Origin of the sequence: Alicyclobacillus contaminans DSM 17975 (assembly GCF_000429525.1) — a bacterium.
Taxonomy (GTDB): domain Bacteria; phylum Bacillota; class Bacilli; order Alicyclobacillales; family Alicyclobacillaceae; genus Alicyclobacillus_A; species Alicyclobacillus_A contaminans.
In genome coordinates this window covers 1-57,671 of the sequence record NZ_AUCA01000012.1, presented here as the reverse complement: position 1 = coordinate 57,671, position 57,671 = coordinate 1, and the positions used below count along the sequence as shown (strand labels likewise).

Annotated in this window: 53 protein-coding genes, 1 rRNA gene, 2 pseudogenes and 2 riboswitches (1 of these 58 running past the window's edge); of the genes and pseudogenes, 41 read left to right on the top strand and 15 right to left on the bottom strand. The window is 59.4% G+C overall.

Annotated elements, in window-relative coordinates; genetic code table 11:
* Together opp4C and G463_RS19235 are read left to right on the top strand one after the other, a co-directional pair.
* Window positions 1–872 carry the 3' portion of an oligopeptide ABC transporter permease gene (gene opp4C / locus G463_RS0106780; protein ID WP_051322036.1) on the top strand. The gene continues 40 nt to the left of window position 1, outside the view, so only the last 872 of its 912 coding nucleotides appear in the window; its start codon lies off the left edge, out of view; the stop codon is at window positions 870–872.
* 152 nt (window positions 873–1,024) lie between these two features.
* Window positions 1,025–1,315 (top strand): hypothetical protein, encoded by a 291-nt coding sequence (locus G463_RS19235; RefSeq protein WP_051322035.1) that lies wholly within the window; start codon window positions 1,025–1,027, stop codon window positions 1,313–1,315.
* A gap of 113 nt (window positions 1,316–1,428) precedes the next feature.
* Here G463_RS19235 and G463_RS0106770 read toward each other — a convergent pair whose 3' ends face one another.
* Window positions 1,429–3,393: an ABC-F family ATP-binding cassette domain-containing protein gene (locus G463_RS0106770; RefSeq protein ID WP_026974552.1), complete on the bottom strand. Its 1,965-nt coding sequence runs from the start codon at window positions 3,391–3,393 to the stop codon at window positions 1,429–1,431.
* 135 nt (window positions 3,394–3,528) lie between these two features.
* Between G463_RS0106770 and G463_RS22220 the strand changes: the two genes are divergently transcribed.
* From G463_RS22220 to groL, 11 genes are all read left to right on the top strand, one after another.
* The gene (locus G463_RS22220; RefSeq protein ID WP_156900116.1) at window positions 3,529–3,705 is read left to right on the top strand and encodes a small, acid-soluble spore protein, H family; all 177 of its coding nucleotides are present in this window, start codon (window positions 3,529–3,531) and stop codon (window positions 3,703–3,705) included.
* Window positions 3,706–3,889: 184 nt separating this feature from the next.
* Window positions 3,890–5,422 (top strand): PAS domain-containing protein, encoded by a 1,533-nt coding sequence (locus tag G463_RS19230; protein WP_026974551.1) that lies wholly within the window; start codon window positions 3,890–3,892, stop codon window positions 5,420–5,422.
* A 155-nt stretch (window positions 5,423–5,577) separates the two neighbouring features.
* Entirely contained in the window at window positions 5,578–6,480 is a 903-nt protein-coding gene (locus G463_RS0106755; RefSeq protein ID WP_026974550.1) for a phosphatase PAP2 family protein, read from the top strand.
* Window positions 6,473–7,135, top strand: coding sequence for a 5-formyltetrahydrofolate cyclo-ligase (locus tag G463_RS0106750; protein WP_156900114.1), 663 nt, complete (start codon window positions 6,473–6,475; stop codon window positions 7,133–7,135). The genes G463_RS0106755 and G463_RS0106750 overlap by 8 nt, the downstream gene beginning before the upstream one ends.
* Window positions 7,117–7,785 (top strand): molybdenum cofactor guanylyltransferase, encoded by a 669-nt coding sequence (mobA, locus tag G463_RS21655; RefSeq protein WP_051322032.1) that lies wholly within the window; start codon window positions 7,117–7,119, stop codon window positions 7,783–7,785. The genes G463_RS0106750 and mobA overlap by 19 nt, the downstream gene beginning before the upstream one ends.
* Complete coding sequence (locus G463_RS0106740; protein WP_026974548.1) at window positions 7,733–8,713, top strand: molybdopterin-binding protein; 981 nt, start codon at window positions 7,733–7,735, stop codon at window positions 8,711–8,713. Before mobA ends, G463_RS0106740 begins: the two co-directional genes overlap by 53 nt.
* Complete coding sequence (gene mobB, locus G463_RS21650) at window positions 8,706–9,350, top strand: molybdopterin-guanine dinucleotide biosynthesis protein B (RefSeq protein WP_051322031.1); 645 nt, start codon at window positions 8,706–8,708, stop codon at window positions 9,348–9,350. The genes G463_RS0106740 and mobB overlap by 8 nt, the downstream gene beginning before the upstream one ends.
* A complete protein-coding gene (gene tatA, locus G463_RS19215; protein ID WP_035486092.1) occupies window positions 9,340–9,618 on the top strand; it encodes a twin-arginine translocase TatA/TatE family subunit in 279 nt (92 codons plus the stop codon). The genes mobB and tatA overlap by 11 nt, the downstream gene beginning before the upstream one ends.
* A 47-nt stretch (window positions 9,619–9,665) precedes the next feature.
* The gene (tatC, locus tag G463_RS0106725; RefSeq protein WP_026974547.1) at window positions 9,666–10,409 is read left to right on the top strand and encodes a twin-arginine translocase subunit TatC; all 744 of its coding nucleotides are present in this window, start codon (window positions 9,666–9,668) and stop codon (window positions 10,407–10,409) included.
* A gap of 142 nt (window positions 10,410–10,551) precedes the next feature.
* Window positions 10,552–10,836, top strand: coding sequence for a co-chaperone GroES (groES, locus tag G463_RS0106720; RefSeq protein ID WP_026964815.1), 285 nt, complete (start codon window positions 10,552–10,554; stop codon window positions 10,834–10,836).
* A gap of 32 nt (window positions 10,837–10,868) precedes the next feature.
* Window positions 10,869–12,488, top strand: coding sequence for a chaperonin GroEL (gene groL, locus G463_RS0106715; protein ID WP_026974546.1), 1,620 nt, complete (start codon window positions 10,869–10,871; stop codon window positions 12,486–12,488).
* Window positions 12,489–12,624: 136 nt separating this feature from the next.
* Here the strand turns inward: groL and G463_RS24015 are convergent, their stop codons facing one another.
* Complete coding sequence (locus G463_RS24015) at window positions 12,625–13,020, bottom strand: tyrosine-type recombinase/integrase (RefSeq protein ID WP_425387060.1); 396 nt, start codon at window positions 13,018–13,020, stop codon at window positions 12,625–12,627.
* Between the two features lie 395 nt (window positions 13,021–13,415).
* On the opposite strand from G463_RS24015, the pseudogene G463_RS23490 reads away from it, so the two are divergent.
* From G463_RS23490 to G463_RS0106690, 3 genes and pseudogenes are all read left to right on the top strand, one after another.
* A pseudogene (locus G463_RS23490) lies at window positions 13,416–14,276 on the top strand (spore germination protein); the annotation flags it as partial.
* Window positions 14,277–14,343: 67 nt separating this feature from the next.
* Window positions 14,344–15,012, top strand: a complete 669-nt coding sequence (locus G463_RS23485) for a spore germination protein (protein WP_245575719.1) — start codon at window positions 14,344–14,346, stop codon at window positions 15,010–15,012.
* Window positions 15,013–15,078: 66 nt separating this feature from the next.
* Window positions 15,079–16,167, top strand: coding sequence for a GerAB/ArcD/ProY family transporter (locus tag G463_RS0106690; protein ID WP_026974544.1), 1,089 nt, complete (start codon window positions 15,079–15,081; stop codon window positions 16,165–16,167).
* A 332-nt stretch (window positions 16,168–16,499) separates the two neighbouring features.
* On the opposite strand, the gene G463_RS22795 is transcribed toward G463_RS0106690, so the two are convergent.
* The 3 genes and pseudogenes from G463_RS22795 to G463_RS0106675 form a co-directional block, all read right to left on the bottom strand.
* Window positions 16,500–16,667: a hypothetical protein gene (locus tag G463_RS22795; protein WP_156900113.1), complete on the bottom strand. Its 168-nt coding sequence runs from the start codon at window positions 16,665–16,667 to the stop codon at window positions 16,500–16,502.
* 308 nt (window positions 16,668–16,975) lie between these two features.
* A pseudogene (locus tag G463_RS22210) lies at window positions 16,976–17,407 on the bottom strand (transposase); the annotation flags it as partial.
* Between the two features lie 150 nt (window positions 17,408–17,557).
* Entirely contained in the window at window positions 17,558–17,749 is a 192-nt protein-coding gene (locus G463_RS0106675; protein WP_026974542.1) for a hypothetical protein, read from the bottom strand.
* A gap of 365 nt (window positions 17,750–18,114) precedes the next feature.
* Between G463_RS0106675 and G463_RS0106670 the strand changes: the two genes are divergently transcribed.
* The gene (locus tag G463_RS0106670) at window positions 18,115–18,777 is read left to right on the top strand and encodes a LytTR family DNA-binding domain-containing protein (RefSeq protein WP_035486090.1); all 663 of its coding nucleotides are present in this window, start codon (window positions 18,115–18,117) and stop codon (window positions 18,775–18,777) included.
* Window positions 18,778–19,032: 255 nt separating this feature from the next.
* Window positions 19,033–20,550 (top strand): succinyl-CoA:acetate CoA-transferase ScpC, encoded by a 1,518-nt coding sequence (gene scpC, locus G463_RS0106665; protein WP_026974540.1) that lies wholly within the window; start codon window positions 19,033–19,035, stop codon window positions 20,548–20,550.
* An 18-nt stretch (window positions 20,551–20,568) separates the two neighbouring features.
* Here scpC and G463_RS0106660 read toward each other — a convergent pair whose 3' ends face one another.
* The 5 genes from G463_RS0106660 to G463_RS23135 form a co-directional block, all read right to left on the bottom strand.
* Window positions 20,569–21,171, bottom strand: coding sequence for a manganese efflux pump (locus G463_RS0106660; protein WP_026974539.1), 603 nt, complete (start codon window positions 21,169–21,171; stop codon window positions 20,569–20,571).
* A gap of 129 nt (window positions 21,172–21,300) precedes the next feature.
* A complete protein-coding gene (crcB, locus tag G463_RS0106655; RefSeq protein WP_035486086.1) occupies window positions 21,301–21,663 on the bottom strand; it encodes a fluoride efflux transporter CrcB in 363 nt (120 codons plus the stop codon).
* A complete protein-coding gene (locus tag G463_RS0106650) occupies window positions 21,660–22,061 on the bottom strand; it encodes a fluoride efflux transporter FluC (RefSeq protein WP_026974537.1) in 402 nt (133 codons plus the stop codon). The genes crcB and G463_RS0106650 overlap by 4 nt, the downstream gene beginning before the upstream one ends.
* 50 nt (window positions 22,062–22,111) lie before the next feature.
* Window positions 22,112–22,173, bottom strand: a riboswitch (Fluoride riboswitch).
* Window positions 22,174–22,460: 287 nt separating this feature from the next.
* Complete coding sequence (locus G463_RS0106645) at window positions 22,461–23,117, bottom strand: MBL fold metallo-hydrolase (RefSeq protein ID WP_245575718.1); 657 nt, start codon at window positions 23,115–23,117, stop codon at window positions 22,461–22,463.
* 328 nt (window positions 23,118–23,445) lie between these two features.
* On the bottom strand, window positions 23,446–23,634 hold the full coding sequence (locus G463_RS23135; RefSeq protein ID WP_026974535.1) for a hypothetical protein: 189 nt from the start codon (window positions 23,632–23,634) through the stop codon (window positions 23,446–23,448).
* Between the two features lie 357 nt (window positions 23,635–23,991).
* Between G463_RS23135 and G463_RS21645 the strand changes: the two genes are divergently transcribed.
* The 6 genes from G463_RS21645 to G463_RS0106610 all read left to right on the top strand — a co-directional run bounded on the left by G463_RS21645 (window position 23,992) and on the right by G463_RS0106610 (window position 32,960).
* Window positions 23,992–25,149 (top strand): murein hydrolase activator EnvC family protein, encoded by a 1,158-nt coding sequence (locus G463_RS21645; RefSeq protein WP_169725438.1) that lies wholly within the window; start codon window positions 23,992–23,994, stop codon window positions 25,147–25,149.
* Window positions 25,150–25,274: 125 nt separating this feature from the next.
* The gene (locus G463_RS0106630) at window positions 25,275–26,258 is read left to right on the top strand and encodes an AAA family ATPase (RefSeq protein WP_051322029.1); all 984 of its coding nucleotides are present in this window, start codon (window positions 25,275–25,277) and stop codon (window positions 26,256–26,258) included.
* Complete coding sequence (locus G463_RS0106625; RefSeq protein ID WP_026974532.1) at window positions 26,255–27,490, top strand: DUF58 domain-containing protein; 1,236 nt, start codon at window positions 26,255–26,257, stop codon at window positions 27,488–27,490. The genes G463_RS0106630 and G463_RS0106625 overlap by 4 nt, the downstream gene beginning before the upstream one ends.
* Window positions 27,474–29,744 carry a transglutaminase TgpA family protein gene (locus G463_RS0106620; protein WP_026974531.1) on the top strand — a complete coding sequence of 757 codons (2,271 nt, stop codon included), beginning with the start codon at window positions 27,474–27,476 and terminating at the stop codon, window positions 29,742–29,744. Before G463_RS0106625 ends, G463_RS0106620 begins: the two co-directional genes overlap by 17 nt.
* 6 nt (window positions 29,745–29,750) lie before the next feature.
* A riboswitch (purine riboswitch) is annotated at window positions 29,751–29,852 on the top strand.
* 182 nt (window positions 29,853–30,034) lie between these two features.
* Window positions 30,035–31,573, top strand: coding sequence for a glutamine-hydrolyzing GMP synthase (gene guaA / locus G463_RS0106615; RefSeq protein ID WP_026974530.1), 1,539 nt, complete (start codon window positions 30,035–30,037; stop codon window positions 31,571–31,573).
* A gap of 19 nt (window positions 31,574–31,592) precedes the next feature.
* Complete coding sequence (locus G463_RS0106610) at window positions 31,593–32,960, top strand: NCS2 family permease (protein WP_026974529.1); 1,368 nt, start codon at window positions 31,593–31,595, stop codon at window positions 32,958–32,960.
* A gap of 106 nt (window positions 32,961–33,066) precedes the next feature.
* On the opposite strand, the gene G463_RS0106605 is transcribed toward G463_RS0106610, so the two are convergent.
* Complete coding sequence (locus G463_RS0106605; RefSeq protein ID WP_035486084.1) at window positions 33,067–34,266, bottom strand: thiolase family protein; 1,200 nt, start codon at window positions 34,264–34,266, stop codon at window positions 33,067–33,069.
* Window positions 34,267–34,596: 330 nt separating this feature from the next.
* Here G463_RS0106605 and G463_RS19200 point away from each other — a divergent pair, with 330 nt between their 5' ends.
* From G463_RS19200 to G463_RS24010, 6 genes are all read left to right on the top strand, one after another.
* Window positions 34,597–35,163 carry an MFS transporter gene (locus G463_RS19200; protein WP_169725437.1) on the top strand — a complete coding sequence of 189 codons (567 nt, stop codon included), beginning with the start codon at window positions 34,597–34,599 and terminating at the stop codon, window positions 35,161–35,163.
* Between the two features lie 533 nt (window positions 35,164–35,696).
* Complete coding sequence (gene purE / locus G463_RS0106595) at window positions 35,697–36,188, top strand: 5-(carboxyamino)imidazole ribonucleotide mutase (protein WP_026974527.1); 492 nt, start codon at window positions 35,697–35,699, stop codon at window positions 36,186–36,188.
* A complete protein-coding gene (purK, locus tag G463_RS0106590; RefSeq protein ID WP_026974526.1) occupies window positions 36,166–37,368 on the top strand; it encodes a 5-(carboxyamino)imidazole ribonucleotide synthase in 1,203 nt (400 codons plus the stop codon). The genes purE and purK overlap by 23 nt, the downstream gene beginning before the upstream one ends.
* A gap of 3 nt (window positions 37,369–37,371) precedes the next feature.
* On the top strand, window positions 37,372–38,679 hold the full coding sequence (gene purB / locus G463_RS0106585; protein WP_026974525.1) for an adenylosuccinate lyase: 1,308 nt from the start codon (window positions 37,372–37,374) through the stop codon (window positions 38,677–38,679).
* 260 nt (window positions 38,680–38,939) lie between these two features.
* Window positions 38,940–39,971, top strand: a complete 1,032-nt coding sequence (gene bioB / locus G463_RS19195) for a biotin synthase BioB (protein ID WP_084171338.1) — start codon at window positions 38,940–38,942, stop codon at window positions 39,969–39,971.
* A 192-nt stretch (window positions 39,972–40,163) separates the two neighbouring features.
* A complete protein-coding gene (locus G463_RS24010) occupies window positions 40,164–40,436 on the top strand; it encodes an RNA polymerase sigma factor (RefSeq protein WP_084171317.1) in 273 nt (90 codons plus the stop codon).
* A 71-nt stretch (window positions 40,437–40,507) separates the two neighbouring features.
* Here G463_RS24010 and G463_RS0106575 read toward each other — a convergent pair whose 3' ends face one another.
* The 4 genes from G463_RS0106575 to G463_RS0106560 all read right to left on the bottom strand — a co-directional run bounded on the left by G463_RS0106575 (window position 40,508) and on the right by G463_RS0106560 (window position 45,713).
* Window positions 40,508–41,761, bottom strand: coding sequence for a Ger(x)C family spore germination protein (locus G463_RS0106575; RefSeq protein ID WP_169725436.1), 1,254 nt, complete (start codon window positions 41,759–41,761; stop codon window positions 40,508–40,510).
* Entirely contained in the window at window positions 41,758–42,819 is a 1,062-nt protein-coding gene (locus G463_RS0106570; protein ID WP_169725435.1) for a GerAB/ArcD/ProY family transporter, read from the bottom strand. Before G463_RS0106570 ends, G463_RS0106575 begins: the two co-directional genes overlap by 4 nt.
* A 37-nt stretch (window positions 42,820–42,856) precedes the next feature.
* Window positions 42,857–44,293, bottom strand: a complete 1,437-nt coding sequence (locus G463_RS19190; protein ID WP_051322027.1) for a spore germination protein — start codon at window positions 44,291–44,293, stop codon at window positions 42,857–42,859.
* 262 nt (window positions 44,294–44,555) lie between these two features.
* Window positions 44,556–45,713, bottom strand: coding sequence for a hypothetical protein (locus G463_RS0106560; RefSeq protein ID WP_026974522.1), 1,158 nt, complete (start codon window positions 45,711–45,713; stop codon window positions 44,556–44,558).
* 443 nt (window positions 45,714–46,156) lie between these two features.
* On the opposite strand from G463_RS0106560, the gene purC reads away from it, so the two are divergent.
* From purC to G463_RS0106505, 11 genes are all read left to right on the top strand, one after another.
* Window positions 46,157–46,876, top strand: a complete 720-nt coding sequence (purC, locus tag G463_RS0106555) for a phosphoribosylaminoimidazolesuccinocarboxamide synthase (RefSeq protein ID WP_026974521.1) — start codon at window positions 46,157–46,159, stop codon at window positions 46,874–46,876.
* The gene (purS, locus tag G463_RS0106550; protein WP_026974520.1) at window positions 46,873–47,151 is read left to right on the top strand and encodes a phosphoribosylformylglycinamidine synthase subunit PurS; all 279 of its coding nucleotides are present in this window, start codon (window positions 46,873–46,875) and stop codon (window positions 47,149–47,151) included. Before purC ends, purS begins: the two co-directional genes overlap by 4 nt.
* Window positions 47,148–47,825, top strand: a complete 678-nt coding sequence (gene purQ, locus G463_RS0106545; RefSeq protein WP_026974519.1) for a phosphoribosylformylglycinamidine synthase subunit PurQ — start codon at window positions 47,148–47,150, stop codon at window positions 47,823–47,825. The genes purS and purQ overlap by 4 nt, the downstream gene beginning before the upstream one ends.
* The gene (purL, locus tag G463_RS0106540; protein WP_026974518.1) at window positions 47,818–50,079 is read left to right on the top strand and encodes a phosphoribosylformylglycinamidine synthase subunit PurL; all 2,262 of its coding nucleotides are present in this window, start codon (window positions 47,818–47,820) and stop codon (window positions 50,077–50,079) included. The genes purQ and purL overlap by 8 nt, the downstream gene beginning before the upstream one ends.
* Before the next feature lie 27 nt (window positions 50,080–50,106).
* On the top strand, window positions 50,107–51,561 hold the full coding sequence (gene purF / locus G463_RS0106535; protein WP_245575717.1) for an amidophosphoribosyltransferase: 1,455 nt from the start codon (window positions 50,107–50,109) through the stop codon (window positions 51,559–51,561).
* On the top strand, window positions 51,558–52,595 hold the full coding sequence (gene purM, locus G463_RS0106530) for a phosphoribosylformylglycinamidine cyclo-ligase (protein ID WP_026974516.1): 1,038 nt from the start codon (window positions 51,558–51,560) through the stop codon (window positions 52,593–52,595). The genes purF and purM overlap by 4 nt, the downstream gene beginning before the upstream one ends.
* A 2-nt stretch (window positions 52,596–52,597) precedes the next feature.
* On the top strand, window positions 52,598–53,242 hold the full coding sequence (purN, locus tag G463_RS19185; protein WP_051322025.1) for a phosphoribosylglycinamide formyltransferase: 645 nt from the start codon (window positions 52,598–52,600) through the stop codon (window positions 53,240–53,242).
* 34 nt (window positions 53,243–53,276) lie between these two features.
* Window positions 53,277–54,866, top strand: a complete 1,590-nt coding sequence (gene purH / locus G463_RS0106520) for a bifunctional phosphoribosylaminoimidazolecarboxamide formyltransferase/IMP cyclohydrolase (RefSeq protein WP_035486075.1) — start codon at window positions 53,277–53,279, stop codon at window positions 54,864–54,866.
* A 17-nt stretch (window positions 54,867–54,883) separates the two neighbouring features.
* Window positions 54,884–56,191 (top strand): phosphoribosylamine--glycine ligase, encoded by a 1,308-nt coding sequence (gene purD, locus G463_RS0106515; protein WP_026974514.1) that lies wholly within the window; start codon window positions 54,884–54,886, stop codon window positions 56,189–56,191.
* A gap of 101 nt (window positions 56,192–56,292) precedes the next feature.
* Window positions 56,293–57,204, top strand: a complete 912-nt coding sequence (locus G463_RS19180) for an EamA family transporter (protein ID WP_051322024.1) — start codon at window positions 56,293–56,295, stop codon at window positions 57,202–57,204.
* 355 nt (window positions 57,205–57,559) lie between these two features.
* A 16S ribosomal RNA gene (locus G463_RS0106505) occupies window positions 57,560–57,671 on the top strand; the annotation flags it as partial.

The following is a 57,671-nucleotide window of genomic DNA, read 5'->3' as shown; positions in this document are numbered from 1 at the left end:
CGGCAGCGCGCGGACGCGTCAGCAAGAGCCCCTTCCAACTGGCGCTTGGGCGATTCATGCGTCACCGCATGGCGGTTGCAAGCGTCCTTGTGCTCGCGCTGATTGTGCTCGTCAGCCTGTGCGCGCCTTGGCTGACGCACTGGGATCCGTCCCGCCAGGACTTGAACAGCGTGTCCCTGCCGCCGTCCGCAGCGCACTGGTTGGGCACGGACGCCAACGGCATCGATTATTTCGCGCGCGATGTTTACGGCGGACGCATTGATCTCTTGATTGGCTTCACCGACACGCTTCTGGTCATGGCCATCTCGATTGTACTCGGAGGCCTCGCCGGTTATTACGGGGGCTGGGTGGACGCAGTCATCATGCGCGTGTGCGACTTCATGTTCAACTTTCCGTTTATCCTGCTCATCATTGTCCTGGAGTCCATCATCAATACGTCTTCCGTGTGGCTGCTCATTGCCGTCATCGGTTTCACGGCTTGGCCGAGCACCACGCGCATGATTCGGTCGCTGTTTCTCTCTCTGCGCGAGTCGGAGTTTGTGCTCGCCGCGCGCACCAGCGGGGCGGGGGCGTGGCGCATCATCTTTCGGCACCTATTGCCAGCTTCCCTCGGTCCCATTGTGGTCAACGCCACGCTGCAGATGGCCAATTTGATTGGTGCCGAGGCGGCCCTGGCCGTGATTGGTTTCGGCGTGAAGTCGACCACGCCCAGTTGGGGCAACGTGCTCAATTCGTCGCTGGATTACTTCACGCTCTCCACGGAGCCCTGGGCCTGGGTGCCGCCGGCGCTGTTGATTACGGTCACCATTCTCTGCATCAATTTCATCGGCGACGGTTTGCGCGACGCATTCGATCCCGCCTTTGACAAGTAACACCGCGCAAAACAGTCCAATTGAACCATCCCGACTAGGTCGGATGAGTCTCCCCACGACCTTCACCACTGGCGTATGGTGAAGGCGAAGGGGAGCACCTCGGACGGCGACAGCCTGGGCTCGCGCCGAACCGGGCATGGGGGGATGCCAGCATGCAGCGCGCACGGATACCAGAGTGGTTGGAAGCGGTTCCCGAGCCAATGTCACTGCCCTTTGACCAGGCAGACTTGCTGGCGATTTTGGCGTTACGTTTCGGCATGGTTCCGCAGGGCGTGGTGCGGCGCATCCGCGCGGTGACCGACGTGGCGACGCTGGAACGGTTGGTGCAGGCGGCTGTGCGCGTGGAGGATTGGCAGGCATTCATGCGTGAATTGGATGCGGTCTTGGGTCACGCTTGGCTGGGCGACGCGCAGGATGAGCGGCCGAGAGGTGGTTTGGCCTGAGTCGGCCGCTGTGGTTGCCGCTTTGGACCATTGAAGGATACTGCTGTCATCCCCACCAGCGCCATCACGATACTGGTTACCAAAAAGAAAGACAGCCTTCCGGCTGCCTGGTATTACGTGACATCCTCTTGACCCGACTCGAGTGCCTCCAACTTTGCGGCGGCGTCTTCCCATGCCTGCATCCACTCGGCAATGTTCGTCTCAAGGGTCGCCAACTCCGCCTGCAACTCCGCCATGCGTACCGTATCCTGGCCGATGGTGGCTGCGGTCAATTCTTCCGCGGCCGCCACCTGTCGCGCTTCGGCGGCGGCGATGTCGGCTTCCAGACGGACAACGCGATCCCGAAGTTTGCGGATATCTGCGGATCGAACGACGCGTTTGGACGGCGAGGTGCGTTCGGCGTCAGGGCGATGAGACGGGGAGGCTGCTTCGTGATCCATATCGGATTGCGACCACTTCCGCTCTTCCGCAACTTTTGCCGCGTACTCGCTGTAATTTCCGATATACAGGTGAAATCCGTGCTCGTCGAGGGTCACCACGTGGGTCGCCAACGCATCGATGAAGTAGCGGTCGTGCGACACGAACAACAGTGTGCCTTCGTAATCGACGAGCGCATCTTCGAGCACTTCCTTGCTGACCAAATCGAGGTGGTTGGTCGGTTCGTCGAGCACGAGGACGTTCGCTTGCTGCAGCATCAGTTTGCAGAGCGAGAGACGGCTTCGCTCGCCGCCGCTCAACGCCGCAACCGGTTTATCCACATCCTGCCCGCGAAACAGGAAGCGGCCGAGGGCGGTGCGGACGGTGGTTCGATCCAGCTGCGGATACGCATCCCAGATTTCTTCGAGAACCGTTTTGTCAGCGTGCAGGTCAGCCTGCTCCTGATCATAGTAGCCAATGTGCACATGGGTGCCCCACCGGACGTCCCCGCTCAGCGGTGTCACACGGCCAACCAGGGCTTTGAGGAAAGTGGATTTGCCAACGCCGTTCGCGCCGAGGATGGCGATGCGCTGACCCCGGGTGATCTTCAGATTGAGCGGTCCCGGGAGGGTGCGCCCCGGATAACCGAGGACGAGATTTTGGACTTCCAGCACATCCTTGCCCGACGCTTCTCCACATGCGAACCGGAGGGCCATCTGGGGCGTGTTCACGTTCGGCCGTTCCAACCGTTCCAACTTCTCCAGCATTTTGCGACGACTCTGTGCGCGCTTGGTGGTGGTGGCGCGGGCGATGTTCTTCTGAATGAACGTCTCCATGCGCGCAATTTCCTTCTGCTGGGCTTCGTAGCGGCGAAGTTCGGCTTCCACCTGCGCCGCCTTCTGCTCCACATACGCGCTGTAATTGCCGACGTAGCGGGTGGTCTTTCCGCCTTCCAGTTCGTAGACCACGTTCGCCACCTTGTCGAGAAAGTACCGATCGTGGGATACCAACAACAGGGCGCCCTCGTAGGCCTGCAGATAGTTTTCCAGCCAGGTGATGGTATCGGTATCGAGGTAATTGGTGGGCTCGTCCAGCACCAGGAGGTCCGGTTGCCAGGCCAACAGGCGGGCCAGGGACAGGCGGGTCTTCTGGCCGCCGCTCAGGGAATCGACCTTGTTGCCGTGCATGGCCGGTGGAAAGCGAAGGCCGTCCAGAACCCGCCGAATGCGCGCTTCCACCGCGTAGCCGTCGCTGGCTTCGAATTGTTGGCGGAGGGCATCGTACGCGTTCGACAGCACCTGAAATTGGCGCTGGTCTTCAAACACCTGCGGATTGGCCATCTGCGCCTCCATGGCGCGCAGTCGTCGCTCCATGTCATACACGTCGGCGAACGTTTCGGCCACGTACTCAAAGACGGTGGCACCCGGCTTGGCCGCTACAAATTGCGCGACGTAACCGATGGAAACGTCCTTGCCGAGACTGACATCCCCGGCGGACGGTTCTTCCTGGCCCACGAGAATGCGCAACAGCGTGGACTTGCCAGCGCCGTTGGGGCCCACCAGGGCGACGCGCTCTCCGGTTTGGATGGTGAGACCTGCGTCCAGGAGGACATCGTGGATATCGTAATGCTTTTGGATGTGACTCGCTTGCAGCAATATCATGAGGGATCTCCTTCATCGCCGTCAGTGACTCTTGCTTCAGTGTACAAAACCAGGAGACCGCCGCCAAGGTTGCGGGCGGTCCGCGCATAGCAGCCCTGGGCGTGGCACACCCTAATCCTGATGGAGGGATGTTCCGTGGAAGTGGAACGTGCGTTGCAAATTTTGTCGGCACAGCAGACGTTTGACGTCGTCTTGGAAGGTGATTCGGTATGGATTGACGATGTGAATCCGGATACCCGGTCGGCGACCGTGCACTCGCTGCGGGACCACCGCGTCATGCAGGTCGATGTCAGGCGGTTGCACGAGCCGTAGGGCCATCCGTAAGGCGGGGGAATTGGGCAATCTCCAAAGAGGCCACCGCCCGGGTGGCCCCGCGTCATGTTGGGGCACGGCCTTCTGTGTTTCACGTTCCTTCGAGGTCTCCCATGTGGTAAGATGGCACAGGCATTAGTTGATGGACGGCGATTTTGAACATTCACTGGCGAGAGGGCAGGAAATGGGAAACTCCACAACTCATCACGGACAGCATGAACCACAGGATGGATTTTCGGATAACAACGCCTGGGGGCATGGCGACGTGACCGCGCTGTATCCCGTCATTCTCGAACACTCCCAAGACATCATCACCGTCTCCAAGCTGGATGGAACATTCGTGTACTTGACGCCCTCCGTTCAAACGGCGCTCGGTTACCTGCCTTCCGAATTGGTTGGGCGCACACGGGATGATTGGTACCACCCGGAGGATGTGAGTCACTGGGAACAGGTGCGTCAACAGATTATGGAAGGGAAAGACCAAGGGAGTTTCACTTGTCGGCTGCGCCGGAAAGGGGGCGGCTACGGCTGGTTCGAGGTGCGATTCTGCGCCGTGCGAGACGGCTCGGGTGCGGTTCAATGGGTGATTAGTTTTGCGCGGGATGTGACCGAGCGTCGGGAACTGGAGATGGCTCTTCGCCGCAGTCGGGACAAGCTGAGTCATGCCCAGCGGATTGCAAAAATTGGGTATTGGGAATGGGACGCGCAGCAACAGTCCCTCTATTGGTCCGACGAAATGTACGCCATCTGGGGGCTTCCACCGGGACAGTTCGTGGGCACGATGGAGGCGTACTTGAGCACCATCCACCCGGAGGACAGGGATTACGTCAGCCGTTTGATGCGAGCTGGAATGGAGGGATTCAGGCCGTTTGACACCCAGTTCCGCATCCTTCTGCCGGACGGCTCCATTCGTCACATCCAGGCCTTGGGAGATCTCGATCGAGACGTCGCAGGCCGCCTCCTTCGCATGTTCGGAACGGTGCAGGACGTCACGGAACGAAAACTAGCGGAACTACGCCTGCGGACAGCGGAGGAACAGTTGCGAAAATCCGAGCGTTTGGCGGCGCTCGGCCACTTGGCGGCTGGGATTGCCCATGAGATCCGAAATCCATTGACCACGCTCAAAGGATTCACGCAGCTTCTGCAAGGGAGCGTCAATCCCGACAAGCAATCGTTTCTCCGGATTATGTTGGATGAGCTGACGCAGATTGAGCGCATTGTGAACGATTTGGTGCTGTTGGCCAAGCCTGCGGGGGCGGAGGGCCGCGCACAGCGCATGGTGGACATCTTGGAACGGGCGATGCAGGAAACGGAACCGGAAGCGGCGGCCGGAGGCGTGCGGATGGAAATGCGGGCACCGAGCGAATCGCCGTGGGTGAAGTGTTCGCCAGGGCAACTCAGTCAGATGTTTTGCAACATTTTACGCAACGCGGTGCAGGCGATGCCGAACGGAGGCGTCATCCAGATTGTCGTTACGGAAGCAGCGGACTGGGTGGTGGTGCAGATTATCGACGAGGGCACGGGCATTCCGGACGAGCGGCTCCCGCACCTTGGAGAGCCGTTTTTCACAACGAAGGAACGGGGAACGGGGCTCGGGCTGATGGTCAGCTATCGCATCGCCGAGGCGCACGGTGGCAGAATTGACATTGAAAGTCAGGTGGGGCGGGGAACCACGGTGACGGTGTCTTTGCCGCGACTGGGCGGACAGGCTCTGTGACCGCAGTGTCCATTGTCCCGCCGCGCGATGGTGGCATTCGGAAATCATTCATACCTTGTCTCCCTTGTCTCATAGACTCTAACAGGTTGGACATCGATGGGCGTCCTTCGGCGCACCGTGCGCCAAGGCGTCCCTTGGGACGGGGGGCAAGGCTCGTGTACGCACCGGATTTTCCGCTGCCGGACGGCTATCTTTGGCAATACAATCTGCTGCTGTGGATTCAGTCCCACGCCACACCGCAGTTGGATGAAGCGGCGAAGTGGATATCGCAGGCGGGGGTGGAGAAATTTTATCTGTTCGCGCTGCCGGTGGTGTTCTGGTGCATCCACCGGACCGTCGGGCTGCGCCTCGCCTACGTGTTCTTGGCAAGCATGTACAGCAACGAATGGTTGAAGTACGCCGTGGGTGTGGCCAGACCGATTGGTGTACCGGGGATTCGGTCGCTGTACACGCAAACGGCAAACGGAGTGTACTCCATGCCGAGCGGCCACGCGCAGGGACCGATGACGTTCTTCGTAGTGCTCGGCAAATGGGTTCGGCGGCGGTGGTTTTGGGCACTGGCCGCGCTGCTGGTGGCCGCGATTGGGCTATCCCGGCTCTACCTCGGCCTGCACTGGCCCGCGGACGTGCTCGCGGGGTGGGGGCTCGGACTGGTGTTCGGGCTGGCCGGTTGGTGGATTGGCAAGTGGTGGACATATCGGGCGTTTGCGTTTGGGATCCGGATGACCATGGCCATTCTCATCCCGGCGATCCTGCTGCTGGCGCATCGAGGCAATCTCTCAGCGGAATACGCGGCCGTGCTGCTGGGATTGGGCGTGGGGGCGGTGCTGGAAGGAAAGTATCTGCGTTCCGAGATCCAACCGGAAATCTGGAAGCGGGTATGCGCCGGAATGATCGGTGTGGCTGGGCTGATTGCGCTAAAATGGGTGGTAAAGTGGCCGCAGGATACGATGTGGTATGAGATCCAGGGCGTTTTGATGGGGCTGTGGGGAACGCTCGGGGCTCCTTACCTGTTTGTGCGCTGCGGTTTGTATCGGAGCGAGGCGACGCGTGACTGACGAATGGACTGAACGGATGGCCGACGGAGTGGCCGAACAAAAACAAAGGGCGAGAGCGCACTTTTTGCAACGACGGCAGCGGTTGCCGGAAGCGGTTCGACAGGACGCCAGCCGTCGCATTGTCGCCAGCGTGTCCGATGTGCTGGCGCAAATGGTGGCCAGCGGCCAGTCGGCATCACCGTCCGTGGAGCGAGGCGCCGCTTCGCGGGGCGGGATTGGCCTGTACTGGCCGGTGCGCGGCGAGGTGGATGTGCGCGGTCTGGCGCCTGTGCTTCGGCATAGCGGCTGGACAGCGGGGTTCCCGGTCATAGTGGGCGAGGGGCAGTTGATGTTCCGGATGGTCACCGACAACACCGCGTGGGAGATGGGTCCGTACCGGATTCCCGAACCGTCGCCGGCTGCGCCGGAGCTCCCCATGCATTCGCTCGTCGCCGTGATTGTACCCGGCGTCGCCTTCACCGTGGACGGAGGCCGACTGGGGTACGGTGGCGGTTATTACGACAGGCTGTTTGCGCGTCTCCCGCAGTCGGTCCTTCGCGTGGGAGTGGCATACGAAGCCCAGTTGGCTGAGTCGCTGCCCATCGGCGTGCACGATGTCCGGATGCACGTGGTGGTGACGGAAAGGAGGGTGTACCCATGCGCACCCTGGGCGTGATCTTGGCTGGTGGACGCAGTCGGCGAATGGGCGTGGACAAGCTGCGGTTGCCTGTCGAGGACGGTGCTGATGAAACGGTTTTGCACCACGTGGTGCGCGTGGTGTCTGCGGTCGCCGCAGAGACCTACCTGCTGACCGGATGCGGTGCGGCACAGGCGCGGGTTCCCGCAGGTGTGCGGATCATTGAGGATGTGGCGGCGTACCAGGGGCCGTTGCGCGCCCTGGCGCATGCCTGGCCGCAGCTTCCGTGCGACGCGGACAGTGCCTGTCTGGTGGTGGCCGGAGATCTTCCCGGGTTGGCGGAGCCCGCGCTGCGGCGGCTGGTGGACGCGCTGGCCGCAGAGTCGGCGGATGTCGACGGCGTGCTCACCGTCCGGGAAGGGCGCCCGCAGCCGTTGCTCGCGATTTATCGGGCGCGCGTCGGTGCGCTGCTGGAGGCGGGGGCTGCGGAGGCGGGCGGACGACTGATGCCAATCATTGAACGGTGCCGCACCGCGCGGTTGGACACGGCGGATTGGCCGGAGTGGTGGACACGGCCGATTCACACGCCGGAAGATTATCGGGCGTGGCTGAACCACGCGAAGGAGGGAACGGACGGTGCTTCGGGAGGTGCCTGTGGAAGAAGCGGTGGGACTGGCGCTGGCGCATGATTTGACGCGGATTATACCGGGACAGTTCAAGGGTCGCGCCTTTGCGAAAGGGCATGTGATACAACCCGAGGACATTCCCGTGCTGTTGGACATGGGGAAGCGCCACATCTACGTGATGGAGCTTAGCGCCGACGAATTGCACGAGGACGAGGCGGCCGTGCGGATGGCCGCTGCGGTGGCCGGCGACGGACTGACCGCCACCGACGTGCACGAGGGCAAAGTGGTGTTGAAAGCCGCCCGCGATGGGCTCCTGCGGGTGGATGAGGAGCGCGTGTACGCCATCAATCGGATTGACGGGATTGCCCTTTCCACGCGGAAGCCGAATGTGTCCGCATCGCGCGGGCAGTCGGTGGCCGCCATCCGCCCCATTCCGCTGGTGATTGAACGGGAAAAGGTGGAGCGCGTCTGCGCCATCGCCACAGGGCAGCCCGTCCTCGAGGTGCTGCCGTGGGTCGTTCGGCGGGCGGTGGTGGTGACCACCGGCAGCGAGATCCAGAGCGGGCGCATTGAGGACCGGGCCGGTCCGGTGCTGCGCGAGAAACTTGGCGCGTTCGGCGTGGAGGTGATGCGCCAGGTGTTTCCGGGGGACGATGTCGACGCCATCCTGACGGAGATTCGCCGGGCGTGCAGTGATGGCGCCCAGTTGGTGTGCGTGACCGGCGGTATGTCGGTCGATCCGGACGACCGCTCGCCCGCCGCCATCGGCGCGGCCGCAGACACGGTGATCTCGTACGGCACACCCATCCTTCCCGGAAGCATGCTGATGCTCGCGTATGCGGGGGGAACTGCCATCTTCGGACTGCCGGGAGCTGTCATCCACGATCCCGTGACGTCCTTCGACGTCCTGCTTCCGCGCGTCCTCGCCGGTGTGCGCCTGACGAAGGACGACATTGCCCGCCTTGGCGCGGGAGGGTGGTTGAATGAATAATTGGGGCATCGTCGGGAGTGACGGACCGTCGGTGACCGACGGTGGACAGCGCGGCGATGCGCTGGCCCATGTCTGCGGTGGCCCGCGGATTGTCTCGGTGGTGGGGCCGCAGAATGCAGGCAAGACCACCTGGGTGGAGCGGCTCTGTCGCATTTGGCGGCAGGACGGGAAGCGTGTGGGAGTGCTCAAGCACGATGGACACGTGGACGAAGGAACCGTATGGGAGAAGCCGGGCAGCGACACCGTCCGGTACGCGGAAGCGGGGGCGCAGTGGACCATGGTTGCCGGTGGCGGGCATGTGCTTCTGCATCATCATCAGGATGGCGATTCGGAGTCGGTGGAGCGGCTGTGCGCCCGCATGTTGGCGGCGGCGACCGCCCTCGGGCAACCGCTCGACGTGCTGGTGGTGGAAGGGTTCAAACGGAGTGCGCTGCCGAAACTGGTGCCCATCCGGCGACCCTCGGATTTGGCGTGGTTGACAGAGGCCGCGCTGACGCATGTGCGTGCGGTGCTGTTGTCGGCGGAACTGGACGAAGACACCCGCCGCCTTGCCGCCCACGGGTGGCCAGTGTATGATGAGGGCGATGCGGTGCGGTTGTGCCGCGACCTGTGGGAGGGATGTCCGAATGTTGGGTAACATTGGGATTCCGGGATTGATTTTGATACTCATCGCCCTGCTGTTGGTCTTCGGCCCGAGCAAGCTGCCGGAGATTGGGCGGGCGTTCGGAAAAGGATTGCGGGAATTCAAGGACGCCACGAAAGGGATCATGGATGATCAGGATGCGGGCCGAGGGAACGGATCGGCCGGTGCGCAGCAGAACCAGCGCGCGACGGTGGAGCCGATTGAACTGAACAGCGAATCCAAACGGGATGCCGATCTACGCGAGTCGCATCGCACGGACTGAGGCGCGACATCTTCGCATCGGACTTCCGAGGCGGCGGGAGGCAATCGATGACTCCAGCTCAGATGACTTTCGTTGAACACCTGAACGACCTGCGCAAACGGCTCATCTCCATTTGCGTGGTGTTCGTCGTTCTGTTGATTGGTTGCTTTGTGTTTGTTTCCCGGATTTATGGGTATCTCGTGGAACCGCTCACCCGCGAAGGCTACCGTTTGATGGTCACGTCGCCGGGTGAAGTGGTCATGGTCTACATGAGCATGGCCGGCTTGGTCAGCGCGGGGTTGACGCTGCCGTTTGCGCTGTATCAGATCTGGCGATTTGTGAAACCGGGCCTGACGCCGACGGAGCAGCGCTACACGCTGCGGCTGTTGCCCGCGGCGCTGCTGATGTTCGGCTTGGGGCTTTGTTTTTCGTGGTTCGTGGTCTTTCCGGCAGTCCTGCACTTTCTGCTGCACCTGGCTCAGGAACGCTTCACGGTTATGCTGCGGGCCGGATCGTACTTTGGATTTTTAACAAGTATCTGCCTGCCGCTGGCATTGGTGTTCGAACTGCCGCTGGTGGTGGTGTTTCTCACTCGGATTGGCTTGGTGACACCGCGCTTTCTACGTAAGATGCGGCGGTACGCGTACTTTGTCTGCGTCCTGATTGGCGTGCTCATCAGCCCTCCGGAATTGGTGTCTCATTTGAGCGTCGTGCTGCCGATGATCTTTCTGTACGAATTGAGCATTCTACTGTCCGCCCTGGTGCAGAGAAGGCGTCAAAAACAGCCGGATGCGGGCGGCAACACAGCCTGAACCGCGCCGCCGAGTGTGTGAAAATTTTGCGTCAGGACCTATTGCAAAGCCCCCTGCCCTTGAGTAATATATGTTTTGGAATTAGCACTCACACTGATTGAGTGCTAACAAGTCGACTCAGTCTCTTAAGGAGGGTTCTTCCATGGTAAAACCACTCGCTGACCGTGTGGTTGTACGCCCGCTTTCCCGTGAGGAAAAGACCGCAAGCGGCATCGTGCTGCCGGATACCGCGAAGGAAAAGCCGCAAGAAGGCGAAGTCATCGCGGTGGGGCCTGGCCGTTTCGAGGACGGCAAGCGCGTTGAGCTGGAGGTCAAGGTTGGCGACCGCGTGATCTACTCCAAGTACGCGGGCACCGAAGTGAAGATTGACAACGATGAATTGCTGATTCTTCGCGAGAGCGACATCCTCGCGATTGTCGAGAAGTAATCTACATATTTCACTGAGGAGGTCCACGGAACATGGCGAAAGAGATTAAGTTTGCCGAAGACGCACGTCGCGCCATGCTGCGCGGTGTCGATGCGCTGGCTGACGCGGTAAAGGTAACCCTCGGTCCCAAGGGACGCAATGTCGTTTTGGAAAAGAAATTTGGCAGCCCGCTCATCACCAACGACGGTGTGACCATCGCCAAGGAGATTGAGCTGGAGGATGCCTTTGAAAATATGGGTGCGCAACTGGTCAAGGAAGTTGCGACCAAGACCAACGACGTCGCCGGCGACGGTACCACCACGGCTACCGTATTGGCGCAAGCGATGATTCGCGAAGGTCTGAAGAACGTGGCTGCGGGTGCAAACCCAATGGTGCTGCGCAAGGGTATCGAAAAGGCGGTTGCCGCTGCGGTGGAGGAAATCAAGAAGATTTCCAAGCCGGTTCAGGGCCGCGAAAACATTGCGCAGGTTGCAGCCATCTCCGCTGGTGCGGAAGAAATCGGCGTGTTGATTGCGGACGCCATGGAGAAGGTCGGCAAGGACGGCGTCATCACGGTGGAAGAGTCGAAGGGCTTCAACACCGAGCTGGAAGTCGTCGAAGGTATGCAATTTGACCGCGGCTACATTTCGCCGTACATGGTCACCGACACCGACAAGATGGAAGCGGTGCTGGATGATCCGTACATCCTCATCACCGACAAGAAGATCAGCAACATCCAAGAAATCCTGCCGGTGCTGGAACGCGTGGTGCAATCCGGTCGTCCGCTGTTGCTGATTGCGGAAGACGTCGAAGGCGAAGCGCTCGCTACTTTGGTTGTCAACAAGCTGCGCGGTACGTTCACCGCGGTCGCCGTGAAGGCGCCTGGCTTCGGTGATCGCCGTAAGGCCATGCTGCAAGACATCTCCATCCTCACGGGTGGCCAGGTCATCAGCGAAGAGCTCGGTCTCGAACTGAAGAACACCACGATTGATCAACTGGGTCGCGCGCGTCAAGTTCGCGTCAGCAAGGAAAACACCATCATTGTGGACGGTGCTGGCGACAAGAAGGAGATCGACGCTCGCGTCAACCAAATCAAGCTGCAAATCGAAGAAACCACGTCCGACTTCGACCGCGAAAAGCTGCAGGAACGTTTGGCGAAGCTGGCTGGCGGCGTAGCCGTCATCAAGGTCGGTGCGGCAACGGAAACCGAGCTGAAGGAAAAGAAGCTGCGCATCGAGGACGCGCTGAACGCGACGCGCGCAGGTGTCGAAGAAGGTATTGTGTCCGGTGGCGGTACGGCGTTTGTCAATGTCATCCCTGCGCTGGATAACGTCAAGGCGGAAGGCGACGAGCTGACCGGCGTGAACCTGGTCCGCAAGGCTTTGGAAGCTCCGATTCGCCAGATTGCGGAGAACGCAGGCGTCGAAGGCTCCATCATTGTGGAACGGATCAAGAAGGAAAAGGTCGGCTTCGGTTACAACGCTGCGACCGGCGAATGGGTCGACATGATCTCCGCAGGTATCGTGGACCCGGCGAAGGTCACGCGCTCCGCGCTGCAGAACGCGGCCAGCGTTGCGGCGACCTTCCTGACCACGGAAGCGGCTGTTGCCGACAAGCCGGAGAAGGAAAAGCCGGCTGCACCTGGCGGAATGGGCGGCATGGACATGATGTAATCCTTGGGTGCGGGAATCCCTTGTGTATCAGGGGTTTCCGCCCCTTTTCGTTTACACCTTCTAGTTTTCTTCTAATATTCGGGTTACGAAACATTATTTCGACCCGAAGAGACTTTCCTGCAACAGCTTCGCCGTGTTATCCTGTAGGCGCCTTGAAACATGGGTGTAGATATCCATCGTGGTGCTGTAATCGGAGTGGCCCAACCGCTCTTACAGCACCTTTGTTTTTTCTCCCAGTTCCAAGAGGTAGATGCATGCGTGTGACGCAAGTCGTGAAACCGGATATACGGCATGTCGAGCTTCTTGATGAGATCCGTGAATTTCCGCTTTCCGACTTAGGGTCGCCAAAGGTGAATTTGCCGTGAATGCGGGTGAGTATCCGATTGACGGTCAACACCTTGTTAGCGAAGTCGATATCCTTCCATTGGAGGCCAAGAATCTCACCTTGACGCATGCCTGTTGTGAGCGCGAGCAGGAATGCCACGTAGAATCTGTGGCTCTTAACCTCGTCATGGTTTAGGAACCGGATCACATCCTCAAGGGACCATACATCAAATTTCCTCTTTTCTGGCTTCGGTGCATCAATCAGATCAATGATGTTACGTGGAACCACATCGCGCGGTCGAACGCATCATGCAACAAATTGTGGATCTGGTTGATGTACCGATTCGACAACGGCTTGTCCTTTTTTCTGAGTTTCTTGTAGAGATCGTTGATGTGCAGTGGAGTCAACTCGAGCGTCCCATCCGCGTGCGCACAAATCGAAACGGCGAACCCGTCACCATCATCGGATGAAGGCTTTTTGTCATCCCACTTCCTCAACACACTTCGGCCCATCGTTCCGCGCACTCCCCACCAGTTCCGGACGTATGATTTGGAATTAACTGGTCACAATACCAAGGTGAACTACACGTACAGTCTTGGGGAGTGAATGCTGTGTTATTCAAGAAACGGGGTACGAAGACAAAAGATCTTGGGAACCATCTCGACAGAATCGCCGGCTTAGTGGACATCTCGTGCGGTCGGCCGGATGATCCCTTTCCCATCCGTGTAGAAGATGTACGTGGCTGGATTGAAGAAGAGTGGAAAAACTGCGATGATTTGCTGCTCCGCGAAATCGACGTTCACGGTACACGGGGACTCTTGGTGTGGCTCCGCGGCATGGTGGACCAGAACCGCATAGAAGAAGGCGTTCTCGAACCTCTCTCGACCTTGCCGAAACGGAGAGTGGATATGTCTCAGTTGGAGTCTGTCCTGCACACCCTATTCGTCCGTCCGGTAAAGACACGGCAAGAATTGAACGTCGCTTTATCCGACGGCCACGTCGTACTCTGCATAGACGGTTCAAAAGAAGCCCTGACGCTGGACGTCAGCCAGCCCCCTGGAAGGGCCATCGAAAAAGCTGAGAACGAGCCCACCGTGCAAGGTCCGCAGGAGGCGTTCGTTGAGAACCTGTCACTGAACATCGCACTGCTTCGCAAGCGGATCCGTAGTCCGCGCTTCAAAGTCAAATCGATACGCATCGGTGTGTACTCCAAGACCAATGTATCCATCCTTTATATCGAAGGCATCGTGAAACCGGCTTTGGTGGAGGAAGCGGATCAGCGGATCCGCAAGATTTCCATCGATGCGGTGAATGACATCAATAAGTTGCGTGAACTCATCAGCGACGCGCCGTACTCCTTGTTTCCAACGACCGAGGAGACCGAACGGCCGGACCGAGTAGTGGCCGCTCTGTTGCAGGGGCACATCGCCATCATGCTCGACGGGGCACCGTCTTGTCTGAGGGTACCGGCGCAGTTTATCAATTTCTTGGTTTCGGCCGAAGACTACTACATCAACTACACATCTAACGATGTTCATTCGCGTTTTGCGCCACATCGCATACTGGACTTCCATTTTATTGCCGTCCCTGTACGTGGCGATATTGTCTTACAACCAAGACCTGATGCCGACGCCGTTGCTGATCAGTGTAGCTTCCCAGCATCGTGGCATTCCCTTTCCGACCGTAGTGGAAGCGTTCTTAATGATGGGCGCTTTTGAAGCCTTGCGTGAAGCAGGTTCGCGGCTGCCTAGGGCGGTCGGGCAATCTGTGAGTATTGTGGGTACGCTCGTTATAGGCGATATGGCGGTGCGTGCAGGTCTGGTGTCACCGGCCATGGTTATCGTGGTGGCTGGGACCGGGATCGCTTCGTTTGCTCTACCGGCGTACGGGTTTGTGAATTCAAGCCGGCTTATTCAATTTGCATTTGTCATCGTTTCCGCTTTTTTCGGACTGGTCGGCATTGTAACCCTCGGCCTCATCCTCGTTACTCATCTCGTTTCGCTCCGTTCATTCGGAGTTCCTTACATGGCGCCGATTGCGCCGTTCAACTGGTCAGAAATGAAGGATACATTCTTTCGAGCTCCCTGGTTTATGGTTAAAACACGTCCGGCGTCGCTTGAACCGGTCGACAGCGTTAGAAACCGCAGTCGGGTACCGCAGCCGTCCAATGAGTCTCACATTGGCAAGGGGAAGAGATGAGATGGTTTCAAGCGACGGCCCAGTCCGAAAATGACTGTACAAAATCCATTCGGGGGCTAACCACCGATGTCGAAGGTAGAGATCTCCAGAGTCCAAATCATATTCGCTCTATCTTGGAGTGTTATTGGCACGGCCATCGTTACGGTCCCTTTCGTTATTGCCCAATTTACCGTCCGTGATGGATGGATCGTGGGTCTCTTGTTTTCGGTCGGCGGCCTGTTGTCTGCCAGCGTCGCGGCACTGTTCGTTTATGCGTTGCCAAACCGCTCGTTGACCAGCGGACTTATCGATGCATTAGGACCATGGCTCGGGCGCGTCTTGGGTCTCTGGTTCCTTATCTGGCTGTACATTATCAACTGTACTGTCCTCCGTGAGGCGGAGTTGTTTGTTGGAAACACTATCATGCCGAAAACACCGGAGTATGTGCTCGGATTCTTTAGTATGGTTGCGGTTTCCTACGCCGTGTACATGGGCTCAGAGGTCGTCATGCGCGACAGTGATTTTATCGTGCCGTTGGCGTTTCTTGTGGTTCCCCTTCTCATCGGACTGTCCTTGCAGCATGTGGATGTTGCTCAACTGATGCCTGTGCTCGCTAATGGCTGGCAGTCGGTATTACGCGGTGCGGTCGTACCGGACCTCACCTATGCATTGGAGCTTTTGATTGGCCTGCAATTTGCACACGTCTTGCGCAACAGTCAAACCCTTCCCAAAGATATGATCATTTCCGCCTGTATCTTGACCGTCGTCGCGACGATTCTGATGGTGATCACAATAGGCGTGGTGGGGCAGTCCGCTAGTTATCTCCAGTATCCGGTGCTTGAGGTCGTCCGCAGCATTCGCGTCAGCCGTTTCCTGGAACGCCTAGATACCCTGTACGTGATGGGGGTGATTTCGACCATTTTCATCAAACTGGCTGTGTTTCACTATGCTTGGTGCGAAGGGATGAAGGACGTGTTCAAGCTGTCCTCGTACCGTGTTGTGGCGTTTTCCGGCGGCTTATTGCTGTGGGCCGGTAGTATAGCATGCTTTCGCACCGAGGCACAGATGGAGCACTTCATCATGTCTGTAGCGCCAGCCTATTTTGTGGTGACGTTAGTTTGTATTCCCCTTCTGGCTGTCATGGTGATGAAACTCCGTAAGCGAGCGCAACGTTAAACGGAAGTGACCTGGGGTTCATCAGTGGTCAATGCATCATCTACTGGGGCAGGAATCAAACAAGACGCCCGCCTCAGATCAGCGAGCGTCACATATGGATATGCACAGCGCAGTTGAATACTAGTCCGGTAATGTCACCAGCCCCGCCTTCGCCGGTGACTGTGGCGACCCCTCATGTCGCCCTGCCTACACGCATAGTGTACAAGCCTGGTGTTACGATCATGTAGCTAATGTATGAAGAAATTGTGGTGGTTCGATTTCATGATGTCGGATCCCCACACACGCCTTTGTAGCCGCAATTCCGGTACCACGGGCAGTAGCCTCTCACTTCTTTATCTCGAAGCCGCACACCGGGCAGTACACGGCGTCTGCTTCGTTGTGCTCTGCGATGCCTCCAAAAGCACTCTCTCTCGCCACTCTCTCCGCTTCACCACACCCCCATCCTGCAGAAAGAGGTCTTTCAAAGATTCGTCATTCAGGGTAATCTGGTATTGAGCCATCTTCGTTTCCCTCCTGGTTATGTGGTTTTGTCCAATCTCACATTCTACCAAAGAGGGGCGGATGGCTCTTATTTTATCCCCCGGGGTGCCATCCCTTTTTACACAGCATACCGGACTCTACTCATGTCTCGTGGTGGAGGGGCCAATATACGCCCTGAACTGTAGTAGCTCGGTACTCTCAGGCTTTACGGATGTCGTGTCGGTGCCACTGCCACTGCTTGACAACACTCAGCCACCGCCGTTCCCCGACCCAGAGGAAGCAGCGGAGTATGATGAGAATGGAGCGATGAGGAGCCGTGGGGAAATCAGTTCTTGAGCTGGGTGACGACCAATCCAAGTTGCTCCTTTGCCGTCTCCCCCGTAGGCTGTGTGCTGGTTCCGCTGACACCGAGCGATTCCACAAGTTCATCCACTTTACGGGTGCTCACATCGTGTACATAAGCTTCTTGGCCGACATTGAGCAATGCCTTTCTCTGCCCGCCGGCGTGGCTCTAACAAGCTGGGGAAATCACTGCCCTTCCGGAGCTTGGGAATTTGCAATTCAATGGTTCCAACCCTCGTGTCCCATGCTCGTCGGTACCCGTTGCGGTAATTCCTGCGCTGATTGCTTCGTTCAAAGCGTTCAGCACCGAGAGTTGACTGACCTCGGCATCCATCACCGCTTCGGTGAGAACCTTCAAACCTTCCCGCAGAAAATCGATATCCCCACCCTCCAAACCAATCTTGCGAATCAGCTCCAAAAGTGCGCCGCTGAATTTACACTACCTAATGAGACTCTACCCAGGGGAAATCCACGCGCTTCTGAGAAGACCCTTCAGGACGCTCGCCCCTGATTGATGCGCCGCGTTCAGCGTACCGACTCATTGCCGGGGCGGCCATCAGGAGATGCTCTAGCCTTGCCTGGTGTACTCTGACAGCAATCTGCGAATTTCCTTGAGTTCGAGTGCTGCTTCCTGAGTGGATTTCTTGATCTGTTGAATGCAGACAACCACATAAATCGCTAGAACCAAAGCGGCAATGGGCATGAGGATTGGAAGGATAATGAATGGCGCGGCTGCGGGGCCGACAAAGGAAAAGTTCATGCTTATCCCCTCATTTGCAGAAGTGTTTCTACAGCATATGCTGACTAGAATGTTCCGGATCATTTCGACACGCTTGAGAAAAAGCCTTCCTGACCAATGCTTTAGTGTGGGATGAGGTCGGTGGATACCGGCGCTCCGAATGGTGCAAACTTCGGGTGAACTGTGCGTGGGCAGGGGTGCCCGTGAGCCAATCTTTGAACCAAGGCGCAAGCCGATTTGCAGCGCGTGAGATGGAATTTGTGGACTTATCCCATAGGACACCGGCTGAATGGGCTGAGCACCGTGTGCGCCAGTTCCCACCACGAACTGCCTTCCTGTTTGGTATGATATCGATGGGCCTTACATTGTGCAGGGAGGGACATGGTGTGTCAGACGCGTCCTGGTTTGAACAGCTTCCACAGGTCTTAAAGGACTGGCTCCCCGAAAGCGCATCCATTGCAGTAGCTGACAACCGCCGATATGTGGCCTATCGTCCAGGCGCGCACGATTTGCGCATCCGTCCAGGTGATGCGGTGCGGCCGGGCAGCATCGCGCACCGTGTACTGCAACGACACGCGCGAGTCGAATCTGAGGTCGACGCTTCCGTGTTTGGAATTCCGTATTACGGACTGGGATATCCGCTGACCACAGCGGACGGCCGACAGTCGGCACTGACCGTGATTTTGCCGCCGCGGCAAACCGCGCCGCAGCGACCCTTGCGCTTCGTCATGGGTCAGGACAATTATTTGTGGCGGCCTGTCCCTGTGGAAGAGATCACACATTTTGAAAGTTATCAGAAGAAAACCTGGTTTTACACGGACACGCATGAATTTACCACGAACCACACCATTCAGGCGCTTGAAGCGCGACTGCCTGTTCATCAATTTGTGCGGATCCACCGTTCATTCATTGTGAACATCGGATACATCGACTACATTGAACGGGGCGATCGTTCACACCTCCAAGTCATTCTGCGAAACAAGTCGCACACCCGATTGTCTGTTGGACGCGCGTATGTGAAGTACCTGCGGGAATCGCTCGAATTTTAGACACTGCAGACGGCGTATCGGCGTGTTTCTCAGGGTGTCCACAACGACTGCGAAAGCCGTACCACGCGCAATCCCACGTCTCATTTCACACGTGGTGTTTTCGCTTGCGGAACGGTACAGCGACTGCTGTATATCGCTCATCCTCGCGGTTCATCCAAGAATAACGCTGTATGTCCATGAAACGGGACAATTGTGTGAACACCACGCTATACTGCATGGTAGAAAGCGTTTTCTGGATATGCGAGGTGATGAGGCGTGCTGGAACAGAGAATTCGACATCGTGGGTTGCAAGCCAAAATGATGACCGCCGAAGAGGCGCAGAGCTGGATAAAAGATGGAATGACCATTGGCGTAAGCGGATTCACCAAATCAGGCGATGCGAAGGCGGTGCTGCAAGCGCTGGCTCGTCGGGTGGAACGGAGCGGAGAAACCCTGCGCATCAACCTCTATTCGGGGGCATCTCTAGGTGAAACGGACGGAATTCTGGTGGAGCATCAACTGATTGCACGCCGCTTACCCTATCAGTCGGACGCCAGTCTGCGAAAGCGCATCAATCGGGGAGAAGTGACGTATGTGGATCAGCATTTGAGCCACACCGCCGAATTGTTGCGCAGCGGCTGTCTGGGCGAGATGGATCTGGCCATCATCGAGGCGACCGCCATCACGGAGGACGGAGGCATTATTCCGACAACGTCAGTTGGAAACAGCCCGATTTTCGTGCAGCGGGCAAAGCACGTGATTGTGGAATTGAATACGGAAATACCGGAAGCGTTCGAAGGGCTGCACGATATCTACCTTCCGGAGGATAGGCCCCATCGCGCGCCCATTCCCATCCGGAATGTGCGGGACCGCATCGGGACCCCCTACATTCCCTGCTCGCCGGACAAAATCATCGGAATTGTGCCGTCCAAATGCAAAGACACGCCGTCGAGCATTGTTCCGGCGGATGCGGAAACACAGCGGATGGCGGAATATATTTTGGACTTTTTCCAACACGAGATCCGCCGCGGACGGCTGCCCAAAAACCTGCTTCCCTTACAGAGCGGCGTTGGTTCCGTCTCCAATGCGGTGCTGAGTGGTCTTGCCGCGTCGCCCATCGGGGACCTGGAGATTTACACCGAGGTCATGCAGGACGCGGTGTTCGATCTGTTCGATGCGGGCAAGGTGGTGTTTGCATCATCGTCGTCACTGACTTTGTCCGAGCGGATGACCGAGCACGTGATGAGAAACATTCATCGCTATCGCGATAAGATTGTGCTGAGGCCGCAAGAAATTTCAAACCACCCGGAGGTGGTTCGGCGGCTTGGCATCATCGCGATGAACACGGCGCTCGAAGTCGACATCTACGGAAACGTGAATTCCACTCATGTCGGCGGCACTCAGATGATGAACGGGATTGGCGGATCCGGAGACTTTGCCAGAAACGCGGCGCTGACCATCTTCGTGACCAAATCTGTCGCGAAAGACGGGCGCATCTCCTGTGTGGTTCCGTTTGTCACACACGTGGATCACACTGAACATGATGTGGATGTTCTCGTGACGGAGCAGGGCATCGCGGATTTGCGCGGATTGTCTCCCCGGGAACGGGCTGTGGAGATCATCAAGAACCTCGCTCATCCGATGTATCGCGATGCCTTGATGGACTACTTCCGACGCGCGTCGGCGCACGGAGGGCAAACTCCGCACCTCCTCGCAGAAGCTCTGAGTTGGCATCAGCGCTTCATGGAGACCGGCGACATGCGGGAAGCCGAGAGCTTGGTGCCTGTCATGTAATCACCTTCGCGGGTGGACTCAGAAAAGCCACCCGTGGCTACCGAACCATAACAGGCTGAGGAAAACAAGCAGTCCGCCGGCGTTTGCCTGAAGGGTTTGGCGGAGGAGACACAGGGACGGGGCCGCTGGCCGCCAGCGTGTGAGCAACCCGGCACCGGCCTGACCCAGTCCAATGGTCAGGGCGCTGACTGTGGGCGCGATGTGCAGAAGCCCGAGTGAAAGCCCGGTCAGCACGGCATCCAGGCCCTGCGCGAGGGTGAGGATCATCCAACGGTCGAACTGGGTCGGCGGCGCCTCCGTTGTTTCCGGAGACGTCGGCCGGCTGTCCATGGACCGCCTGGCTTCTGTGCAAAACGCATGGGACAGCGTCCATAAGCCCAGAACCAGCAGTGTGAGCCATCCCAACAGGGAGGCGCGAAATGGCCCCAGTGCAGCAGCCACGTGCGCGCCAGCGTCCGCACACGCCCATCCGGTGACACCGGTGCCTGCCACGGCCATTGCGTGACCGAACGCGGTTCTACGGTCGCGCCATTCCGGCGCGGATTGTGATGCAGTGTCCATGGACACGTGCATGGCCACGCCAACGACCATCAGCCACTGCATCGCCTGCCCTTCCACCATGTGCCGCACCATCCCCGACAATTCTGCATGGTTTCACCATATGGACGGAAGTGGCAGTCGGTGTTAGGCAGCAGCCGAATAGAGTCGTGAGTTCCAATGAAACGCCAGATGGACGGCACTTTCGTCACTTCACATCCATAAAATCAGCCAGATCAGCACGACGCCGCAAACGATAGAACTTAACAGGTAGGCAAGAGCCGCCCAGGGATTTCTGCGGATGAGCTGGAGTGTTTCCACAGACATCGTTGAGAATGTGGTGAACGCCCCACAGAATCCGGTGCCCAGGAGCAGCCACAGATGTGGATTCAGTTGTCCTTGCTGCAGCCGCACATAAAGCACACCGAGCAGAACGCATCCCGACACGTTGATGAACCACGTGTTCCAAGGAAACGCTCCCGACTGCCAACGCCCCATCCAGCGCCCCGCTTCGTAGCGGGCCACCGCACCCAAGGCCGCGCCGAGTGCAACCAACCACAGGGTTGCGCCGCTCATGAGTAGGGTTCCTCCGTCGCCTGGCGCCGTGACCAATGTCGGAGCAGGACGGGGGTGGCATCTCCCAGCCATGCCAACAGGGGGCCGCCGATCATGCTGACCAGGGCATACAGTGCCGCCAGACCGAGATGAACGGAGAACAGGTCTGATGTTTCCAAGCAAAATGTCGAAAATGTGGTGAATGACCCGATGACGCCAGCAGCAAAGCCAATCCGCATCCAGGGCGGGATGAGCCGTTCTTGGGAAATTTGGTAAAAGAGGCCCAATATAAACGATCCCGTCAGATTGATGCACAGGGTGCTCCAAGGGAAATCCCACGGCGCGGGAAGCCAGGTTTCCATGGCATAGCGGAGCAGACCTCCTACGATGCCGCCCACCACCAGTGCGATGTAGATCATACGGATAACCCCCTTCCGAAAAACAAATGGGCTCCTACGGGCCGCGGTGCGTACCCGTAGGAGCCATCAGCCGAATTTGGCGGTTTTGGTGAGCCCCATCACCTGTGAAAGCTTACCCTTATTGTATCCCGTTCGCGCCCAGATACAAGGTGTTCTGCCGGAAGTCTCTTGGGAGTCGGACCAACGAAGAGCAGAGGGGGCATAAAGAACTCCTGCCCCGCGGCGCATGGGACAGGAGTCATTGGCGAACATCGCAATTCGAGCCAATCACCGAGCGGCGATTCAGCTCCAGTGAACTCCACCACTGAGGATTCGGTTGAGCCGAGTTGGGTTGACACCATTGTATCCACTTCGACGGACGTCTGTGCATGGTCGTCAAAAAGATGGTCAGCTGTCGTCTCAGAACAGCGGCGTCCGCCGCACCGGTTGACCGTGAGCGGGACAAACCCAGTCAAACGTCAGTCGACGCACCGAGTCAATGGACTGCATCAGAACGCGGTGATCCCAAGCGAGAAAGCGGGGACTCGGTACAATCTTTCCGCGACGGGTCATCACCAAATCCCCGGGGAACAGGATGTCCTGGTAGCGAAATGACACGTGGCCCGGTGTGTGCCCCGGGGTCTCTATCACCTCCAGGCCGCCGACCGTTTGTCCAGCTTGATATATGCGGTCCACCTCCGGCCGTTCGTGGCGGACGAGTGAAGCGATGGCGCGTTTGATGCCTGGCCTTGGTGCTGCGCCATGGATGTATGGAACGTCTCGCTCCGGTGCCCATAAGGTCGCGCCGGACAAGGCTTTCAGATGTTTGGCATTCCCGATGTGGTCCACGTCGTGATGCGTGAGCACAATGTGGGCAATATCCTGAGGGCGGATGCCCAGTTCCCGGAGTTCCTCCAGGATGTCCGGACCACGGTTGGGCATACCTGTGTCAATCAGCACTGGTTCGTCTCCCAAAACGAGGTACACATAACTGCCTTTGGCCCGGGTGATCCAGTGTACGTTTTTCGCAATCTGCATGGCTGTGGTCACCTCCTGCACCATGCTCTGGTGCTGCATGCTTGGGCCCGACGCCTGTACGCTACAATTCTAACAGGGAAGCGAGGGAGATTGGCGGGTGTATGCGGATCTTCCTCGTCCTTTTTTCGTTTGATGAATTTCCCAGCATGAACTCGTCCCCTGGATGCAATCTATGCGGGGTGATGAACTGTGAAATGGTGGATGTGGATTCCTCTGGCCGCCCTCTTCGCTGCCGCAGGGGGCATGGTGGGTAAACAGGTTGTTCTGCGCCGCTCACGTTCCGCCTGAACGCCATGTTCAGGCGGAACGACAAGCCCCCGAGTGCTTCCATTCGGGGGCTGTCTCCAGTTAGTTATGGGCCAGTGCGCTATTTGAGCATGCGAAGGCGAGATTGAACCGATTGCGACAGTCGCTGCGCATCTTCACCACTCCGGGGCTCATAGGCGAGCAGAATGACGGACGCTCCCAGCGAAACCGCCAATTCTTGCTCCAATCGGCGAATTTTGTCCACATGCTGAGGCGGCAAATGCGCGAATTGCACGTCGTTCATGTTCATCGGGGACACTCCCTCGCTGTGGGTACGTTCACACAGAGAATAGCTTATCCGTTGCCCATGGTTCCCATACGAAAGAAAGGCGTTGTGCGGGTGGCGGATGGGCCGAAGCCGGAGTGTCGGAAGGTAAAGCATGCCTGTGGGGGCGGAGGAGGGGGGAGCATGTACGATGTTCCCCACAGGCATGTCTTATTTATACGCGCGAGTTTCTGTTGTGTGTGGACAAACTCGCACTGTCAACCGCCTCGAATGTCAAGGCTTCACGTCTGTTCGTGCAGGAATGCCTTGTCTTTTGTCGAAACCGGAGAAGAGGAAAGTCTCAATCCTGAAATCCAGGTTTGGCAAGGTGGCATGTGCAGAGTGAATAGACAGACAGTGGTATCAGTGGCGGCCGGGATTGTCATGATGAGTGGCCTGACCGTGTCTGCCTATGCGGACAAATTGTCCGACGCCCGAAAACAGGCTCAGGACTTGGCCAATCAACAGAAGCAGACGAAGCAGAAGATTGCCCAACTGCAGCAGCAGGAGGGTTCTTTGCGTGCGCAGATTAGCCAGTTGCAGACACAGATCTCGAATCTGCAGTCGTCCATTGCGGACACGACCACAAACATTGCCAAACAACAAGCGCAGATCAATCAATTGCAATCCAAGATCGCGGACACACAGAAGCAACTCGACGCGCAGTACGCCGTGCTCGAGCAACGCTTGCGGATCTTGTACGAGGACGGCAATACTTCCTATCTGGATGTCCTCTTTTCGTCGACCAGTTTTTCCGATATGTTGGATAGATTTCAATTGCTCGCCATGATTGCGAAGCAGGACAAGGCTGTACTCAACGGAATTCAGGACAGCAAGCGGCAGTTGGATTCGCAGAACCGTCAGTTGAAGGCTGTCCTGGCTGAACTGCAGCAGCAGCAACGGGCGCTGATGGCGAAAAAGCAGCAGCAGGAAACGGCCCAGCAACAGGAGGGTGCGCTGCTTGTGAAAGTCCATGATGCGCGGCTGAGCCAAGAAGCGCAGCTCCAAGGAGAAAACGCTGCGATGCAGCATCTGCAGTCGCTCATTCAGCAACTCGAATCGCAGGAAGGCGGTTATTCCGGCCCCGCAGCCGGCTGGACGTGGCCAGTACCCGGGTATACCAGCATCAGCTCCGGCTACGGGTGGCGGACGTGGAGCGATGGTTCGCGAGAATTCCACAACGGCATCGACATCCCTGCGCCCATCGGAACACCGATTGTTGCGGCCACGAGCGGCAAGGTGCTGCTGGCCGGCCCCGCGACGGGATTCGGGGATTGGGTTGTGATTGAGTCCAGCGGGGGGCTGTTGGAGATTTACGGCCACATGTACGCGTACGAGATCAAGGTCAGCCCGGGTCAGGTGGTGCACACCGGGCAGCAGATTGCCGCGGTCGGCTCGAACGGCGAATCCACCGGACCGCATCTGCACTTCACGGTGGCCAAAGGCTTTGACGCGTCCGGTTTTCCAATCTCAGTGAACCCCATGGGATATGTTCGTTGAACCTCCAAAATGTACCGGCCTATTGTAACAATCATACCCGTAAAATCGTTAATAGAATCGTACTAAGACAGCGATGACGTGCGGGAAAATCGCAGGTGAAGCCCGCATGCTGGGAGGGCTCCGTGATGACCACACCGCCGCAAGCGTACCCATTCGATGCGTGGCGTCCGGCGCTGCAACCGGTGGTCGACAACGTGCAGCGCGTAATCATTGGCAAGGAGAATGTGATACGGCTCGTGCTTGTCGCCATGTTGGCGGGGGGACACGCGCTGATTGAGGATGTTCCCGGCGTGGGGAAGACCATGCTCGTGCGAGCCATGGCGGCTTCCCTTGGCTGTGAGTTCAAACGCATCCAATTCACGCCGGATTTGCTGCCCTCCGATGTGACGGGAGTGGCGATGTACAACCCGCAGCGGCTCACCTTTGAATTCCGCCCGGGCCCGGTGTTCGGACAGGTCGTGTTGGCGGACGAGATCAACCGCACCTCCCCAAAGACCCAGGCCGCGCTGCTGGAGGCACTGGAGGAGCGCAGCGTGACGGTGGATGGTACGACGTATGCGCTGCCAGCTCCGTTTTTCGTGTTGGCGACGGAGAATCCGATTGATTTCGAAGGGACGTTTCCGCTGCCAGAAGCCCAGTTGGATCGATTCCTGCTCAAGTTTGCCATGGGGTACCCAACGGCGGAGGAGGAACTCGCCATGCTGGATCGCTCGGTCGATCCGGAATTCATCGCTTCCCTCCAGCCGGTGGCGAAGCCGGAGGATGTTTTGGCGTGGCGTGAAGCCTGCGCCAACGTTCACGTCGCCGACGTCATTCGGCGCTACGTGGTGGCGACGGTGCAGGCCACACGCCGCCATCCAGACATCTACCTTGGCGCAAGTCCTCGCGCGACACTGGCGCTGTTTCGGGCCGGGAAAGCGCTCGCATACATCTGCAACAGGGATTACGTGGTCCCGGACGATATTCGTTATCTCGCTCCGTACGTGCTTCAGCACCGCATTTTGCTCACGGCCGATGCGCGGCTGTCCGGCGTGGAGGTGCCCGCGTTGGTGGGTGACATCGTCGCGGCCTTGCCTGTACCGGAGCTGGAGGGAGTTTCCCGGAGATGACGCGCCGGCGCATCCTGCAGGCCGTTGCGGCGCTGTTCTCTCTCGCGGCCGCCTTTGTGTTTGGAGAGGTGCAGGGCGGCTTCTTCGCCTGGTTCCTGTTTTATGTCCTGTGCTGCATCGCAGCTTATGAAGCCGTGGTGGCTTTTGTCGGACTGCGCGGGGTGACCATCGTTCGCCACGTGTCAGCTCACCGCCTGTCGGCCAGTCAGCCGCTGACGGTGTCTGTCACCATTCGCCAACGCGGCCTGTGGCCATTGCTGTGGCTGCGGGTGGAGAATGACCTCCCGGCGGCCTGGCGTATGCATATGGAGCCGCCCGGGCATATCTTGCAACCGCTGTGGCGGCGGGAGCAAGTGGTCACAAGCCGGGTGGACCACGTACGGCGCGGCGTCTACCGGATTGGCGGCACGCGCCTGGAAACGGGCGACATGTTCGGCTTTCAACGCACGGTGCGGATGGTCCCCTATGTCGACGAGGTGCTGGTGTATCCGCAGACCGTGCCGGTCCACGGCTGGACCGGACACCAGGCGGAGCACATGGGCCATCGCCAATCCAGTCATCGGCGGACGGACGAATCCAGCAGTGTCATGGGCGTGCGCGATTACGTGCCCGGCGACCGGCTGAGTCGGATTCATTGGCCTGCCAGCGCTCGTCGAGGTAAATTGCAGGCGAAGGAATTTGAGTTGCACACGGCCAGTGAATGGCTGTTCATTCCGGATTTGGCCGAGGACAGTTATATAGATCTCGATGGCACAGAAGCGTTTGAGTTGGCCATGTCGGTGACCGCCTCACTGATTCGGCACGCGTATGAACAGCGCCGCATGTTTTCGCTGATGATGCATGGGGCCTCGCTCACCGCACTTGCGCCCGGCTGCAACGAGGCCCTGTTGCTGCGCTGCCTGGAAGCGTTGGCGATGGCCGCCAACCACGGCCCCGCCGATTTTCCGCAAACCCTGGTTCGACTGGTCCAGGAGATACCGCCAGGCACCACGCTGGTGGTGGTTTCTCCCCGGGTCGACATGGCTGCGGCAGCTGCGGTGGCCAAGGTGCGCCGGCGCGGGCCGGTGGAATGGTTTGCCGTTCAGCCCCGTCCGCGCGCAGCCATTCCGCCCGCCTGGGTGGAGGGAATGGCGCGATTGCAGGCCGCGGGAGCTCGGGTGCGCCCCATTGAGAGCGTGGGAACCCTGTCACAATTGCAGCGCGGAGGTGACTGGCATGTCCGCTCGCGGTGATGGCGCGACCGGGTGGCAACGCGCGTATTTGGCCGGATTGGCCGCCATCTGGCTGTTCGTCTTCTTTCATCCGATGGAGCAGCTAAGCATCGTGGTGAACGCGGGCACGTTCATCATGGTGTTCGTCGGTCTGTCGCTGGCTCAACTCACGCTCTGGCGTTGGTTTCGCGCCGCGATGGCTGTGCTGGTCAGTGAAGGGTACATGGTCTACTACTACGGCCTATCCCATGACGCCTTCGCGCCTCCTGGCGCCTGGGTGCAGAGCGCTGTCACCATCAACCGTCAGGAGCTTGCGCAGATGAACGCGCTGTTGCGCGGACAATTGGCTCTGACAGATCCGCTCCAGACCCACCTCTTCCTGTTCTGCGTGTGCGGCCTGTACTGGCTCGTCGTGTACGCGTGCCGGAAGCGGTGGCTCTGGGTGCTGTACAATCTGTTGGCGCTGGTGGCCCTGGCGGCCATTGACGGCAATACGCCGGTGCGCCCCAACCAAGCGTTGGTGGTGGTGCTCACCCTGTTCCTCACGCATCTGGCTTGGCTCCAATACCATCGCCTCAAAGCGGCGGCAACATCGTTTCGAATTGCAAACACGGCTCGGTTTGCCACGCCCGTGGCCGCAGTGCTGTCACTATCACTGACGGTGGGCTGGGCGCTCCCGAAAGCGGACGCCGTATGGGAGGATCCAACGCAATCGCTGCGCCAGTGGGGAGGAACCGGCAAGGGGGGCGACGGCCCGGCGCAGACCATCGGATACCAGGAGAACAACCAACACCTCGGCGGCAGTTTCATCTCCAACGACACACCGGTGCTGTCGGTGGTCACCAATTATCCCACGTACCTCCGAGGCCAGGTTTACGACTATTACACAGGAAAAGGGTGGGAAACCGGCTACGTACACCAGGTTCCGGTGAACGCCGGGGATACGTTTGCGGCGTACAGCCCGCCGCCCGCCCACGTGAGCGGTAGGCTGGTGGAACAGAAAATCACCGTCCTCCCCGGCAGTGGACTGCATGCGAGCGTGCTGTTTGGGGGGTACGCTCTGCAACGGGTGTCCGGCATCCAGTTGCCACTGAATGCGGCGCTGGCTCTTGGACAGGAGTCGGACACAGTGTCCGCGCCGGGCAATCCCACCACCTACACCGTCACCAGTTACGAATTGACGAATCCGGAGGCGGTTCTGTCGCACCTGCCGCCGTTGTCGTCACCGCGCGCGCAGGCGTTTCCCGAGGACATCCGCGATACGTACACACAACTGCCGGAGTTGCCCGACCGCGTGTTCAAGCTCGCCAATCAATTGGCCGGCCAGAGTGTGGATGAATATCAGATTGTGGAGAACGTGCTCACGTACCTGCAGACGCACTACCCGTATGAAACCGAGGATATTCCTCGCCCCGGTGCGAATCAGGACTATGTGGATCAGTTCCTGTTCGATAGTCGGCGCGGATATTGCAATAATTTTTCCAGCGCCATGGCAGTGCTGCTGCGCTGCGTGGGCATCCCCACCCGCTGGGTGACAGGATTTGCTACGGGTGACATAGACGCGTCCTACAGCGGACCGGGGCAGCGGTACATTTACCGAAATGCGGACGCCCATTCATGGGTGGAGGTCTACTTTCCGAATGTCGGGTGGATCCCGTTCGATCCCACCCCTACCTTCACGTTCCCGTTCCTACCGGCCAGCACCAGCGATAAGCCGGTGCCCGTGACGCCGCCATCACCCTCCGTCAACACGACGAACCCGAAACCCGTCGTCAAACCTACCCCCGCGCCGAAGGACTCGACGGTCGCTGCTTCCAGTTCGGTGAACCGGGGGCGCATTGGGCGCTGGATTCTGGACGGGGTGGCCGGAATCTTGGCTGCGGCGGTTCTCATGCTGTTGGCGCTGCGTCGGCCCGTGCGGGTTTGGTGGGTGCAGCGCATGTGGCGACAGCCAGCGGCAGCCTTGCTGACCCCAGCCATGCGGCGACTGACCCGATTGCTGCAACGGGCGGGGCTCGCCGAGCCGGCGTCCACCCTCAGGGATTTAGAAGTCGCCGCTCGGCAGCACGGCATCGCCCCCGACGATTACCGTCAACTGGTAACGACGACCGAAGCGCATTGGTACGGCGGCAAGCCGATTCCGCCGCAGGAAATAGAACGGACGCACAGGACCTGGCTGGCGTGGGTGCGTGCGGCCCTTGTTCATCCACAGCAGCGCTCGCAGCGGACGGCGCGGAAGAAAGATTCCGTTGACGAAACCATGGACGAAACGTAGAATAATGTCGAAATTGAATCGCTCACTCGTATAACGCTGGGAATATGGCTCAGCAGTCTCTACCGGACGACCGGAAATCGTCCGACTACGAGGTTCTCATGCTCCGGGAGTATACGGCGCAGGCGCATGGCGTCGCTGGCCATGCTACGCGTGGGCCCCGATTCCTCGTATGTCGTGTGGTTCGTTTTGGAACCCTATCGAGCAGCGAGGGGTCGGGGCTTTTTGTGGTTGGCTATCGGACATGCGTTTCGCGCACGCGCGCAGAGGGAAACGAGGGGGAGATTGACACCATGTCAGGGCGCGAGATTGTTGTTGTACTCGATTTCGGCGGGCAGTACAACCAGTTGATTGCACGCCGGATTCGGGAACTGAACGTCTACTCAGAGCTGCTCCCGCACACGGTGACCGCAGCGGAGCTTCGGACCCGGAACCTCAAAGGGATTGTGTTCAGCGGTGGACCCAACAGCGTATTCGCGGAAGGCGCGCCGGATGTGGATCCGGCCATCTACGACCTGGGGGTGCCGATTCTCGGCATCTGCTACGGCATGCAATTGTTGGCCAAACGCTACCAGGCGAAGGTCGAGCGCGGCTTCGTGCGCGAATACGGCCGAGCGACCCTGCAGGTTGCCACCACGGATCACCCGCTGTTCACCGGATTGCCGCAGGAACAATCCGTATGGATGAGCCACAGTGACGCCGTCACCGCGGTGCCGGAAGGTTTTTCGCAGGATGCGGTGACATCGTCGGGGACAATTGCCGCGATGAGTCATCCGGAAAAACAATTGTACGCCGTGCAGTACCACCCAGAAGTGAAGCACAGCGAGTATGGAACTCAGCTCTTATCCAATTTTCTGTTCAACGTGTGTCGCTGTGCTGGCGACTGGAACATGTCTTCGCTCATCGACACCGCCATCGCGGAGATTCGCGAGCAGGTGGGGGACAAGCGGGTGCTGTGCGCGCTGTCCGGCGGCGTGGATTCATCTGTGGCGGCCGCGCTCGTCCATCGGGCCATCGGCAATCAGCTGACGGCTGTCTTTGTGGATCACGGCCTGTTGCGCAAAGGGGAGTCGGAATCGGTGATGGCCTCCCTGGGTGAACAGCTGGGCGTGAACGTGGTCCGCGTGGACGCGCGGGATCGATTCCTGTCCAAGTTGGCCAACGTGGTCGATCCGGAGCGCAAACGCAAAATTATCGGCGAGGAGTTCATCCGGGTTTTTGAAGCGGAGTCCGATCGCCTCGGTCCGTTCGATTTCCTGGTGCAGGGCACGTTGTACACGGACATCATCGAGAGTGGAACGGCCACGGCGGCGACCATTAAATCGCACCACAACGTGGGCGGCCTGCCGGAGGACATGCGTTTCACTATCATTGAGCCGCTGCGGGAGCTGTTCAAGGACGAGGTTCGCGCACTCGGAGAAGCACTGGGGCTTCCCGCCTCGTTGGTCTGGCGGCAGCCGTTCCCAGGACCGGGGCTGGCCATTCGCATCATCGGGAGTGTGACCGAAGAAAAGCTGCGCGTGGTGCGGGAGACGGACGCCATTCTTCGCGAGGAGATTGCCAAAGCGGGGCTCCAACGAGACGTGTGGCAGTACTTCACTGTGCTCACAGGGGTGCAGAGTGTGGGCGTGATGGGCGATGAACGAACCTACGCGCACACCATCGCGATTCGAGCGGTCGCATCGCAGGATGGCATGACGGCGGACTGGGCGCGCATTCCCTTTGACGTGCTTGAGAACATCTCGCTTCGGATGGTCAACGAGGTGCCGGAAGTGAACCGGGTGGTTTACGACATCACGTCGAAGCCCCCGGCGACCATTGAGTGGGAATAACAAAGAGGAGGACTTGGGGTTGGAAACCTTCTTTCAACTGCGCAAGCACAACACCACCGTCGGCACGGAGATCGCCGCGGGTGTGACCACATTCTTTACGATGGCCTATATCCTGTTTGTCAATCCGCAGATTCTGAGCAGCACCGGCATGGACCCGCAGGCGGTCTTCTTCGCCACGTGTATCGGTGCCGGCGTCATCACGCTGCTCATGGGATTGGTGGTCAACTTTCCCATCGCCCTCGCACCTGGCATGGGGCTGAACGCCTATTTCGCGGTGGTCGCCGCCAACCGCCCCGGCGCCATGATGACGTGGGAAACGGCACTCGGCGCGGTGTTTATTTCGGGCATTGTGTTCATCATTCTCACGGTCACCCGCATTCGGCAGCTGCTGGTCACGGCGGTGCCGGACTCTCTGAAGTTTGCCATCACGGTCGGCATTGGCCTGTTCATCACCATCATCGGGTTCAAAGACGGCGGCCTGATGACGATGCAGTTTGTGGGCGACAAGGCCACCCAGTTCGCGCCCGGGCAGTTCATGGACAATGCGCTGTGGCTGCCGGATCTGGCTTCACTGCACGACAAGGGCACTCTGCTCACGTTGATTGGCCTCTTGGTGATTGGCATCCTGATGGCGCTGCGTGTGCCGGCCGGCATTCTGATTGGTATTGTCGTCACCACGTTGATTGGGATTCCGCTCGGCATCACCGATCTGAGCGGGCTGTCCCACTGGTCGATGCCCAACTTCAGTCACCTCGCCGTCGGCAAGCTGGACCTGAAGGGCGTGTTCGACGTCGGTCTTGTCACGGCGCTGTTCACCTTTACGTTCGTGGAGCTGTTTGACACCTTCGGAACGCTCGTCGGCACCGCCACCAAGGCGGGACTGCTGGAAGGTGAAGACGGTCAGAAGAAAATTGGCCGCGCCATGTTGGTGGACGCCATCGGCGTCAGTTTCGGTGCTCTGCTCGGAACGAGCACCATCACCGCGTTTGTGGAGAGCGGCTCCGGCATTGCCGCGGGTGGCCGCACGGGCTTGACGGCCATCACCACTGGCGTGTTGTTCATTGTGTCCCTGATTCTGTCGCCGTTGGCCCTCGTCATTCCGGCACAGGCGACGGCACCTGCGCTGATCATCGTCGGGGTGCTGATGATGAGCGCGGTAAAGCACATTGACTGGGACAATTTCGGCATTGCGCTGCCAGCATTCCTGACCATCATTTCCATGCCGTTGACCTACAGCATTTCCAACGGTATCGCGGTCGGATTCACATCGTTCGTGATCATCAACTTTTTCCTGTGGCTGCGTCGCAGCAAGGAATATACGAAAATCCATTGGCTGATGATTATCATCGTGATTCTGGCAGTGTGGCGCTACGGCTGGATGCTGTGACACGAGCGCGAGGCCGGCTGCCGGTTCAAGCGCTCCCGGAGCAAGGCTGCTCCCGCCGCCATTCGCGGCGGTTGGGCAGCCTTGTTCTTTCATCTATGCAATCTGGTTACGCTTCCACCCGTTCCAGGATGGTGGCCACACCCTGACCGACGCCCACGCATAGCGTCGCCATGCCGTAGCGCGCGCCGGTGCGTTGCAACTGCAGGGCTAGCGTGCCGACGATGCGGGCGCCGGAACACCCAAGTGGATGGCCGAGGGCAATGGCGCCGCCGTGCGGGTTAACCTTCTCTGGTGGAAATCCCAGTTCGCGAATGCAGGCCAGAGACTGCGAAGCAAACGCTTCGTTCAATTCAATCCAGTCGAGGTCGGCCACGGTCAACCCAGCCCGGCTCAGCGCTTTTCGAACGGCAAACACCGGCCCGATGCCCATCACGCGGGGGCTCACGCCCGCCGCCGCGGATACCACATAGCGGGCCAGGGGCTTCAGGCCCAGTTCGCGGCCTTTATCTTCAGAAACCAGCAGCAGCGCGGCGGCGCCGTCGTTGATGCCGGATGAGTTGCCGGCTGTCACGGTGCCGTTGTCTCGAAAGACCGGGCGCAATTTTGCGAGGGATTCGAGCGTGGTCTCCGGGCGCAGATGTTCATCTTCGGAAACCACCACCTCCCCTTTCTTGTCGCGAATGGTGACGGGCAGAATTTCCTCCGCAAAAATGCCCTGCGCCTTGGCGGCCGCGGCCTTTTGCTGACTGGCGAGCGCGAATGCGTCCTGATCCTCTCGGGACACGTGAAACTGTTCCGCCACGTTTTCCGCCGTCTCGCCCATGCTCTCGAGCGGATATGGAAAGTTGGGGTTGGGCATCCGCCAACCGAGCGTGGTGTCCCACATCGTCTGGTTGCCGCGCGCGTATGCCATTTCTGGCTTGAGCAACACCAGCGGCGCGCGAGTCATGCTCTCCACACCGCCAGCTATGGCCACGTCCATTTCGCCGAGCGCGATGGCACGCGCGGCCTGATTGAACGCTTCCAGTCCCGACGCGCACAGCCGGTTGACCGTGACGCCCGGCACGTGTTCCGGGAGACCGGCCAGCAGGAGCGCCATTCTCGCCACGTTGCGGTTGTCTTCTCCCGCCTGATTGGCGCAGCCCATGAAGACATCGTCAATCAGCGCCGGCTCAATCCCGGATTGGCGGACAACGCCCGCAATCACATGCGCACCGAGATCGTCCGGGCGCACCCGTTTCAAAGCCCCACCCTGGCGGCCGATGGGGGTTCTCTTGTACGCCACAATCCAAACGTTTCTGTTCACTCGATTCACCTCGGTACTCTACCGGATTTTACATTCCCCGTTGGCGGGCTCTGTGCAGATGTATCAAGCCAATGGTCGCAAAGGCGCAGAGTGTCCGTTTCGGGAAGCCGCTTACATCACGGAATCTTTGGCCGGTTGAGAATTATTGTACACCCTTGCGGGCCATCAGTATATTGGTAAGCCCTGTGTGCCGCGCGGATCGCAAATTTACAGCATCTTAACAGAGGATGTGTACCATACCTGTGGATAAGGAATCATCGTTTGGATGCGGCGATGGAAGCCGTTGAAGGTACGTCCGCTGCTGTGCGGCGACAACAGGAGGAAGCAGAGATGGTTGTGCAATTCCCGCTGGCGTCGGTCTGTCACCGGAAGAGCTACCAATGGCTGGTGGTGTGCACAGTGTGTGTGGGCGCATTCATGGCGGCGCTGGACGCGAGCATCATCAACATCGCGCTCCCGGTGATGAAGCGCGACTTTCACACGCACATGCGGGTGATTGAATGGGTGAGTCTCTCGTACATACTGACACTGGCTGCGCTCATGGTGCCATTCAGTCGACTGTCCGACATGTTGGGACGGCGTTGGATGTACAGCACGGGCTTTGTCGTTTTCATCATCGGTTCGTTTTTCTGCGGGTGGGCGCCGGCGATGTGGGTATTGTTCGCATCACGTATCGTACAGGCCGTGGGCGCCGCCATGCTCCAGGCCAACAGCGTGGCCATTGTGACGGAGGCGACGCCAGCCTGTGACCGGGGGAAGGCCATCGGTATCCAGGCGAGTGCCCAGGGCATCGGTCTCAGTCTCGGTCCGCTCATCGGGGGAGCGTTGATTACGTGGTTTGGCTGGCAGGCCATTTTCTACGTGAATGTCCCGGTTGGTGCTGTGGGCGCGCTGTAGGGTGTGCTGCTGCTGCCAGCGGATTCGAAACGGGGGCGGGAGTGGAGCGCGCGCGTTTCAGATGGTCCCCTCTTTTCAGGAAGCGTTTCTCATCATCGCCTGTGCGGGACTCGTGGTTGTGGGCCTCTCCGCGTGGCCTCATCGCGAGGTGGACTGCGCCTGACCAAGGCGTTACAAACTCTACACACGTCCTCCACGGTTTCTTAAAATCTATCGCCTACACTACGAGGTGTAGGCAGGGTGGCGCAGGTGGCCACCATCGCCGCTGGCGTAGGCGGGGCCAGCGGCATCCCCCCTTGAACATTGTTACACTCCTCATCTCCCTCGTATCACGCTGTGATACGAGGGGATTTTTTGTCAGGCGTCGCAGGCAGGCCGTCCGACCGCGAAGAACGGACGAAGTTCCATGATTTTTCACTCAAACGGTCACTTTATTCGAACGTTTTTCGATTACAATGGTATATAGTTCGGATTTATTGACGTGCCGAATCGTGTGCCTGTAGACTGGACATGGGTGAAAGGAGCGCGCACGCATGCAACCACTGGTGGGCGTGATCATGGGGAGCCAATCGGACTGGGAGACCATGGCGAGGGCCTGCGAAGTGCTCGACCAATTGGAAATTCCCTATGAGCGTAAAATTGTTTCCGCACATCGAACGCCGGACTGGATGTTCGAGTACGCGTCGACGGCGGCGGACAGAGGATTGAAAGTGATCATCGCAGGAGCGGGTGGCGCCGCGCACCTGCCGGGGATGGTGGCAGCCAAGACCGTGCTGCCGGTCATTGGCGTGCCTGTGAAGAGTTCCACGTTGAACGGATTGGACTCCCTGCTGTCCATTGTCCAAATGCCCGCAGGCGTCGCCGTGGGAACCGTCGCCATCGGCCCGGCGGGGGCAACCAACGCGGGACTCCTGGCCGCCCAGATTCTGGCGCTGGAGAATCCCGCGCTGCAAGCCAAGTTGGTTCAACGGCGAAGCGAAATGACCAAGGCGGTGATGGAGCATGTCCATCCGGACGCGCACTGAAGCGGCCGTTGCGAAAACGGTGCTGCCGGGTGCAACCATCGGAATTCTCGGCGGTGGGCAACTGGGGCGCATGATGGCATTGGAAGCCCGCGCGATGGGGTATCGGATTGCGGTGCTCGATCCGGATGGCCAATGTCCGACCGCCCAGGTCGCGGACGTCGCCATCACGGCGCCGTACGCGGACCTGGCAGCTGCGGAACGGTTGGCGGCCGCAGCGGACGTGGTGACGTACGAGTTTGAGAACGTGGACGCGGAAGTGACCGCTGCGCTGTCCGCGTCGGCCTACGTTCCGCAGGGGGCTGAGTTGCTTTACACGACGCAGCATCGGGTTCGGGAAAAGCGTGCGCTGCAGGCGGCGGGGGTGCCCGTGGCGCCCTATCTTGAAGTGACCCATTTGCAAAGCTTGCGGCAGGCGGTGAAGCAATTGGGGTACCCCGCCATCCTGAAGACGGCGCGCGGCGGTTACGATGGAAAGGGCCAGTGGCGGCTGGCGCCGGATGATGATCTCGGTTTGCTGTGGAGCCGTGTGGGGGAGGCGCAGACGGCCCCCGGCCATCGTCCGGCAGAACCCGAGTGGATTCTGGAACAGTTCGTACCGTTTGTGAAAGAGTTGTCGGTGATGGTCGCGCGCAGCCCGCGCGGGGAGATTGCGGTGTATCCGGTGGCTGAGAACGTTCACGTGAATCACATTTTGCACGTCAGCATTGTCCCAGCCCGCATTCCGGATGACGTGGCCCAAACAGCCCAAACCATCGCCCGGCAAATTGCGGAGTCGCTGCAGTTGGTCGGCGTGCTCGGCGTGGAAATGTTTCTGACGGGCGACGGAGAGATCTTGGTCAACGAACTGGCGCCGCGGCCGCATAATTCCGGTCATTACACCCAGAACGCGTGCTTGACGTCCCAGTTTGAACAGCATGTGCGCGCCATCTGCAACCTGCCGTTGGGAGACGTACGGCTGTGGCAGCCTGTGGTGATGGTGAACATCCTCGGGCAGCACCTGGCGCCGGTTCTGGACAAACAGACAGCATGGCCGAGCCATTGGAAGCTGCATTTGTACGGGAAAGCGGAAGCGCGGAAGAACCGCAAGATGGGGCACATCAACATTCTGTGCGACGACGTGGAAACGGGCCTGGCGGAAATTCGGCAGGTCGGGATTTGGCAGCATGAACGGAGGATATGACACGTGATTGACAGATACAGTCTCCCGGAAATGGCAAACCTGTGGACCTTGGAGCAACGATTCACCTGGTGGCTGCAGGTGGAGATCTTGGCCTGCGAAGCGTGGGCGGAGCTTGGCGTGATTCCCAAGGAAGACGCCGCCAAAATTCGGGCCAACGCGCGATTTGACGTGGATCGGGTGCTCGAGATTGAAAAGGAAACGCGGCACGATGTGGTGGCGTTCACGCGGGCGGTCTCGGAATCGCTCGGATCGGAACGAAAATGGGTGCACTACGGGCTCACTTCCACGGATGTTGTGGACACTGCGCTGTCGGCGCAATTGCAGGAAGCGGTCAAATTGATTCGCACGGACCTCGAACAGTTGCTGGACACGCTCAAACAACTGGCCATTCGGCACAAGGACACCGTGATGATGGGACGCACCCACGGGGTGCACGCGGAACCCACCACCTTCGGTCTCAAGGTGGCGCTCTGGTACGCTGAGTTCATCCGCAATCTGGAGCGGTTCAACGCGGCCGCGGAACGCATGCGATATGGGAAGATCTCCGGTGCTGTGGGCACGTACGCCAATGTCGATCCGTTCGTGGAACAGTACGTCTGTGAACACCTGGGGCTCAAGCCCGCGCCCATCAGCACGCAGACGCTGCAACGGGACAGACATGCCGAATTCATCTTTACGCTGGGCTTGATTGGGACGTCGCTCGACAAGATTGCAACGGAGATTCGCGGGTTGCAAAAATCGGAGATTCGAGAAGTGGAGGAGCCGTTCTACAAGGGACAGAAGGGTTCATCGGCCATGCCGCACAAGCGCAATCCGGTGTCCTGCGAGCAAATCAGTGGCCTGGCGCGGGTGCTTCGCGGCTACGTGGTGCCGGCGCTTGAAGATGTGCCGCTGTGGCACGAACGGGACATCAGCCACTCGTCCGTGGAGCGCGTCATCTTCCCGGACGCGACCATTCTGGTCAACTACCTGTTGAATCGGATGAACCGGATATTGAAGGATCTCCACGTGTATCCAGAAAACATGAAGCGGAACATGGAGCGCACCTACGGGCTCACGTACAGCCAGCGCGTGCTGACCGCTCTGATTGATAAGGGCGTCGCCCGCGAGGAAGCGTATGATACTGTGCAGCCCTGCGCCATGCAGGCGTGGGAACAGGGACGGTCGTTCTATGAGATTGTCAAGGAGGCGCCGCTGGTGCAGCAGTACCTCACGCCGGAGGAACTGCAATCTTGTTTCAATCCGTCCTGGCATCTGAAACACGTGGACACCATTTTTGAGCGGCTGGGGCTGTTGGAAGCGACGCAATGAAGCAATGACACGCGTGCCTGGGTGCATCTGTCTGTACATCTTTATCAAGCCAAAGAAGCGACCCTCGTGGGAATGCCTGCGAGGGTTGTTTGTTTCGGAGAGCGTTCCCGAATCTTACAGTAGCCGTGTTCGCGGTCGTCAACCATCCCCGCACGCCACGAAACAGGAAAGAAAGGACAACCGCGCTTGATTGTTAACCTATTTTAAATATAAAGTTGACAATGAGAGAGTAGGAATGATTTTCCGAGGGAGGCGGGTTGTTGGTGAAACGGGATCGAGGGACAGACTGGCTTGCTTTGGCGGACGCGGTGCTGGCGGGTGCGGAAGTGACGCGCGCAGATGCCCTGGCGATGCTGGAGACGCCGGATGCCGAGCTGCTGTCGTTATTGCAGGCGGCGTATCGCATTCGTTACCACCATTACGGCAATCGCGTGAAATTGAACATGATTATCAATGCCAAGTCGGGGTTGTGTCCGGAGGACTGCGCGTACTGTTCGCAATCGGTGATTTCGGAAGCCCCGGTGGCAAAGTATCCGCTGCTCAACCGGGAAACGCTGTTGGCCGGGGCGGCGGAAGCGCAGGCGCGCAAGGCCACCACGTATTGCATCGTCATGTCGGGGCGACGCCCGTCCGACCGGGAGGTGGAGCAGGTGGCGGCCGCCGTGGAAGAAATTCGCCGCACCACGAATTTGCGGATCTGTTGCTGTCTCGGGCTATTGACCCCCGCGCAGGCAGAGCGGTTGGCGCAGGCGGGCGTGGATCGGTATAACCACAACCTCAATACCAGCCAGGCGCACTACGCCAACATCTGCAGCACGCATACGTATCAGGACCGGATCGAAACTGTGCAACAGAGCCGCGCGAGTGGGATGTCTCCCTGTTCCGGCGCCATTTTCGGGATGGGCGAAAGCCTGGAGGAGCGTGTTGAGATTGCATTCGCCCTGCGAGCATTGGATGTGGACTCCATCCCCTGTAACTTTCTCAATCCGATTCCGGGCACGCCACTGGGCGACACACCCCGCTTGTCCCCGCAAGCCTGCCTGAAAATCCTCGCCATGATGCGCTTTGTGAATCCGAGCAAGGAAATCCGGATTGCGGGCGGGCGTGAAGTGAACCTGCGATCTTTGCAGCCATTGGGTTTGTATGCAGCCAACGCCATTTTCGTGGGAGACTACCTCACCACGGATGGTCAGGCGCCAGATGCAGACTGGGCGATGATTGCGGACTTGGGGTTTGAGATAGAAGGCGACGGAGAAGGCGTTGCGGAGGTTCTTTCTTCGATGGCTCGGTAAGCGATGCAACGGAGAGCCTCAAAATTCGTTATGTCCCCACGGAGACGATGGCCCCGGATGGTATGCCGGGGCCGTCGTCTTTTGTTGCAGTGTTCCGTGAACTGCAAGGGGCACGTTTTTGTCTTCATTCCGTAACATTCTTCAGAGAACCGCAGTCTATGTCTGTCAGATACAACGCAAGGGGGCTTCCTTGTGACAGAGCGGGATTCGCCTGCAAAGGTGGCAACTGAACAGTTATTCGAGCAGTACGGTAACGAAATTCGGAAATATGCTCGCTATATGCTGGGAGGCTGGAACGAAGCAGACGACGCCATGCAGGAAATCTTTCTTCGAGTCTTCAAGTCCTGGCACAAATATAGCGGTCAATCCAGAAGACGGGGTGGGCATCTACGGCAACCGAGGTCCTGTCGACCACGGATGGGGGGAAGACCTGGCATGTGGTGTACAAATACTGAATCTCGGTGACACAGGGAGATGTCGTACGAGGTTTGCCCATTGAATTGGAGGCCGCTCGCTCAAAGAAACTTGAGCGAGCGTCAGCCCTGTCGGTACATGAGCCCGGATTGGTGGTACGTTTGAATGAAATCGATGCGTGGGTCCACGTGGACCCGTACGTCCAAGCGTTGAAACATCTGGTTCCACCATTCATCGCCATGCCAATCGCGCGGGCTGTGCCGGTACACCTCTCGTCCGATGCCCAATAGGTCGGACTGCAGTGGAGATTGGGTCCATCGGATGGCGCTGGCGATCATGGACGCAGTTTGCTGTTGAATCGCCTGCCGGAGCTTTCGCAACTCCGCGTCCGTCTCCATCAGAACGCACGGTCCGCCCTCCACGGACCCTCGCAAACGAACTTCCACCTCCACGTAGGGCCGCTGCCGGCGCAGATCCCGCACCCTCATTCGACTGTGCACTGATTTCACGTCAACGACAAACTGCTTTCCGGAATCCTCCGGGCAGGAGAACGCCAACTTGGATTTCGGAAATTGATTTTCAATCATCGACCACCCCGTGAATCGCGAACTGGTCATGTAGCCCACGAGTCGGTCTCCTGAGAACACGGCCAACCCGTCGATATGCGGAGCCGTCAACTTCGGATCCATGCCTGTGATGACAAATGTGTACGGATCGATCCCTGGCGTAACCAAACGCTGGTGAAATCCGCCAATGGTGGCGTCGTACGGACGGTTGATCCACACATGGTTGCGAAACAGGTTCGTCAAATACATGGCCGGGATGACGTCCAATGTCGGCGTTTGCTTCAGGAACTGCTCGGTGGGCGATTCTGACACGAACATCCACAGGTTTCGACTGACAACCCGCGATTGTACCAACGGATTCAACACGGTCAGGATACCCGCTTCCGCGAGCTTCCGGTTGATGACCACCGCCTGCAGGTGGCCGAAGAACAGCGTGCGGTTTAATGACAATTGAATCCGACGCAGCGCTTCCCCGATATCTCGTCCCTCCTCGCTCACCGTTATGACGGGCGAATCCTTCTTAGAGCCGCTGGACTGTCCGCCCGAGGGTGGGATGCCGAGACGGTGCGGCCGCGCCAACTGCACCGTCACCTTCACCGCTTCGGATGGGGAGGTTGCAGCGCCTGGTATCAGCGCGCCGTTTTTGTCTACCGGGCTCGTCGAGCCAAAAGGGCCAACCGAGTCGGCCGGATCGACGCCAATCATGAGGACCAACGCGCGTTGCTGCAGATCAACTCCATCCCAGCACCCGGTCAGCCATAGCGATACGCCCACGCAGACGGCCACGGTCATCATTCGAACTCGCTTCACGAGCATCTCGGCCTGCCCTTCATCTTGGTTCGGATCCACAGACCCAAGAGGGCCGCATAGATAATGGCCTCCGCCAGTTCGAGAACAGGTGCATAGCCAGAAAACACATATTTCAAGGACTCCGGAATGACGCACAGGATGATCACAATGGCAAGCAGCAGAGCCGCGACCCACATACTGCGAATTCGGGTATAGCAAACCACAATCCGGTACGCTGCGTATGCGTACAGATTGATGACCGATGAGACCGCGACGAGGATTGGGAGCAGGAACAAAACGGGCCATCTGCCCTCTTGTTGTATGCGAACGGCTTCCACGATGGGCCAATTGAGCGTCGCGCCCTCATACGGCCCGAAATCGACGAGCACGATGCCGATGTTTAACGCCTGCAGCGCTGCCGCTGACAAGAAACCCGTCAGCACCATCAGCCGCATGGAACCCAGGTGTCTGCTCGCGTCACGGAACAACGGCAGGTACACGGCGAACAGCATCCACCCGGGGAGCAGGTACAGCAGCTGCGGCAGGGTTCTGGCCACCGCGCCCCAGTCGGTCGGCCACACCGGCAAGAGGTTGGCCAGGTCGGACACCTCCAAACAAAGCAGCAGCATGATGATTGCGACAATCAGCGTGGGCCAGAACAACGCTACCTCGAATCGCAACACGGTATCAAAACCCCCTGAGAACAGCTGGAGCGGGATCAGCATCCAGAGCACAGCCAACACCAGCACCGGCGTATACGGCAACGCGATGTACTTGATCAGGTGAATCGCTGTCCGAAGGGCGATACCGGCGTAGATAAGAAATGCGACCAACATCAGCCCGTTGATGGCGGCCGATAACCAACGTGTCCGCATGAGCGCATCGAACACGGTTGCTGATGGGGCCTTCTGCGGATCCAATGCGCGGATGAGATCTACGATGAGCAGGGACAGCACCGCAGCCACCAGAACGTACGCCGCGAACGGAACCCATATGGCTGTATGCACCCGGTCCAGCCAGGCCGGTACCCATTCAAACAGGCCGGAACCGAGCACTGCTTCAAATGTCAATATAGCCATTGCATTGCGGTTTCTCTGCTTCAGCATTACGGCAGCTTCAACCTCTTCGTCTCTGATATCTTCGGCGCCTCATCCAACCGCGAGGACTTCCGTAGGTCGCCGGACGAAGCTCCGACCACTGGGTGGGGCTTTTGAGCAGCGTGTCCGACCAGTCGACGTATGCCACTTGGGCAAACGGTGTTAAGTAAGGGATTCCGAAGGATTTCAGGGCCGACAGGTGTGCGAATACCAACAGTGCAAATCCCAGTGTGCCTAGGATGCCAAACACGGATGTCGCCATCAGCATCGGGAACCGGATCATCCGCGTGACGAAGGCCGCTTCGTAGTTTGGAATGGCAAACGCGCCGAGGGCGGTCAATCCCACGACCACCACCATCATCGGGCTGACGATGCCAGCCTGAACGGCGATGTCTCCCAAGACCAATCCTCCGACCACCGAGAACGACTGGCCCATCTGCTGCGGCATCCGATTGCCCGCCTCCCGCACCAACTCCACCATGAATTCCATGAACGCGGCCTCAAACACGATGGGAAGCGGAATCCCTTCTCGGGTCGCCGCCAACTGCAACAGCAGGTTGACGGGCAGGAGTTCCGGGTTGTACATCGTGAAGGCGATATACAACGACGGCGAGAAAATGGATAACACCAACGCGAAGATGCGCACGAACCGGATGGCCGAACCCGAGAACCAGCGCTGACTGTAATCGTCCGATGTCTGAAAGAACGAAACCATCACCGCTGGCGCGAGCAGCGCGAATGGGCTGCCATCGACCAGGATGGCCAACCGCCCTTCCAGCAATGCTGAGATGGTCTTGTCCGGGCGCTCCGTGGACTGTAGTTGGGGGTATGGGGACCACGGGTTGTCCTCAATCCACTGTTCAAGGGCGCCACTGTCGAGCAGCCCGTCCACCTGCACCCGTTGCAGTCGGCGGACTGCCTCTTCCACGATGCCCGGGTTTGCTAAATCCTCAAGGTACACCAGCAACACTTTCGTCTTGGTGCGTGTGCCGAACTCAAACGTCTGCAGCACCAATTTCCGATCTCGCAGGCGAGATCTGATCTGAGACACATTGGTGTCGAGTGACTCCGTAAATCCATCGCGCGGGCCGCGTATGGACATTTCCGCCGCCGGTTCCTCCGGGGTCCGCCGCTGCAACCCCTGGACGTTGACGACAACGTAGCCTTTCGGGAAGCAGATCACCGCGTGACCGTCAAACAGTTTGGTGACAGTGGTTTCCACGTCCCGGGTCACTTGCACTTCTCCCAATTGGAGCGTACTTTGTGCCCATTTCTCGACATCCTTCCACCGGCCCAGCGGATTCATGGTCAAGGGCTTCAACAACCGCTCTTCGACGCGAGTGAGGTCGACGATGCTGGAGATGTAGACAATCTCCACGCCGGACGTCGGCACGGGGCGCACAACGACGTCGTAGGCCGTGCGCATGTGTTTCAACACCAGTTGCGTGGACCTCATGCCGTCAGCTCCTTCCAGCGTTCTTCGCCCCGGCCGAACACTTCGCAAGCCGGGGCGACTCCTACAGGGCGATATCACCATTGACCAAATGCGATGGATAGTTTATCCACATGTGCGGCGAATTATGGAGCCAAGTTGGGGGATGATGGACAGCAGAATGAACATCTGCAAAATGGGCTCTTCCGAACGCGCTTATAGATCCATTCCAGCAGCACCTGGTTCGTATTACAGCAGGTTCGCGGCTTACACATGGACCTCGAAGTCAGTCGTGTTTCGCTGTGGTCCAGAAATAACTGTTCTCGTTCATGGACAGGATGATACGCCCATTGGATACAATCGGTGTAAACGACGAGTTGATATGGGACAATTTCAAATTCTTTTGTGTTGAAGTATCAAACCCACCACATGCCGGGGTATCCACTGCTTTCCACCACACACAAACACCATCCGTCGCGACATATGACGGGTATTTCGCAACATTCCAAAGCTGATTTGAGGATTTTGAATAACATTCAACGCCGTTGGTTTTGTCGGACCACGTCCATAGCCCATTGCTGGCCCGCATGTCAAAGGAATTCGCGTTGGTTCCGCTATAGATGTACTCCTTAGAAGAACCTCCCACGGGACCTATCGTAAAATCATAGGGCTCACTGGCATTGAACCCGCCGTCCGGAAGAAAATGACTTGCTGGCGTCCAGATGAGTCCAATCAAATTTCCTGAGACCGCGAAGTCCTCAACCACCTTGTCGGTCTTGCTGCCCATGGAAATGAGGATGACCTTTTGCTTCATGGTGTTCAGATCCACTTGATGAATTTCAACTTTGACCGTATCCCCTGTTGAGCTTTGAACGCCGAAGTACAGTGTGTCCCCCTCAAGCTGAAACTCCATGAGTTGTTCGTTGGTTCCGGTTGCAGGGCTCCACAACTTTGTGGATATGCCAGTTTTGATGTTGTACGCGTAGACAAGTTCACCGACATTCGGACCGATACCACTCGACTGGTATACATAACAAATGTAGTCCTTGCTCGCTTCTATGTAGTCCGGTTCATATCCGAGTATGGGAGAGGGCTGCGGCAATTCCTTGTTACTATCCAGTTGTACGATAGAACCATAACCCACCTTGACCTTTGCCTTTTGTGGTACTTCTAAGGCTTGCTTTTCTGCGAGAAATCCCAGAGAAGGGCTGTAGGCAACTGCATGCAATGGGCCCGTCTCCTTATGAAGGGCCTCGCTGTATTCTTCCGAACCATTGTGTGAAACATCGGTGACTGTCTTGAATCGTGGGACGGGCACTTTCACTGCAACGCCATTGTCTGCGTTGTTTGCGTTCTGTCGAGCAGAATTCTCTACGCTGATATGTGAGCAGCCTGAAGCAGCCACCACGGCAAGAATCATGCTTCCCATGAGGAATTTCCGCACACACATACCTCCGATGGAACAATGGGAGGTCAAGACTGAACCTGTCCTGCCCCCATCCCAAGTTATATATTTAACACAATTTAACATAGAAAAATCATGAAAATAAGTCAATGCTCAATCAAGCGATCGTTGACGAGGAGGCAGGTGGGCCTGGCGATGCTGCTCACGGGTCGGACGACGCCCGCCCAAACCCGAACATATGTGATGTTCCATTACACAATTCTGAAATTGTGTAAGATAACCTCCCTTTCGGCGGAACGCGTATTTCTTTGGTGGCGTTCGCGGGGTTCCACAAAGGCTATTCCCGAACGTTACACAATATATCCATAAAAAAGTTCGTGATTTTCATTGACCCACTCTTGAATCACCCGTACACTGGAGGTGAGGTGAGTGCACGGAGGCGTCCGCAGACGTCGCCGAATTTCCAAATGGGGTGACCCGAAATGGACAAACAGGCGCTTCTCTACGAGGGCAAGGCAAAAAAAGTGTTTGCCACGGGGAACGCGGCGCAGTACATCGTGCAGTATAAAGACGATGCCACCGCGTTCAACGGTCAGAAGCGGGGGCAGATTCACGGGAAAGGCAGCATCAATAACCGCATGAGCAATCGTCTCTTCCGGATTCTGGAATCGGCAGGGGTGCCCACGCATTTCATCGAAGAGCTGTCGGAAACTGAAACGCTGGTCGAAGCGGTGACCATCATTCCGCTGGAAGTGGTGGTGCGCAACCTGGCGGCGGGCAGTATGGCAAAACGGCTGGGCGTTGAGGAAGGCACGCCGCTCCAGCGTCCCATTGTCGAGTTCTACTACAAAAACGATGCCCTTGGCGATCCGCTCGTCACCGAAGACCACATCACGGTGCTGGGCTGGGCCACAGCCGGGGATGTGGCGGTATTGCGGCAGATGGCGCTGACCATCAACCGTGTGCTGTCCGAATATTTCCGAAAGCGCGGCATCATCCTCGTGGACTTCAAACTGGAGTTCGGCCGGACGGCGGACGGCAAGATGGTGTTGGCGGACGAAATCTCTCCGGACACCTGTCGTTTCTGGGATGCGGCGACGAACGAAAAATTGGACAAAGATCGCTTTCGCCGGGACCTCGGCGGCGTGGAGGAAGCGTACCAGGAGATGTGGCGGCGGATGAACGAGGAGGTGCGGGCATGAGCCTGTGGACGGTGGAAGTCAAGGTGTCGCTGAAACCCAGCGTGTTCGATCCGCAGGGGAATGCGGTGGAGCAGGCGCTGATGACGTTGGGCCACACCGGTGTGTCGAATCTGCGGATGGGCAAGACGGTCGCTTTTCATATTGAAGCGCCGGACGAGGCGGCGGCGCGTGCCCAGGTGGACGCTATCTGCCGGGACGTGCTCTGCAATCTGGTCATAGAGACGTACGAATTCACGCTGGCCGAAGCGGCCGCAGTGGCGGAGGCGGCGCGATGAAGTGGGCGGTCGTGGTCTTTCCGGGATCGAACTGCGACGACGACGCGGTGCAGGCGGTTCAGTCGTTCGGCGACGAGGTGCACAAAGTCTGGCACCAAGAACGGGATTTGAGCTTGTACGACGCCATCATCCTGCCGGGGGGATTTTCCTACGGAGACTATCTGCGCTGCGGAGCCATTGCCCGCTTCTCGCCTGTGATGCAGGGCGTCCGCGAGGCGGCGGCGGAAGGGAAGCTGGTGATTGGCATTTGCAACGGCTTCCAGGTGTTGACCGAGTCGGGATTGCTGCCGGGCGCGCTGTTGCGGAACGACCACCTGCAGTTTCGCTGTGAACTGGTGGATTTGACAGTGCACAACGTGAATACGCCCTTCACCGCGGCGTATACCGAGGGACAGACGGTGAAGATTCCGATTGCCCACGGCGAGGGCCGGTACGTGGCAGATGAGGAAACGCTTAGGACGCTGGAGCGAGAGCGGCGAATTGTGTTCACGTACCGGCGCAATCCGAATGGCAGCGCGCTCGACATCGCCGGCATTCTCAACGAACGGGGCAATGTGCTTGGCATGATGCCCCATCCGGAGCGGGCGGTGGCGGACTGGATGGGATCTGCGGATGGGCGCGCGCTGTTTGCGTCGATGCGCCGCTGTGCAAAGGAGGCAATCCACGTTGGTTGAGCCGAAAGCAGAGCAAATTCGAAACGAGCGGCTGTATCGCGGCATGGGACTGACCGATGCGGAGTACGACTGCATTGTGGCGCAGTTGGGACGGCTGCCGAACTGGGTCGAGACGGGGCTGTTCAGTGTGCTCTGGTCCGAACACTGCAGCTACAAGAGCTCGCGGCGTTACCTGAAGCGGTTTCCAACCAACGGTCCGCAGGTATTGCAGGGACCGGGGGAAAATGCGGGCGTCGTCGACTTCGGCGATGGCATTGGCATTGCGTTCAAGATGGAAAGCCACAACCACCCCTCGGCCATTGAACCGTATCAGGGAGCGGCAACGGGGGTGGGCGGCATTCTGCGCGACATCTTCACCATGGGCGCGCGGCCCATCGCGTTCCTCAACAGTCTCAGGTTTGGCACGTTGGACGAGGCCCACACGCGCTACCTGTTCGCCAACGTGGTGGCGGGCATCGGCGGCTACGGCAACTGCGTGGGCATTCCAACGGTGGCGGGGGAAGCGGTGTTCGACGAGGTCTACCGGGACAATCCGCTGGTCAACGCGATGTGTGTCGGGGTGCTTCCGGCCGATGGCATGGTTCGCGGCACGGCGTCCGGCGTCGGCAATCCGGTGTTTGTGGTCGGTGCGAGAACGGGGCGCGACGGGATTCACGGAGCCACTTTCGCCTCCGCGGAAGATCCGCATGAGAAAGAGCGTTCGGCGGTGCAGGTGGGCGATCCGTTCTTCGGCAAACTCCTCATGGAAGCGTGCCTCGAGTTGATTGCGACAGGCGCGGTGGTTGGCATCCAGGACATGGGAGCCGCCGGATTGACGTCGTCGTCCGCGGAAATGGCGAGCCGGGCCGACGGCGGCATTGAGCTCTATTTGGACGCGGTGCCGGTGCGCGAGGACGGCATGACCCCGTATGAAATGATGCTCTCCGAGTCCCAGGAACGGATGCTGGTGGTGATGGAACGGGGCAAGGAAGCGGTGGCTGAGGCCATCTTTGCCAAGTGGGGTCTGCCGATTGCCAACATCGGTCGCGTGACGGACGACGGCCGCCTCCGGCTCTGGTTTCGGGGCGAGTGCGTGGCAGATGTACCGGTATCCTTGCTGGTGGACGAAGCGCCTGTGTACGACCGGCCGGTGGCGGCGCCTGCGGCGCTGCCGGGGCGGGAGGTGGCACTGCCGGAGACGTTCCCGGCGCCGGAGACAGCGCTGCGAGAACTGCTTGGCCATCCGTCGGTGGCGGACAAACGTTGGATTTACCGCCAGTACGATACGACGGTGAAAGCGGCCACGCGCGTTGGACCGGGCGGCGACGCCGCGGTGCTGCGCGTGCCGGGCACCAACCGGTTGCTCGCGCTCTGCTGCGACGGCAACGGCCGCTACGTGTACCTGAATCCGCGCAAAGGCGGGGCGATGGCGGTGGCGGAAGCGGCGCGCAACATTGTCTGCGCGGGCGGCCAGCCGTTGGCCATCACCAACTGCCTCAACTTTGGAAATCCGGAGAAACCGGAGATTATGTACCAGTTCGCCGAGGCGACGGCGGGCATGAGCGAGGCTTGCCTGGCTTTGAACACACCGGTCGTCAGCGGTAACGTGAGCTTCTATAACGAGAGCCGCAGCGCGGACATCCACCCCACGCCGGTGATTGGCATGGTTGGCGTGATTGAGGACGAGCGGTATGTGACGCCCAACGCGTTCCAACAGGCGGATCATGCGGTGGTGCTGCTCGGCGTGGAAGACGACAGCTTGGATGGCAGCCTCTATTGGAAGACGCTCGCCGGCCAGCCTGCGGGAGACGCGCCGGCGTTCGACCTGGCGGCAGAAGTGAATCTGCAGAACCTGGTGCACCGACTCATTCGGGAGGGCCGCGTGGTGTCGGCGCACGATGTGAGCGACGGCGGGCTCGCCGTCACGCTGGCGGAGCTGTGCATCGGCGGCGGCATGGGTGTGGTGGTCGAAGCGCCTGCAGGCGCGGCGGATCTCTCCGCGTCACAGGCGTCGCTGCGGGCGGCGGGTTGGCTGTTTTCCGAGGCGCCAAGCCGAATTTGCCTGGAGGTGCGTCCGACCGATGTGGCCGAGGTTCTGGCCGCGGCGGCCGAAGCGGGCGTACCAGCGCGTCAAATCGGTTGGACGGGTGGAAGTCGATTGGTGGTGCGCACCACGTGTGAGGATTGGGTGAACGTCCCTGTGGCGGAACTGGCTCAGGTGTATCAGGACGCCCTGCCCAACCGCATGCAGGTGCCAGTCACGCCGGGGGCGTAAGATGAAATGCGGGAGAGGAGCCTACTCATGCCACTGCGAGAACTGGCGGTAGAACAGCGGGAGATGGAGGATAAACCGACGGAGGAATGCGGCGTCTTCGCGATTTTCGGCCACGAGCGCGCGGCGGAACTGACCTACTACGCCCTGATTGCGCTGCAGCACCGGGGCCAGGAGGCCGCCGGGATTGCCACAGTCGACGGAGAAAAGATGTACAGCCATCGCGGACTCGGGCTGCTGAACGACGTGTTTGACACACGCGTCCTCGAACAGTTGCGCGGCCACGCGGCCATCGGCCACGTCCGCTATTCCACGGCCGGCAGCAATACCCTGCAGAATGCGCAGCCGTTAACGTTCTCCACTCATCACGGGAACCTGGCGGTGGCGCACAATGGGAACCTGGTGAACGCCAACGCCCTGCGCGTCTTGCTCGAGCGGCAGGGAAGCCTGTTTCAGTCCACCAGCGATTCGGAGGTGATTGCCCACCTGATTGCCCGCGCAGGGTATCCGACGCTGTTGGAAAACGTGCAGGACAGTCTGCGCATGATCAAAGGCGGCTACGCGTACCTCTTCCTGTCGGACCATCAGGTGATTGCTGCGCGCGATCCGTTCGGATTGCGCCCGCTGGCGCTGGGCCGCCTCGGCCAGGCGTACGTGCTGGCGTCCGAGTCCTGTGCCTTTGAGACCATCGGCGCGACGTTCGTGCGCGATATCGAACCGGGGGAGCGGATTGTGCTGAACGCGTCCGGCATCGCCTCGTATCCGCCGGCAAGCGTGACGAAGCGGGCCATGTGCACCTTCGAGCACATCTACTTCGCTCGTCCGGACAGCGATATCGACGGATGGAACGTGCACGCGGTGCGCAAGCAACTGGGCCGCATACTGGCCAAGCACCACCCGGCCCAGGGTGACATCGTCATTGGCGTTCCGGATTCCAGTATTTCCGCCGCGTCCGGGTACGCGGAGCAGAGCGGAATTCCACTGGAAATGGGCCTGGTGAAAAACAAGTATGTGGCGCGAACGTTCATCCAACCGTCGGAAGCGCTGCGTCAGGCGGGCGTCCAGTTGAAACTGAACGCGGTGCGCAGCGTGGTGGAAGGACAACGTGTCATCCTCATTGACGATTCGATTGTCCGCGGCACCACGAGTCGGCGCATCGTCACATTGCTGCGGGATGCCGGCGCGGTCGAGGTGCACGTGCGCATCTCGAGTCCGCCGTATCGACACGCCTGCCATTATGGAATCGACACGTCGTCCAAGGGACAGCTGATTGCTGCCACCCACAGCGTGGATGAAATCTGCGCGGAAATCGGCGCGGATTCGCTGGCCTACCTGACGGTGGAGGAGATGATGAGCGCCTTTGGCTTCGGCGAGGGAGAGCGGTATCCGTTCTGCAACGCGTGCTTCACGGGACAATATCCGACGGAAGTGTATGATACCGACAAGTTGTACAATGAAGTGCGGGTGCAGGAGGTGACGGGGTGAACGGCAAGCAGGCGTATCAGGCTGCCGGCGTGGACATTGACCGGGGCAATGCGGCCGCCAAGCGGTACGCGGGGCTGGCTCGTGCCACGCGACGCCCCGAGGTGCTCGGGGGCATTGGCGGTTTTTCCGGCGGTTTTTTGCTGAATTTGCAAAAGTATCCCGAACCGGTGCTCGTATCCGGAACGGACGGTGTCGGCACCAAATTGCACATCGCATTCGCCACCGGGCGGCATGACACGGTGGGCGTGGATTGTGTCGCCATGTCGGTCAACGACATTCTCACCAGCGGTGCGGAACCCCTGTTCTTTCTCGACTACCTGGCCGTGCAGCGGCTGGATGTGGACGTGGCCGCCGCCGTGGTGGCGGGGGTGGCGGAAGGGTGCAAACAGGCCGGGTGCGCGTTGATTGGCGGCGAAACGGCAGAAATGTCCGACCTGTACCAGGTTGGCCAGTACGATCTCGCGGGGACGGCCATCGGTGTGGTCAACCGTCCGGATCTGGTGGATGGGCGCGCCATTGTCCCCGGAGATGTGGTGATTGGGCTCGAGAGCAATGGTGTACATTCGAACGGATATTCACTGGTGCGCAAGCTGCTGGCGGAAGCGGGCGTGGACTGGAATGATTCCCTGCCCGGTTGGCGCGGCACCGTGGCCGACGAACTGCTCCGGCCAACCGCCATCTATGTATCGGCGGTTCAGGCCGTCCGCAGCGTGGGCGTTGTCATCAAGGGGATGGCGCACATCACGGGCGGCGGGTTGCCGGAAAATCTACCGCGATGCCTGCCGGACGGCGTGGCAGCCGTGCTCCAGGCGGACGCCTGGCCCCGGCCGGCGGTGTTCGATTGGCTGATGCAACAGAGCGGGCTGCCGTTCACCGAGGCGGCGGCCGTCTGGAATCTGGGCATCGGCTACGTCCTCGTGGTTGCGGCGAACGCGGCCGACGCCACGCTTGACGCGTTGGCGCAAGCGGGGCAGGCGGCCCACCGCATTGGGCGCATCATCTCGGGCAGTCCGTCCGTGCAGTGGGAGGCGTGAACGTGCTCGGAACGGAGAAGAAACGCTGTCGGTTGGCGGTTTTCGCGAGCGGATCCGGATCGAACCTTCAGGCGCTGCTCGACTATGAGCGGGCCCACTCCGATTGGCCCGCTGAAATTGTGTTGGTGGTATCGGACAAACCCGCATGCACGGCGCTGGAGCGCGCGCGCGCTGCGGGGGTGCCGACGTTCGCCGTGGACGTCAAGACGTATCCCGACAAAGCGGCGTACGAACAAGCCGTTCTGACAGCGCTGCAGAAATCCAGAGTGGATTGGCTGGTGTTGGCAGGCTACATGCGATTGATTGGCCCCACTCTGCTGCACGCCTATCCGGAGCGAATTTTGAACATTCACCCGTCGTTGTTGCCGGCATTTCCGGGGCGGACCGCCGTGCGGGACACGCTGGCGGCCGGTGTGGCGGTGACCGGGGTGACGGTGCACCTGGTGGACGAAGGGATGGATACGGGCCCCATCGTGGCGCAGCAGTCGGTGCCTGTGGATTCCGGTATGACCGAGGCGGAACTTCTGGAGCGCATCCACGCGGTGGAGCACGTGTTGTATCCGGCGACGGTGACGGATGTGGTGAACCGCTGGTTGTCCGGGAGGCCAATGTTGGCGCGGATGGAACCGGCTGCGGACAAAATTTAGGAAACATAAAGCGCCTCCGGCGTGTTTGAGGGGGATGTATGGATTGCACACAGCGAAATGGGCGCTGGTGAGCGTATATGACAAACAGGGAATCATACCGTTTTGCGAACAGTTGGTGAAAGCGGGGTACGGCATTCTGTCGACCGGAGGAACCGCCACGCACTTACAACAAGCGGGGCTGCCGGTGACCGAGGTCAGCGACTACACCGGTTTTCCGGAGATGATGAACGGCCGCGTGAAGACCCTGCATCCCAAGGTGCACGGCGGCATTCTCAGCCTGCGCGACGACCCGGCGCATGTGGACAGCATGCAAACGCACGGAATCGCCGCCATCGACGTTGTGGTGGTGAATCTGTATCCCTTTGCGGAGACGATTGCAAAGCCTGGGGTCACTCCGACGGAAGCGATAGAAATGATAGATATTGGCGGTCCCTCCATGCTTCGGTCGGCGGCGAAAAACCACCGTTATTGCCTGCCGGTGATTGATCCCGCCGACTACGGCTGGATTGGACGGGCCCTGGCGGCCGGAGAGGAGATTCCGCTGGAGCAGCGCCGTTTGCTGGCGCGCAAAGTGTTTGCGGCCACCGCGTTGTACGACGCCACCATCGCTCAGTATCTCGGTGGTTTGTCGGAGAGCGCCGAGACCGAGGCCGCGGATGCCTCCCTCCGGTGGCCCAATCCGTTTGTGGTCTCCTTTGTCCCCAAGCAGGCCCTGCGCTATGGAGAAAATCCACACCAGGCGGCGTACTTTTACGCCGAGGCGCAGCCGTCGCCCGCCAGCATTGCCGGCGCGAAGCAATGGCAGGGCAAGGAGCTGTCGTACAACAACATCCAGGACGCCGATGCTGCGCTGAACATCGTTCGGTCACTGGATGATCTCGAACGCGCCGCCGTGGTGGCCGTGAAGCACATGAATCCGTGCGGCGTCGGCTTGGGAGAGACGGCCCTGGCGGCGTTTGAAAAGGCGTACGAGGCAGATCCGGTTTCGATTTTCGGAGGCATCATCGCGGTCAATCGGACGGTGGACGAAGTGTTGGCGAAACGATTGACCACGCTGTTCTTGGAAATCGTCATCGCGCCGGGATTCACCGAGGGTGCGTTGGCCGCCTTTGCGCAAAAGAAGAACGTGCGCCTGCTGGAAGTGGATATGAAGGCGCCGCTGTGGCAACGGGACGATTTGCTGTACCGGCGGGTCTCTGGCGGCGTGTTGGTGCAACAGGTTGATGTGGAGAACACTCCGGGCTTCGAAGTGGTGACCGAACGCGAACCAACGGCGGACGAGTGGGAGGCGCTGCGGTTTGGGTGGCGCATCGTGAAACACGTGAAATCAAACGCCATTGTGCTCGCCACCAAAGATCAGACGCTCGGTGTTGGCGCAGGGCAGATGAACCGCGTCGGCGCGGCGCAGATTGCCATTGCTCAGGCCGGTGACCGTGCGGCTGAGGCGGTGCTGGCGTCGGACGCGTTTTTCCCGATGCGCGACACGGTCGATGCCGCAGCGGCAGCCGGTGTTCGAGCCATCATCCAACCGGGCGGATCCATCAAGGACAAGGACAGCATTGCGGCCTGCAACGAGCACGGCATCGCCATGGTGTTCACGCACCGGAGACACTTCCTGCATTGAGAATGGGAGGAGACGAGATGCGGATACCGGACAATCCGCGGGTGTTGGTGGTGGGCAGCGGCGCGCGCGAACACGCCGTGCTCCGGACGTTGGCGCAGAGTCAACGGCGTCCCGTGCTGTTTGCGGCCCCGGGCAACGCGGGGATGGCTGCTGAGACCACGTGCCTGCCGGTGGCAGTAGACGATGTCGTTGGACTCGTCCAGGCGGCGCGCGACATCGCGGCGGACCTGGTGGTTGTGGGACCGGAGTTGCCGCTGGCCCGGGGGATGGTAGACGCCTGTCAGGCGGCGGGCATTCGCGTCTTTGGACCAACCCAAGCCGCAGCACAGCTCGAGGCGTCGAAAGCGTTCGCCAAAGCGGTGATGGCCGAGGCTGGCGTTCCGACGGCATCGCACCAAACGTTCACCGATGCGGCGGCGGCGAAGGCGTACATCCAGCAGCAGGGGGCCCCGATTGTGGTGAAGGCGGACGGGCTGGCTGCGGGCAAGGGCGTGGTGGTGGCGCAAACCGTGGCCGAGGCCTGTGCAGCTGTGGATGACATGATGCTCCAGGGCCGCTTTGGCGCGTCCGGCCAAACGGTGGTCATTGAACAGTGTCTGGTTGGCGAAGAGGTATCCATGATGTATTTCGTGGATCACGAGACCGTGGCGCCCATGCTCCCGGCGCGGGACTACAAGCGCGTCGGGGAAGGGGACACCGGCGGCAACACGGGCGGCATGGGAGCCTTTGCGCCTGTGCCGGAACTTCATCACCCGGCGTTTGTGGAGCGAGTGACGAACACGATTGTGCAACCGTTGCTGGCGGCGCTGAAGCGGCGGGGGATTGTCTATCGAGGCGTTCTGTACGCGGGTCTCATGGTCACCGCCGATGGGCCGTATGTGATTGAGTTCAATTGTCGCTTTGGCGATCCGGAGACCGAAGTGGTCCTCCCCCTGCTCGCGAGCGATCTGTTGGATATCCTATGGGCTGTGACCGAAGACCAACTGGCGAACGTCGCAGTGCGGTGGCGGGAGGAGAAGGCCATCTGCGTGGTGTTGGCTGCGCCCGGTTATCCCGACGCGCCGCAGACGGGGCAGGCCATTGTGTGGCCGGCCGATGGGCTGACGCAGGCGGGCGCGGGCGGCTTGGCGCTCGTGTATCACGCTGGATCCCGCGAGGTCGACGGCGTCCTGCAAACGGCCGGAGGGCGGGTGTTGGTGTGCACTGGAGTGGCCCGATCGTTTGCGCTGGCTCGGAAGATTGCGTATGAAGCGGCCGACGCGATATACTTTGACGGGAAGTATCTGCGGCGCGATATTGCGCTGCACTTGGATGCAGCGGATTAGCATTCGGCCAGCGCGCCCGGAGTCATGTACCGTCGGATGTACAGCATGTCAAACATGGTGACCGGACCTCTGTCCGGTCTTTTTCTTGGGGAGGTCTCGCTGTGCGCGGAGTTTGGTGGTATGCGACGCTGGTATTGTTGGCGGGGAGCAGCTTTGGCTTTGTGTCATCCATTATGAAAACCGGCTACGAAGCGGGGTTCTCCGTGCAGCAGGCCACGGATGCACAGTACGTGGTGGGCGTGGTGGTGCTTTGGCTGATTGCCCTGTTGAAGCGCGGGCGTCGGGCGTTTCCGCGCACGCGCCGTCAGTGGCTCGTTCTCGCCACCACGGGGGTATCGTCGGCAGGAACGAGCTACACGTATTATTTGGCGCTCACCCATCTGCCGGCATCGTTGGCGATTGTGCTGCTGTTTCAGTTCGCGTGGATGGTGGTGGTGATTGACATCGCGGTCACGCGGCGGTGGCCGTCTCTGCAAAAATGGATCGGGCTGATGCTCGTACTCGCCGGGACCGTGTTGGCCGTTGGCCTGTTTGAGCAGGCCCTGGGGCACTTCTCGCCCTGGTCCGTCGCGTTGGGGCTCACCTCCGGCTTTTGTTATGCGGTGACGCTGTACATGTCCGGTTATGCCGAGGACGCTGTGAGCCCAACGATTCGATCCGCCCTCACCGGGACCATCGCGATGGCGGCCATCTTTGTCGCGTTCCCGCCCACCTGTCTTCTGGTGCCCGGGCTTTGGCACCATCTGTGGGGGTGGGCCCTCGTCTCCGGCCTGTTCAGCCAGGTCATCCCGCTCAGCCTGATGTTGATTGCCATTCCCCATACCGGCGGTCGGATGGCGGGGGTACTTGGCTCGATAGAGCTGCCTGTGGCGGTGTTCGTGGCTTGGCTTGTGCTTGGGGAATCCGTATCTTTGCTGCGCTGGATTGGCGTCATTTTGATTCTCGCGGGAATTGCCGTGAGCGAATGGACATTTCCCAAACGCAAGCGGCGCTGGAATGAGCGGTTGGCCTGAACGTGGATCATGTCATACAGATCATACAGAGATTTGCATCGGCCTGCGCAGGATGGACACGTCGGTTTCATCGCGCAGGCTCGTTTTGTGTTCATCGTCTCTGTGGAAGGACGTGTGAGTATCCTGAGGCATAAGTGATAGGATGAAATTTCCTGTTGATCCGCACGTGACAGGGTGGTATATTACACATTGTCGCTCCGATGACGGCGCGGCAAACGGTGAGAACATCACCCCAACACTTGACAAGTACATGAGTTGTGTGGTAAGGTGTTCGAGCTGTTTTGAGTGGTTCCTTGAAAACTAAACACGCACAGAGAGTGAATCAACACGCAAGTGTTGTTTTGAGCGAGTCAACTTTTTTGAGAGTTTGATCCTGGCTCAGGACGAACGCTGGCGGCGTGCCTAATACATGCAAGTCGAGCGGACGGAAGGGAGCTTGCTCCTGGAAGTCAGCGGCGGACGGGTGA

Excerpts from the sequence above, each read along its gene's own strand:
- G463_RS19235 (WP_051322035.1), top strand. The coding sequence starts at position 1,025 with ATGCAGCGCGCACGGATACCAGAGTGGTTGGAAGCGGTTCCCGAGCCA.
- G463_RS0106770 (WP_026974552.1), bottom strand. The coding sequence starts at position 3,393 with ATGATATTGCTGCAAGCGAGTCACATCCAAAAGCATTACGATATCCAC.
- G463_RS19230 (WP_026974551.1), top strand. The coding sequence starts at position 3,890 with ATGGGAAACTCCACAACTCATCACGGACAGCATGAACCACAGGATGGA.
- mobA (WP_051322032.1), top strand. The coding sequence starts at position 7,117 with ATGCGCACCCTGGGCGTGATCTTGGCTGGTGGACGCAGTCGGCGAATG.
- mobB (WP_051322031.1), top strand. The coding sequence starts at position 8,706 with ATGAATAATTGGGGCATCGTCGGGAGTGACGGACCGTCGGTGACCGAC.
- tatA (WP_035486092.1), top strand. The coding sequence starts at position 9,340 with ATGTTGGGTAACATTGGGATTCCGGGATTGATTTTGATACTCATCGCC.
- tatC (WP_026974547.1), top strand. The coding sequence starts at position 9,666 with ATGACTCCAGCTCAGATGACTTTCGTTGAACACCTGAACGACCTGCGC.
- groES (WP_026964815.1), top strand. The coding sequence starts at position 10,552 with ATGGTAAAACCACTCGCTGACCGTGTGGTTGTACGCCCGCTTTCCCGT.
- groL (WP_026974546.1), top strand. The coding sequence starts at position 10,869 with ATGGCGAAAGAGATTAAGTTTGCCGAAGACGCACGTCGCGCCATGCTG.
- G463_RS23485 (WP_245575719.1), top strand. The coding sequence starts at position 14,344 with ATGTTCATTCGCGTTTTGCGCCACATCGCATACTGGACTTCCATTTTA.
- G463_RS0106690 (WP_026974544.1), top strand. The coding sequence starts at position 15,079 with ATGTCGAAGGTAGAGATCTCCAGAGTCCAAATCATATTCGCTCTATCT.
- G463_RS22795 (WP_156900113.1), bottom strand. The coding sequence starts at position 16,667 with ATGGCTCAATACCAGATTACCCTGAATGACGAATCTTTGAAAGACCTC.
- G463_RS0106675 (WP_026974542.1), bottom strand. The coding sequence starts at position 17,749 with ATGAACTTTTCCTTTGTCGGCCCCGCAGCCGCGCCATTCATTATCCTT.
- G463_RS0106660 (WP_026974539.1), bottom strand. The coding sequence starts at position 21,171 with ATGGTGGAAGGGCAGGCGATGCAGTGGCTGATGGTCGTTGGCGTGGCC.
- crcB (WP_035486086.1), bottom strand. The coding sequence starts at position 21,663 with ATGAGCGGCGCAACCCTGTGGTTGGTTGCACTCGGCGCGGCCTTGGGT.
- G463_RS0106650 (WP_026974537.1), bottom strand. The coding sequence starts at position 22,061 with ATGATCTACATCGCACTGGTGGTGGGCGGCATCGTAGGAGGTCTGCTC.
- G463_RS0106645 (WP_245575718.1), bottom strand. The coding sequence starts at position 23,117 with ATGCAGCACCAGAGCATGGTGCAGGAGGTGACCACAGCCATGCAGATT.
- G463_RS23135 (WP_026974535.1), bottom strand. The coding sequence starts at position 23,634 with ATGAACATGAACGACGTGCAATTCGCGCATTTGCCGCCTCAGCATGTG.
- G463_RS0106630 (WP_051322029.1), top strand. The coding sequence starts at position 25,275 with ATGACCACACCGCCGCAAGCGTACCCATTCGATGCGTGGCGTCCGGCG.
- G463_RS0106625 (WP_026974532.1), top strand. The coding sequence starts at position 26,255 with ATGACGCGCCGGCGCATCCTGCAGGCCGTTGCGGCGCTGTTCTCTCTC.
- G463_RS0106620 (WP_026974531.1), top strand. The coding sequence starts at position 27,474 with ATGTCCGCTCGCGGTGATGGCGCGACCGGGTGGCAACGCGCGTATTTG.
- guaA (WP_026974530.1), top strand. The coding sequence starts at position 30,035 with ATGTCAGGGCGCGAGATTGTTGTTGTACTCGATTTCGGCGGGCAGTAC.
- G463_RS19200 (WP_169725437.1), top strand. The coding sequence starts at position 34,597 with ATGGTTGTGCAATTCCCGCTGGCGTCGGTCTGTCACCGGAAGAGCTAC.
- purE (WP_026974527.1), top strand. The coding sequence starts at position 35,697 with ATGCAACCACTGGTGGGCGTGATCATGGGGAGCCAATCGGACTGGGAG.
- purK (WP_026974526.1), top strand. The coding sequence starts at position 36,166 with ATGTCCATCCGGACGCGCACTGAAGCGGCCGTTGCGAAAACGGTGCTG.
- G463_RS0106570 (WP_169725435.1), bottom strand. The coding sequence starts at position 42,819 with ATGGCTATATTGACATTTGAAGCAGTGCTCGGTTCCGGCCTGTTTGAA.
- G463_RS19190 (WP_051322027.1), bottom strand. The coding sequence starts at position 44,293 with ATGAGGTCCACGCAACTGGTGTTGAAACACATGCGCACGGCCTACGAC.
- purC (WP_026974521.1), top strand. The coding sequence starts at position 46,157 with ATGGACAAACAGGCGCTTCTCTACGAGGGCAAGGCAAAAAAAGTGTTT.
- purS (WP_026974520.1), top strand. The coding sequence starts at position 46,873 with ATGAGCCTGTGGACGGTGGAAGTCAAGGTGTCGCTGAAACCCAGCGTG.
- purQ (WP_026974519.1), top strand. The coding sequence starts at position 47,148 with ATGAAGTGGGCGGTCGTGGTCTTTCCGGGATCGAACTGCGACGACGAC.
- purF (WP_245575717.1), top strand. The coding sequence starts at position 50,107 with ATGCCACTGCGAGAACTGGCGGTAGAACAGCGGGAGATGGAGGATAAA.
- purH (WP_035486075.1), top strand. The coding sequence starts at position 53,277 with ATGTATGGATTGCACACAGCGAAATGGGCGCTGGTGAGCGTATATGAC.
- purD (WP_026974514.1), top strand. The coding sequence starts at position 54,884 with ATGCGGATACCGGACAATCCGCGGGTGTTGGTGGTGGGCAGCGGCGCG.